Raw genomic sequence first — 57,671 nt, 5'->3', positions numbered from 1 at the left:
CAAGATCGCGCGCATCAGCAAGATCAAGACCCGTTCCGAGGAAGATGAAGAGGACGACGAAAAGATCGCGCCCACCAAGCGCCCGGTGGTCGATCTGGAGTTGTGCCTGGGTAACGTCAAGCGCACGGTCGAGGTCAACCTGACCGATCGCAGCAGTTTCAATTACCCGTTGCTGATTGGCGCGAAGGCGTTGCGTGAGTTCGGGGCGGCGGTGAACCCGGCGCGGCGGTTTACGGCGGATAAGCCGGACTGCTGATTTCCCTGATTGACGTACCCCAAGGCTTGCGGCACCGTTCCGGCAACTTTACTGCCGGGCCCGCAAGTCATGCCTCATATCCTGATTGTCGAAGACGAAGCCGCCATCGCCGATACGCTGGTGTTTGCCCTGCAAGGGGAGGGGTTTGACACCACTTGGCTGAGCCTTGGCGCAGCCGCCCTCGAACACCAGAAAAACACCCCGGCGGACCTGATCATTCTCGATGTGGGCCTGCCGGATATCAGCGGATTCGAGACTTGTAAAAATCTCAGACGTTTCAGCGACGTTCCGGTCATCTTTCTGACAGCCCGGGATGGCGAGATCGACCGGATCGTGGGCCTGGAGATCGGTGCCGACGATTACGTGGTCAAGCCTTTCAGCCCCCGCGAAGTGGCGGCCAGGGTCCGGGCGATCCTCAAGCGCGTGGCGCCGCGTCCGGCGGCGGAGGTGGGCACGGCGTTGTTTCAGGTTGATGCCGATCGTGTGCAGATCAACTATCGCGGCACACCGCTGAACCTCACCCGTCACGAGTTCCGCCTGCTCAATTGTCTGCTGGAGCAACCCGAGCGGGTCTTCAGCCGTGAGCAACTGCTCGATGCCCTGGGCGTGGCCAGCGATGCCGGCTACGAGCGCAGCATCGACAGCCACATCAAGAGCGTGCGCGCCAAGCTGCGCCTGGTCCGGGCCGAGGCTGAGCCGATCCAGACGCATCGGGGCCTGGGCTACAGCTACAGCCCGGGGCACAGCTGATGTCGCTGGGGATCCGGATTTTCCTGGTGTATGTGCTGTTTATCGCCTTGACCGGTTATTTCGTGCTCAACACGGTCATGGAGGAGATCCGCCCCGGCGTGCGCCAGTCCACCGAAGAAACCCTGGTGGACACCGCCAACCTGATGGCCGAGATCCTGCGGGACGATTTCAAGGCCGGCACCCTCAACCAGAATCGCTGGCCGCAGTTGCTCAAGGCCTACGGCGAGCGCCAGCCGGCGGCGACGATCTGGGGCTTGCCGAAAAACCAGGTCAGCCATCGCATCTATGTCACCGATGCCAACGGCATCGTGGTGCTCGACTCCAGTGGCGTGGCGGTGGGCCAGGATTATTCGCGCTGGAACGACGTTTACCTGACCCTGCGCGGCCACTACGGCGCTCGCTCGACTCGCAGCATTGCCGATGATCCGACGTCTTCGGTGATGCACGTCGGCGCACCGATTCGCGACAACGGCCGCATCATTGGGGTCGTCACCGTCGCCAAGCCCAACAGCTCCTTGCAGCCTTATGTCGATCGCACCGAGCGGCGCCTGTTGATCTATGGCGCCGGCTTGGTCGCCCTGGGCTTGTTGCTGGGCGGCTTGTTGTCCTGGTGGCTCAGCGCGGCACTGCGGCGTTTGACGATCTACGCCCAGGCGGTCAGCCAGGGGCGTCGGGTGGAGGTGCCGCATTATCGTGGTGGCGAGTTCGAGCAACTGGCCGGTGCCGTGGAGCGCATGCGCACGCAACTGGAAGGCAAGGCCTACGTCGAGCGTTACGTGCACACGCTCACCCACGAACTCAAGAGCCCGCTGGCGGCGATTCGTGGCGCCGCCGAACTGCTGCAAAGCGACATGCCCGCGGCCCAGCACCAGCGCTTCGTCAGTAACATCGACAACGAAAGCGTGCGAATGCAGCAATTGATCGAACGCTTGCTCAACCTGGCCCAGATCGAGCAGCGCCAGGGGTTGGAAGAAGAAGTCGCGGTGCCGCTGGCGGCGTTGATGGACGAGCTGCTGGAAGCGCGTGGCGGCTGGATTGAAAGTCGCCAGTTGACGGTTGAGCAGCACATCGCTACCGACCTGACGCTGACCGGTGAGCCGTTCCTGTTGCGCCAGGCCTTGGGCAATCTGCTGGAAAACGCCCTGGACTTCACCCCCGTCAACGGTCGGCTGCGTATCAGCGCCGAGCGCAACGGGAATCGCGTCGAGATCCGCCTGTTCAATCAGGCCGCGCCGATTCCCGACTACGCACTGCCACGCCTGAGCGAGCGTTTCTACTCCCTGCCGCGCCCGGACAGCGGCCGCAAGAGCACTGGCCTGGGGCTCAACTTCGTGGAAGAAGTGGTGCAGTTGCATGGGGGGCAATTCAGTATTGGCAATGTCGAGGGTGGGGTTGAGGTGGTGCTGAGGTTGCCTTGAGGGAATTTGATTAATCTTGTTATTGATTAATTTACATAACCATTTTTTAGGTTTAATTTCCCCTCAGCACCGGCGAACAATTTTGTAGACCTGTCAGCAAGCCATGCCTTACGGCGAGATGACTTTCGGTCGGCTGGTCCTATTCGTGGATACACAACCGGGAGCATGAGCATGGTGAGCCTCTGGCAAAAACTGCAGGCCAAGTTGTTGCGCGCCTTCGCCAAGAGAATGAAGGCGAAGTTTACCTACGACGCTGCGTTGTTTCCGTTGCGCGCCGTTGTCGAGCAAACCATCCCGACGCCTTGGGGGGCTGCGCGGGCGCTGTTTTACTGGCCCCATTCGCAGTCCTCGGCAAAGCTGCCGGTGTACTTGAATTTCCATGGCGGTGGCTTTGTTGCCGGGACGCCCGAACACGACGACAGCTATTGCCGTCGACTGGCCCATAACCTGAACTGCCTGGTGGTCAATCTCGACTATGTGCTGGCGCCAGAGCACGCCTTCCCCGCAGGCCCGCGGCAGTGCTTCGCGGTGCTCGAATGGCTGGCCAGCGAAGCCGAAACGCTGGGTATCGATCCTCAGCGTTTCGCAGTCGGCGGCCATAGCGCCGGCGGTAATCTGGCCGCCGCCGTGGCGGGCCTGGCGCGAGGGCACCAGGCGTTGAAGGTGGTGCATCAGTTGATCGACTATGCGGCGCTGGATCTGCACCAGGACCCCGCCTTGAAAACGTCCACCAGTGCCCGGCCACTGCTCAATGCCGGCCTGATGCGCTTCTTCAACAGCTGCTACCTGAGCAATCCGGCACAGGCGCTCGATCCGTTGGCCTCACCCCTGTTGGCGCCGGTCGAGGCGCTGGCGGGGATGCCGGCTGCCACGGTGATCACGGCGCAATACGATATCTTGCGTGCCGAAGGCGAGGCCTACGCCGAGAAGTTGCGCCAGGCCGGCGTGCCGGTGCGCCAGCGAATGTTTGAAGGCTGCGACCATATGTTCACCCACCTGGGACCGGACGAGTCAGCCGAGGAGGCCTGGCAGCTGATGGAGGATTCCCTGCGCGAAGCTTTCCAGGCCGTGGACGTGGCGGATGCCGGCGTTCGTGCTCGACACGACGATGGCTGTCTCCACACAATCTCCACAATCGCTCCATAAGCCCAACACACAGCCACCCCAGACTCTCCCTCATTCGAACAGGGAGAGCCCCACATGAACCGCAGTCTCGCCATAAAACTGGGCATGATCGCCCTATTGATTCTCTTGTTGATGATCCCGTTGTTGATGATCAACGGGCTCATTGATGAGCGCCAGGAACTGCGTGACGGTGTGCTGCAGGACATCGCCCGCAGCTCCAGCTACAACCAGCAACTGATCGGGCCGATGATCGTGGTGCCGTTTCGCAAGAGTGTGAAGGTCTGGAATACCAACGAGAAGACCGGCGTGCGTTTCCTGGAAACCGTCGAGCGAGCGGGTGAGTTGTATTTTTTACCGGAGCAGTTTGAACTCGACGGCCAGATCCGCACCGAAACCCGTGCCCGGGGCATCTACGAAGCGCGCTTGTTCCATGCCGATAACCGGATCGATGGCCGCTTCAAGGTGCCTGAGCGCTACGGTGTTGCTGCTAAGGATTTTGCCGATTACCGCTTCGACGAGCCGTACCTGAGCGTCGGCATCAGCGATATTCGTGGCATCGAGAATGCGCTGACCCTGACACTCAACCAGCAGACCGTCGACTTCCTGCCTGGCTCGCGGCTCGGCTGGCTGGGGCAGGGTGTGCATGTGCCGCTGCCGATGATCACCGCCCAGGGCGGCCCTGAGTTGATCTTCGGTTTCGACCTGCGCCTGCAAGGCACTGGCGAGTTCCAGATTCTGCCAGTGGGCAAATCCACCAAGGTGCACCTGTCGGCTGACTGGCCGCATCCGAGCTTCATCGGCAACTACTTGCCCACCAATCGTGAAATCAATGAGCAGGGTTTCAGTGCCGACTGGCAGACGTCGTTTTTCTCCACCAACCTCCTGGAAACGCTGCAAGCCTGCGAACCGAGCGATAGCTGTGAAGCGTTCCGCAGCCGGGCCTTCGGGGTGAGCTTCATCGACCCGGTGGACCAGTACCTCAAGAGCGACCGGGCGATCAAATATGCGCTGCTGTTTGTCGCCCTGACCTTCGCCGGCTTCTTCCTTTTCGAGGTACTCAAGAGCCTGGCGGTGCACCCGGTCCAGTACGCCTTGGTGGGCGTGGCGCTGGCATTCTTTTACCTGCTGCTGTTGTCGCTGTCGGAGCACATCGGTTTCACCCTGGCGTACTTGGTGTCGGCCAGTGCCTGTGTATTGCTGATCGGGTTCTATGTCTGCCATGTGTTGCGCAGCGTGAGCCACGGCCTGGGATTCTCGGCAGGGCTGGCGGGCTTGTACGGTTTGCTCTACGGCCTGTTGAGCGCCGAGGACTACGCGCTGTTGATGGGCTCGCTGTTGCTGTTCGGCCTGCTGGGCGTATTCATGGTGCTGACCCGCAAGCTGGACTGGTACGGGGTTGGCGCGAAGCCGGCGGCGGCGATGAGCTTTGATCTGGGAGAGGTGAAATGAGCCGGTCGCTGGGGTTGCGTGAGGATCAGCGGGTGCGGGACGTGTTGGTGATGCAGATTGCTGGGTTGTTTCCGCTGGATCCGGTGCGCTGCCATCGCGAGCAAGCTCGCTCCCACAAAGAGCGCCACGGTCCCCTGTGGGAGCGAGCTTGCTCGCGATAAGGCCGGCACAGCTAACGCAAAGCTAAACCCTGGGCACCGTCTCAATCATCGAAGGCCGCAGACTGACCTCGGCAAACCACGCCGCCAGTTGCGGATTGGCCTTGCGCCATTCCAGGTCCGGATGGCGCAGGTCGAGGTAGCCCAAGGCACAGGCCGCGCTGATGGAGGCCACGTCGAAGTGGCAGGCCAGCTCGGCAATCGCTTCGGCTTCGAGCATGCCCAGGGCCCGGCGAATCTTGTCCCGTTGCGCATCGAGCCATTCGTCCCAGTGTTTTTCCACAGGGCGTAGCGCGGTTTCGTAGCGGATCATCACGGCCGCATCCATGATCCCATCGGCCAAGGAGGCCAGTGTCAGGCGCCGCCAGCGTGCTGCACCGTCCCGGGGGATCAGCGGGTTGCCGACGTGCTGGTGATCGAGGTAGTCGAGGATGACGCGGCTGTCATGGATCACCGTTCCGTTGGCCAGGCGCAGGGCCGGGATCTTGCTCAACGGGTTGTCATCGATCAGCGCCCGGTCCGGCTTGACCGGCGAGAGCTGGCTGAGCTGCAACGCCACGCGGTCTTGCTGGCCGGTTTCGTGCAGCAGCACCAGGACCTTGCGAACGAAGGGCGAAGCGGGGTTGTGGAACAGCGTCATGCTGGGGGTGGACATGGCAACGTCTCGATCAGTGGGGCTTGCTGCGCAGCATAGCGCTTTCGTGCGACCGAGCCGAAGGGGCCCGGCCGCAAGGTGCCTCAGACGGCCGGTTGCAATGCTTGCGGCTCGGACGACGGCGTTGCCGGTTGGTGCTTGAGTTCCCGGGCGACAGTCCAGACGATGAATGCGGCGATGATATCGAAGATTGCCAGCAGCACGAACAGTGGGCTGTAGCCGATCTTGGTCACCATGACGCCGAACAGCAGCGTGAAGGCGGCGGCGCCCAGGTAACCGAACATCCCGCCCATGCCGGTGGCGGTGGCGACTTCATTCTTGCCGAACGAATCGGACGTGATGGCGTACAGCGCGCCGGACAGGGTCTGGTGGGCAAAACCGCCGACGCACAGCAGGGCGATGGCGGTGTAAGGGCTGGCGACCAGGCCGATGCAGGCTGGGCCGATCATGCAGGACGCCCCGAACAGCAGGACCATTTTGCGCGAGGTAAACAGCGACACCTTGCAGTATTTATGGAAGAACGGGCTCAGGTAACCGCCCAGCACGCAACCCAGGTCGGCGGCCAGGAACGGCAGCCAGGCGAACATTGCGATCTCCTTGATGTTCATGTGCCGCTCGGTCATCAGGTACAGCGGGATCCAGGCGTTGAACGTTTGCCAGGCCGGCTCGGAGAGGATCCGGGCGCTGGCGATGGCGTAGAAGTTGCGGCTGGCGATGATGCGTTTCCAGCTGCCTTTCTTCGGCGTCGGGTCTTGGAAGTGCGCTTCCTGGCCGCTGAGAATGTAATCACGCTCGGTGTCGCCCAGGAGCTTCTGGTCGCGCGGATGCTTGTAGAAGATCAGCCAGAGAAACGTCCAGGCCACGCCCAGGCCGCCAACGATCAGGAACGCCAGCTCCCAACCACTGTTCAGGATCGCCCAGACCACGAGCGGCGGAGCCAGCACGGCGCCGATTGAGGAACCGATGTTGAACCAGCCGATGGCCACCGAGCGTTCCTTGGCCGGGAACCATTCGGTAGAGGTCTTTACCGCAGCCGGCAGCCCGGCGGCTTCCGTCAGGCCAAGCAGCCCGCGGAAAAATGCCAGGCCCTGCCAGCCCGATGCCATGGCCGCTGCGGCACAGGCGATGGACCAGGCGAACGCGAAAATGGCGAAACCCATCTTGGTGCCGATGGCGTCGATGATGTAGCCGGCCACCGGTTGCATCAACGCGTAGCAGATCTGCCAGGCCACGACGATGTGGGAATACTGCTCGGTGGAGATGTTCATTTCGCTCATCAGGGTGGGAGCGGCCACCGAGAGGGTATTGCGAGCCAGGTAGTTGACCATCAGGCCGGCCGTGACCAGGCCAACCATCCACCAGCGGATGCCTTTGATTTTCATCACTTCACCATCAATTATTTTTGGATTTGGTGTCGCATGTTGTGTTGTAGGTTGTCGTACAACATGCGCCTTTATAGGAGGGCAAGGAATAATTTGTCAACAAATATGTCAAAGGCTGGGCGGTCTGAAACAACCGGCGTGTCTGCGGTTGTCGTATGACGAGGAGGGCGGGCGCTCACTTTGGCAAATGCGCGCCCGGATGACTCAGCGGCGAGGGATCAGTCCCCACACCGCCAACACGGAGGGGATGCCCAACCCCAGCCAACTGACGGCGTCCCACACACCGTCACCCAGCAATGCACTGAAGAGCCCGGCGGCGCAAAGAACGCCGATCACCACGGGAATACCAAACACCTTCCAGAAACTCGATTGCCGAGGCCTCACGAGAGGACCTGCGCACCAACGGTCGGACGCTTGGCCGCTTTGCGTCGCACCAGCCACAGGTAAACGCCGCTGCCGAGGACGATGATGGTCAGTACATCGAGAGTTGCCCAGAAGATCTGCATCGGCCGGCCACCGTAGTCGCCGAAGTGCAGCGGCAGGGACAGACTCATGACGTCCATGTACCACGGCCGTTCGGCGACGGCGGTGACGTCCAGGGTAGTGGCATCGATCAGCACCGGCGTGAGCAGGTGCGAGGTCAGGTGGGTGTCACCCTTCATGAAGACGCTGTAGTGGTGCTCGCTGGAGAACAGCGTGTCGGGGAAGGCGATGAAACTCGGCTCCATGCCCGGCGCGACGTCCTTGGCGATGTCCAGCAGCCGGGTGGCCGGCGCCAGTTGGGTCAGCGGCGGGGCGTCGCGGTAGGGTTCGACCATGGCGCTGAGGCTGTCGTTGCGCCACGCGGCGATGATCAGGTCGGCGCACGCGGCGATCACGCCAGTGACGCCCACGGTCAGCGCCCAGACCAGTGTGACCACGCCGATCAGGTTGTGCAGGTCGAGCCAGCGCAGGCGCGTGGATTTGTCCTGGCGCACCGTGGCGAACTTCAAGCGGCGCATGAACGGCAGGTACAGGACCACCCCGGAGACGATGGCAATCACGAACAGCAGCCCCATGAATGCCAGCAGCAACTTGCCCGGCAGCCCGGCGAACAGGTCCACGTGCAGGCGCAGCATCACCATCATGAAACCGCCATTGGCCGAGGGCATTTCCAGGGCCTCGCCGGTACGCCCATCGAGCATGAAGGTGTGGGAGGAATTGGGTTCGGTGCCCGGTGTCGGCGCCATGATGGTGATGACGCCGTTGGGATCGTCATCGTCCCAGCCAAAATACTGGACCACTTCACCCGGGCGATGGGCCTTGGCTTTTTCCACCAGTTGCTGCAGGTCCAGCGGCGGCGTCTCGGCGGGCATTTCCCGAAGCTGCGGGGCATCGCCCAGCAGGTGTTCGATTTCATGGTGGAAGATCAACGGCAGCCCGGTGATCGCCAGCATCAGCAGGAACACCGTGCAGATCAGGCTGGTCCAGGTGTGGACGAAGGACCAGCGGCGGATGGTTTTGCTTTTCATGAGCGATCCGGATGCAAGAGGGCCACTGGGGCTATATCGCTGTTCATTGGGGACAGCCATTGTGGCGAGGGAGCTTGCTCCCGCTGGATTGCGCAGCGATCCCAAGCTTTTGGGGCTGCTACGCAGCCCAGCGGGAGCAAGCTCCCTCGCCACGGTTTTCCTTACATGAACAGCTTTGCCAACTGAGCGCCCTCAAAAGGTTTATGCAAATGCCAACCGTTTACCATTTGTAATTCACGCTGGCGACGACGTTGCGTTGGTCGCCGTAGTAGCAGTAGAAGCCGTCGCAAGTGGACAGATAGTCCTTGTTGAAGAGGTTCTTCGCGTCCACCGCCACCGTGACCCCCTTGAGGGTCTTGTTCAGACGGCCCAGGTCGTAATGGGCCGAGGCGTCGTACACGGTGTAGGACCCGACATGACCCCAGTCGGTGTTGGTGGTGTTGCCGTAGGTGTCGCCGACATAACGCACACCGGCGCCGACACCGAAGCCATCCAGCGGGCCGTTATGCCAGGTGTAGTCCGCCCAGGCGGTGGCCTGGTTGCGCGGGACCTGGGCCATGCGCTTGCCTTTTTCCGCCGCCGTGCCCTTGGTGATTTCGCTGTCGTTGTAGGTGTAGGAACCGATGAGCTTGAGGTTGTCGGTCACGTCGCCCGAGGCTTCCAGTTCCAGGCCACGTACCTGGACTTCGCCCACCTGGCGGGTGACGTTGTTTTCGGTGACGGAGTTGTTTTTCTGGGTCAGGTCGAACACCGCAGCGGTCAGCAGGGTCTTGGTGCCGGGTGGCTGGTACTTGATACCCGCTTCGTATTGTTCGCCTTCGGTGGGTTTGAACGCTTCGGTGCTGTTGACGGTTGAACCCGCTGCTGCCTGGAACGACTGGGCGAAGGAAATGTAGGGCGTCACACCGTTGTCGAAGACGTAGCTCAACGCCGCGTTGCCGCTGAATTTCTTGTCGCGCTGGGTGTTGGTGACATTGTTCTGGTTGTGGAACTCGGTGCCGGTATGAATCCAGTCTTCACGACCACCGAGGGTCAGGCGCCAGTTATCCAGGGCGATCTGGTCCTGGACGTACAGGCCGGTCTGGTTGGTTTTCTGGTTGTAGTCGTACATGGTGAAGTACTGGACGTTGGAGAAATCCTGTCCGTAGATCGGGTTGTGGATGTTGCTGGTCGGCACGCCGGTCGAGCCCCACAGCCAGCGCGAATTGCTGTTGGAGCGCTGGTGGTCCAGGCCCAGCAGCAGGGTGTGGCTGAGGGTACCGGTCTGGAAATCGGCCTGGAAATTGTTGTCCACGGCGAACTGGCTGATGTCTTCGTCAATGACGCTGGCACTGCGCTTGACGGTGCCATCGGCGCTCACCGCTTCCTCAGGCCCCGCCGGCCAGAATTGCCCGCCAGCGGAAATGCCTTGGGTTTCCAGGTCGCTCTTGGTGTAGCGCAGGTTCTGGCGGAACTGCCAGGTGTCGTTGAGGCGATGTTCAAACGCATAGCCGAGGGCGTAGTAGGTACGGTCGTAGAATTCCCAGTCCGGGTCGCCGAGGTTCTTGTGGTGGGAAATCTTGCCCGCTGGCGAGGAGAGCTTGGTGCCCTGCAACGGCAAGAACTGCCCGGTGATGCCGGTGTCGTCACGGGTGTACTGGGACAGGAAGGTCAGGCGGGTGTCGTCGTTGATGTTCCAGGTCAGGCTTGGCGCGAGGTTGTAGCGCTTGTCCGGGATGTGATCGACCTGGGAATTGCTGTCGCGCACGGTGCCGCTGAGCCGATAGAGGAACTGGCCTTCGTCATCGACCTTGCCGGTGCTGTCGAAATTGATCTGTTTGTGTTCGTAGCTGCCGGCCTGCAACTCGACTTCATTGCTGCTTTCGACCTGTGGCCGACGGCTGACCATGTCCAGCATGCCGCCCGGGGGCGTCTGGCCGTAGACCGAAGAGGCCGGGCCACGCAGCACGGCGATGCGCTCAAGGTTCCAGGGCTCGATTTTCGGGGTGATGTAGTTGCCCTTGGGCAGCGGCAGGCCATCGAGGAATTGGGTCGGTATGAAGCCACGGACCAACAGCCAGTCGTTGCGCGAATCCGAGCCGTAGCCGCTGCTCTGCACACCGGCGGTGTAGCGCAGGGCGTCATTGAGGTTGAGGACCGAACGGTCTTCCATCTGCTGGCGCGTGACCACCGAGACTGAACGCGGCAGTTCGACAATCGGCGTATCCGTCTTGGTCCCGGCGGCGGTGCGGGTGGCGACGTAGCCCTCGGTCGGGCCCCACGCGGTTTCGCTGAGGCCTGCACCGATCACGCTGGTTTCCGGCAAGGCCATGACGCCTTCAGGCACCGCCACCAGGCTGTAGGTGCCGGCGCCGCTTTGCTCCAGTTGCAGACCAGTACCGCGCAAGGCCTCGCGCAATGCGCCCGTGGCGTCGAACTGGCCCTGGACCGGGGCGGAGGTCTTGCCCGAGGCCAGGGACGGATTCAGGCTCAGGGCGAGACCGGCCTGGCTGGCGATCTGGTTCAGGGTGCTGGCCAGTGGTGCGGCAGGCAGGTTGTAGGTGCGCACGCTCGAGGCCTGTTCGGCGGCCAGTAGCGGGCCGCTGGCGAAGGGAGTGGCGAAGGCAATGGCGATTGCCAACAGGCTGGGGCGCAACAGGGTGTCTAGCGGGCGGGACATACGGCGGCTCCTGAATGGAAATATTTCTCAATTGCCTGGGTGCCGGATGAAAATTGGAAAGTGATAGGGGTGGATGAAAATAATTTAGATTCGTTTTGCTGGTGGTGGATTTGTGGTGGGGCGAGTGGCCTCATCGCGAGCAAGCTCGCTCCCACAGGATGACTCGTGGCCCACCCGATCAATGTGGGAGCGAGCTTGCTCGCGATGAGTCCATCACTGACACAACGTCGTCAGGGCTTGGCTTCAGCCCGTGGCCCCACCACCACCCACCACCGCGTGTGATGCTCGACCTGCACCGGCAAGGTCGGCAGCAGGGCGGTCAAGGCCAGGTCGGTGTCGTGCAGCGGGAAACTGCCGGTGATGCGCAGGTCTGCCACTTGTGGCACAACCCCCAAGTAGCCATGCCGGTAACGCCCCAGTTCGTGGACCAGGTCTTCAAGGCGCGCGTTGTCCACCACCAGCATGCCGCGGGTCCAGGCATCGGCGCCGGGGTTCAGGGCAATGGTCGGCCCGAGTCCGTCGCGGCGCATCAGCACTTGTTGGCCTTCGCGCAGGATCTGTTCCTTGTCCGTGGCCTGCGGATGCGCGGCCACAGCGGATTTCAACACGCTCAGGCGCGTGCCTTCGTCTTCACGCTTGACCAGGAACCGTGTGCCCAAGGCGCGCAGGCTGCCTTCACGGGTCTCGACGATGAACGGGCGCGGGTCGTCGTGACCGGTTTCCACCAGGATCTCGCCTTCCTGCAGGACGATGCGGCGCTGCTTGTCATCGAAACGCACGTCCAGGGCACTGTGGGTGTTGAGGTTGATCAGCGTGCCGTCGGCCAAGCGCAGGGTGCGCTGTTCGCCTGTCGCGGTGCGCTGATCGGCCAGCCAGTAATCCAGCGGCAGGTAACGATCGCCGGCAAACAGCGCCAGGCCGATGACCGCGATAACGCTGGCCAGGCCGCTGCTGACCTTGCGTAGCCGGCGGCGAATGCTCACCCGCGATTGCAGCAACGCGGCGCGCGCCGGTCCGTTGGCCACACTGAAGCGCTGGTCAAGCATGCCCAGCTGCCGCCAGGCCCGGGCGTGTTCTTCGTCGGCGGCATGCCATTGGGCGAAGGCTTCACGCTCCTGGGCACTGCTCGAGTCCAGGGACAACTGCCAGGCAATGGCAGCATCCAGCACGCTGGCCGAGACCGGTTTGGCATGGGCCAGGCTCATGTCGGCTCACCATAAAGTGCGATGTAGCACTGTCGGATGCCTTGGGCCAGGTACTGCCGTACGCGTGGCACCGAAACCCCCAGGCGCTCGGCAATTTCGGCGTGGCCGAGGCCGTCGAGGCGGTTATAGAGGAAGGCTGCGCGGGCCTTGCTCGACAGTTTGCCGAGCAGGCGATCGATGGCCTTGAGGTCTTCGAGGATGATTTGCTGTTCTTCCACCGAGGGTTGCTCGGCCTCGGGGATCAGCATCAGTTCGGTGAGGTAGGCCTGCTCCAATGCCGCTCGACGGAAATAATCGAACAGCAGGCCCTTGGCGATGGCCACCAGAAACGCCCGTGGCTCGCGGGGCGCCTTCAGCTCCTCGCGACCCAGCAAGCGCACGAAAGTGTCCTGGCTCAGGTCCTCGGCCCGGTGCGCACACGCCACGTTGCGTCGCAGCCAGGCCAATAGCCAAGCGCGATGGTCGCGGTACAACGCACCAACCAAATCACTATGAGGACTGGGGACTGACGACACCAAGCATCACCGACGTTTTAAGTAACGAGAATTGTTCGCGATTGTGGCAGAGGCGGAGGCGGGAAAGCAATTGGCGCTGGTCGGGACCCGATCTGTGGGTCTAATGAATCTGTGGGAGCAAGGCTTGCCCGCGATGCAGGCGACTCGGTTTGGCTGTCAAACCAGGCGATGCCATCGCGGGCAAGCCTTGCTCCCACAGGTAAACCACCCTCGGAGCAGAGGATTTAGAGCGAAGGCGCCTGCTGTCGCCGTTTCCACTGGCTCAGGCGTTGTTGCAGGTCAAGCGGGCTCAGGATCTGTTGCTGGCGGGCGCGGCTGAACAGGATCAGCGCCAGTTCTGCCGTGGCCAGGGCATCGGCACTGGCGTTGTGGCGGTCGAAGACTTGCAGCTTGAACCAGTCGATCCACTCGTCCAGGCCCGACTTGCGCAGGTTAGCCTGGGGGCAAAGCATCGGGGCCAGGTCCGCCACGTCGAGAAATGAATGCTGCAGGCGATAACCCAGGTAGTCTTTCAACGCACGCCCGAGCATGTGGGAATCGAACGGCGCATGAAAGGCCAGCAGCGGACTGTCGCCGACGAACTCCATGAACGCCAGCAGCGCCTCGGCCGGGTCGCTGCCGGCGGCAATGGCGCTGGGCGCCAGGCCATGGATCAGCACACTGGGCCCGAGTTTCTGCTTATCGCATTGCAGGGTGCGTTCGAACTGCTGGCTGAAGTCGATGGCGCCGTCTTCGATGACCACCGCGCCGATGGACAGCACCTGGTCCTTGTTCAGGTTCAACCCGGTGGTTTCCAGGTCCAGCACGACCCAGCGTTGTTCCCGCAGCTCGCCTTCACCCAAGGCCGAAGCCGTCGGCAGGCGTTCCAGGCGCCTTTGCATGTCTTCGGACAACATTGGCTGGGCTGGGCGCAACCAGGAAAAAATGCTCACAGCTGATACCTCACGGTCAGGCTGCTTTGCAGGCGTTGGGCCTGGCGCAGGGATTCGCGCAGGATGCGTCGGTCCAGATGGTTGAGGCTGTCGGGGTCGACGCGGTTGGAATAGGGCAGGTTCTCGCGGGTTTGCAATTGGTGTTGCTGCATGCGGGTCTGTTGGATGAAGTGATAGGCCTCTTCGTAGGCTGCGCCATCGAGCGGTTCGATCACTTGCTTTTCGACCAATTGCCGCAAGCGTTCCAGGGTATTGTTGGCTTCGATGCCGTTGGCCAGCGCCAGCAGACGAGCGCCGTCGACGAAGGGCGTCAGGCCTTGCACTTTCAGGTCGAGGGTGGCCTTTTCGCCGCTCTTGCGACTCAGTACGAAATCCCTGAAACGCCCCACGGGCGGGCGATGACGCAGCGCGTTGTCGGCCATCATGCGCTGGAACAAACGATTGTCGGCCACTTGATCGAGGACCTGCCGGCGCAACTGCTCGCAACCTTGCTCATCGCCCCAGACCACCCGCAGGTCGAAATAGATGCTCGAGCCCAGCAGGTTTTCCGGGGTTGCTTCGCGAATGAAAGCCGAAAAACGCCGGGCCCATTCAGCGCGGGACAGGCACAGCTCGGGGTTGCCGGCCATGATGTTGCCCTTGCACAAGGTGAAGCCGCACAAGGCCAGGCTCTGGTTGATCTGCTGGGCGATGGGTAGCAGCAGGCCGCGGATCTGCGCGGCATGGGCGGCGTCCCGGGCCTCGAACAAAATGCCGTTGTCCTGGTCGGTGTGCAGGGTTTGTTCGCGCCGGCCTTCACTGCCAAAGCACAGCCAACTGAACGGCACGCCTGGGTCACCTCTGTCGATCAGGGTCAGCTCGATGACCCGGCACACGGTGTGATCGTTGAGCAGGGTGATGATGTGGGTGATCTGGGTCGACGACGCGCCGTGGGCCAGCATGCGCTCCACCAGTTGCCCGATCTCGCCGCGCAGGGCCACGAGGTTTTCCACCCTGGGCGCGTTGCGGATGGTCCGGGCCAGGTGCACCAGGTCGACGCGCTGCAAGGAAAACAGATCGCGCTCCGACACCACGCCACACAGGCGTTGGTCCTTGACCAGGCAGACGTGGGCGATGTGCCGTTCGGTCATGGCGATGGCCGCGTCGAAGGCGCTGTGGTCCGGCGAGAGGAAAAACGGTGCCTGAGTCATGTGTCCTACGATGGCTTGGGAAAAATCCCCGGACCCATCGGCCACCACCTGCCGCAGGTCGCGCAAGGTGAAAATTCCCACCGGGGCTTTCTGTTCATTCACCACCACGATGCTGCCGACCTGCTGGTCGTGCATCAGCTTCACGGCTTCGCGCAGCGGCGTGTCCGGGCTGCAACTGACTGGATGGCGCATCGCTAGTTCGCCCAGCCGCGTGTTGAGGGAGTACTGGGTGCCCAGGGTTTGCGCCGACTTTTGCTGGACCTGTTGGTTGACCTGGTCGAGCAGGCTGCTGACCCCACGCAGGGCGAAGTCGCGAAACGGGCCGGACAGGGCGAACAGCTTGATGAAGGCCAGTTTGTTCAACTGCAGGCAGAACGTGTCTTCGCCGGCCCGGTGCTCGGTGCGCGTGGCTCGTTCGCCCAGCAGCGCGGCTAGGGGGAAACATTCGCCGGTGGTGATTTCGAAGGTGGTCTCGGTACCACCCTTGGCCGTATGCGGACGTTCGCCCACCACCCGGCCTTGCTTGACGATGTAGAAGTGCTCCACCGGGCCGTCGGCTGGTTTGATGATGGTTTCGCCCGGCGCATAAAAACGCAGCAGGCATTGCTCCACCAGATAGGCCAGGTGGGCGTTTTCCATCTGGTTGAACGGTGGGAAGCGCTGGAGAAACTGCAGTGTCCCCTGGATGTTTTGCAACACCGCGGTTTTCCCTGCCTGGGTGAAGGCGTCCGCTTTTTTCATAACCATTACGCAGTCTTTTTTGAATTGTTGTGGTCGATCTGTTCTCCCATGGTCGGCCCCTCAGCGCGGAGTGCCCATTGGACGTAAGTCTAGGTCGCCGCCTAGGGGTGGGCTTACGGAAAAATCCTACGCCAAGTGTCAGAAAAATCTTCATTAAATGTTCTTGGAAAAAAATCCGACGAAGTGCACATTGAAGCGCCGCAGAACGATGTCTGACCACTGTGCCAGGGGATCGATTTAAAGAACGTAGAGAGCACCATGTCCGACCACGATATTTTGAGTGACGCCGAGCGCGAGGCGCTGAGTGCCGTCATGCTGGAACCTGACCTGCCGCCGCAGCGCGTCTTGATCGTCGATGACGACAAGGACGCTCGTGAGCTGCTGTCGGAGATCCTGGCGTTGGACGGGATTCACTGCATGACCGCCGCCAGTGGTGAAACGGCACTCAAGATGCTGGAAACCAAGCCATCGATTGGCCTGTTGATCACCGACCTGCGGATGGGCAATGTCGATGGCCTGGAACTGATTCGCCTGGTGCGCGAGTCTCCGCGGGCGGCGCTGCCGATCATCATCGTGTCGGGCGATGCCGACGTGAAGGACGCCATCGAAGCCATGCACCTGAGCGTGGTGGACTTTTTGCTCAAGCCGATCGATACCGACAAGCTGCTGGGGTTGGTCAAGCACGAGTTGGGGATGGATCTCTAAGATTGTCTGTGGGAGCAAGGCTTGCCCGCGATGCAGGCGCCTCGGTTCACCAAGGACCGCGCTGTCTTCATCGCGGGCAAGCCTTGCTCCCACAGATAAATCCCTTGCCGCAATGACTCAAGCATCAGCCAGGGCTTGGTGATTTTGCAATGAAAAAGCCCTGATCGTTCGATCAGGGCTTTTTTTGTGCCGCGCCTACCGCTCAATCACAACCCATTGGCTGCCTTGAACTCACGACGACGACGGTGCAGCACCGGCTCGGTGTAGCCGTTAGGCTGCTTCGTGCCTTCGATCACCAACTCGACCGCCGCCTGGAAGGCGATGTTGCGGTCGAAGTCTGGTGCCAGCGGACGGTACAGCGGGTCGCTGGCGTTCTGGCGGTCGACCACCGGCGCCATGCGCTTGAGGCTTTCCATCACCTGGTCTTGGGTGACGATGCCATGGCGCAGCCAGTTGGCGATGTGCTGGCTGGAGATACGCAGCGTCGCACGGTCTTCCATCAGGCCGATGTCGTTGATGTCCGGCACCTTGGAGCAGCCCACGCCCTGGTCGATCCAGCGCACCACGTAGCCAAGGATGCCCTGGGCATTGTTGTCCAGTTCATTCTTGATCTGCTCCGGTGTCCAGTTCGGGTTGACGGCCAGCGGGATGGTCAGGATGTCGTCCACCGATGCACGCGCGCGCTTGGCCAGCTCGGCCTGGCGGGCGAACACGTCGACCTTGTGGTAATGCAGCGCGTGCAGGGCCGCGGCGGTCGGCGAGGGAACCCATGCGGTGTTGGCGCCGGCCAGCGGATGAGCGATTTTCTGTTCGAGCATCGCCGCCATCAGGTCCGGCATCGCCCACATGCCCTTGCCGATTTGCGCACGGCCTTGCAGGCCGGTGCTCAAACCGATGTCGACGTTCCAGTTCTCATACGCGCCGATCCACTTCTCGGCTTTCATGTCGGCCTTGCGCACCATCGGGCCGGCTTCCATGGAGGTGTGGATTTCGTCGCCGGTACGGTCGAGGAAGCCGGTGTTGATGAACACCACGCGCTCGCTGGCGGCCTTGATGCAGGCCTTGAGGTTGACCGTGGTACGGCGCTCCTCGTCCATGATCCCGACCTTGAGGGTGTTGCGCGGCAGGTTCAGCACGTCCTCGACGCGACCGAACAGCTCGTTGGTGAACGCGGCTTCTTCCGGGCCGTGCATCTTCGGCTTGACGATGTACACCGAGCCGGTGCGGCTGTTGCGACGGCTGGTGTTGCCGTTGAGGCTGTGGATCGCTGCCAGGCTGGTGATCAGGCCGTCGAGGATGCCTTCCGGCACTTCGTTGCCGTGCTTGTCCAGGATCGCGTCGATGGTCATCAGGTGGCCGACGTTACGCACGAACAACAGCGAGCGGCCGTGCAGGGTCACGCTCGAACCGTCGACGGCGGTGTAGACACGGTCGGGGTTCATGGTGCGGGTGAACGTCTGGCCGCCTTTGGCGACCTCTTCAGCCAGGTCGCCTTTCATCAGGCCGAGCCAGTTGCGGTAGATCACCACTTTGTCATCGGCATCGACGGCGGCGACCGAGTCTTCGCAGTCCATGATGGTGGTCAGCGCAGCTTCCATCAGGATGTCTTTGACGCCGGCGGCGTCGGTCTGGCCAACCGGGGTGCTGGCATCGATCTGGATTTCGAAGTGCAGGCCGTTGTGTTTCAACAGCACGGTGGTCGGTGCCGAGGCATCGCCCTGGAAGCCGATCAACTGGGCATCGGCACGCAGGCCGCTGTTGCTGCCGCCCTTGAGGGTGACCACCAGTTTGCCGTCGACGATTTTGTAAGCGGTGGAGTCGACATGGGAGCCGGCCGCCAGGGGCGCGGCTTCGTCGAGGAAGGCACGGGCGAAGGCGATGACCTTGTCGCCGCGGACCTTGTTGTAGCCTTTGCCTTTTTCCGCGCCATCGGCTTCGCTGATGGCATCGGTGCCGTACAGCGCGTCATACAGCGAACCCCAGCGGGCGTTCGATGCGTTGAGGGCGAAGCGGGCGTTCATCACCGGCACCACCAACTGCGGGCCGGCCATGCGGGCGATTTCGTCATCGACGTTTTGGGTCGTAGCCTGGAAATCCGCCGCTTCTGGCAGCAGGTATCCAATGTCTTGCAGGAAGGCTTTGTAAGCCACGGCGTCGTGGGCCTGGCCGGCACGGGCCTGGTGCCAGGCATCGATCCGCGCCTGGAAATCATCGCGTTTGGCGAGTAGGGCTTTGTTCTTCGGCGCCAGGTCGTGGATGACCTTGTCGGCACCGGCCCAGAACGCGTCGGCGGTGAGGCCGGTTCCGGGAATGGCTTCGTTATTCACGAAGTCGAACAGGACTTTGGCGACCTGCAGGCCACCGACTTGAACGTGTTCAGTCATTGCTTGCCTCACTCTGCTCAGCTATTTCGCTTTTCAGCTCTTCGATTTTGACAATGAAGCCTCGGGCCATTTAAAGCACAAACCCCGGAACCAGTACATGCCATCGCTGGCGGCTGGGTGGCAAGCCTTGCTGACGGGGCTTTTCAGGGATGCGACTGCGCCTTAAGCAGACATCGGTACAACGTTATGTAGTGCTCGCTGCGGCATACTACATGATCAATTACGGTTGTGAAAATTAGACTAATTGCGTCGTTCCGCGACCGACTAAAGTGTTACGGTCACGTCGGGACACGGGATGTTCTCAAAAAATAGATGGATTGTTCCAGATAAATCTTAAGGTTTGTACACGATATGCCTGGTTTCATCCTGTGGGAGCAGAGCTTGCTCGCGATACAGGCGCCTCGGCTTCAGAGGGATCGAGTTGTTTTCATCGCGAGCAAGCTTTGCTCCCACAGGGGTGAGGTATAAATTCCCAGGTCCACAGTCTGCTCGCAGATCAGCTGCCTATACTGTCCGTTCCACAACAAGAGGACTGCGCCATGGACCACCTCGTCATCACTGTTTTCGCCCCGGACAAGCCCGGGCAGGTCGAGCGCATTGCCGATTGCATCGCCGAGCATGGTGGTAACTGGCTGGAAAGCCGCATGTCGCGCCTGGCTGGGCAGTTTGCCGGGATCCTGCGAATCGGCGCCCCCGCCGAGGTCCATGAGGAACTGATCGAAGCCTTGCAGGGGCTATCGACTCACGACATCCGCGTGTTGATCGCTGAAAGCGCCCTTGAGGAGTCCTGCACCTGGAAACCCATCACCATGGAGTTGGTGGGCAACGACCGTCCCGGCATCGTGCGGGATATCACCCGGCTGTTGAGCGAGCAGGGCGTCAATGTCGAGCGTCTGGTGACCTACGTCCGGCCGGCGCCGATGAGCAGCGAGCTGCTGTTCCACGCCGAAGCGATCCTGGGGGTGCCGTTGACCCTGTCGCTGGAGACGTTGCAGGAACGCCTGGAGACCCTGGCCGATGAGTTGATGGTGGAGCTCAATCTCAGCGACGAAGCGTGACGAAGGTTATCCAAGGAAAAACTGCGCCTGCCTGTGGATAACCTGTAGAGACCCGGCTCCAGCCCAGGCTCGCCGGGGCTTAGCGGTCGATGATCAAAAAATCACCAGTTTTCAAGGGCTTGTGCACAAACGGCGGGGATCACGCTGTGGATAACCTTGGGAAGGATAAGCGCAGGCCACGCCAGACGTGGCCTGTAGAGGTTTGTGCGTTTTTTGATCAGCTGCGCCGACGCATGCTGATCACGGCATCGACGCTGTACACCGCCAGCCCGGCCCAGATAAACAGGAACGCCACCAGTGTGCTGGACGACAGGTGCTCGCCGAACAGCATCACGGCGAGCAGCAGCACCAGCGTCGGCGCGATGTACTGGAGAAAACCGATGGTGGTGTAGGGCAAATGCCGTGTTGCGGCGTTGAAACACACCAATGGCACCAGCGTCACGGGGCCGGCCGCCACCAGCCACCAGGCTTCGGAGGTGGTCCAGAATGCCGCCTGGGCACTGGTGGCCGTGGGATTGAACAGCAACCAGGCGATGGCGATCGGCACCAGCATCCAGGTTTCCACCACCAGCCCCGGCAATGCCTTGACCGGTGCCTGCTTGCGGATCAACCCGTAGAAGCCGAAGGTCAGCGCCAGCACCAGTGACACCCACGGCAGGCTGCCCACTTGCCAGACCTGCTGCGCCACACCGACCGCCGCCAACCCCACCGCCAGCCATTGCATGCGGCGCAGGCGCTCGCCGAGGATCAACATGCCCAGCAATACGTTCACGAGCGGGTTGATGTAGTAACCCAGGCTGGCTTCGAGCATGCGCTCGTTGTTCACCGCCCAGACGTAGGTCAGCCAGTTGGCTGCGATCAGTGTCCCGCTCAGGGCGAGGATCGCCAGGCGCTGTGGGTTGTCCCGCAGTTCGCGCCACCAGCCCGGGTGTTTCCAGACCATCAGCAACGCCGCGCCGAACAAGGCCGACCACAGTACCCGGTGGATGATGATTTCCACCGACGGCACGCTGGCGATGGCCTTGAAGTAGATCGGGAACAGACCCCAGATGATGTAGGCACTCAGGCCCAGGATGTACCCGCGACGCGGGTTGGCGGCTTGCATGCAGAATCCTTGCTTAGGCAGCTAACAAAGGAGTGATTGTAAGGAGATTTGTCTGGTTGTGCTGTGAACCTTTGTAAGGGTTTCACCGCAAACCTTGTGTGGGAGCGAGCTTGCTCGCGATAGCGGTGTGTCAGTCGACAGAGGTGTCGAATGTTCGATCGCCATCGCGAGCAAGCTCGCTCCCACAGGGGGACCAGCAGTAGGGTCAGAACAGCTTCAACGGCTCTTCATTGAGCGCTGCCAATTGCTCGCGCAATGCCAGCACCTGGTCGCCCCAATAGCGTTCGCTGCCGAACCACGGGAAGCTGCGCGGGAACGCCGGGTCGTCCCAACGCCGCGCCAGCCAGGCGCTGTAGTGCATCAGGCGCAGTGCCCGCAGTGGCTCGATCAGCGCCAGTTCACGCGGGTCGAAGTCGTGGAACTCACGGTAGCCGTCCATCAGTTCCGACAATTGCCCCAGGCATTCCTGGCGATCGCCGGCGAGCATCATCCACAAGTCCTGCACCGCTGGGCCCATGCGGCAGTCGTCCAGGTCGACGATGTGGAACACCTCGTCGCGGCACATCATGTTGCCCGGGTGGCAATCGCCGTGCATGCGGATGTTCTGGTGGGGCGTGGCGGCGTAGACCTCTTCGACGCGCTTGAGCAGGTCCCGGGCGACCGACTCGTAGGCCGGCAGCAGGCTACGAGGGACGAAGCCGCTTGCCAGCACGGTGGCCAGTGAATCGTGGCCGAAGTTCTTCACGCCCAGGGCTTCACGATGTTCGAACGGACGGGTTGCCCCGACTGCGTGCAGGCGCCCGAGCAATTGTCCCAGGCGATAGAGCTGATCGAGGTTGCCCGGCTCCGGTGCACGGCCGCCGCGACGAGGGAACAGGGTGAAACGAAACCCGGCGTGTTCGTGCAGGCTGGTGCCGTTGTGGATCAGCGGCGCGACCACGGGCACTTCGTATTCGGCCAGTTCGAAGGTAAAGCTGTGCTCTTCCAGGATCGCTTCGTTGGTCCAGCGCTGGGGCCGATAGAACTTGGCGATCAGCGGCTCGGAATCTTCGATGCCGACCTGATAGACGCGGTTCTCATAGCTGTTGAGGGCCAACACGCGGGCGTCGCTGAGGAAACCGATGCTTTCAACGGCATCGAGTACCAGGTCGGGCGTGAGGGTTTCAAACGGATGGGACATGCTGACTCCTGCGCAGCGGCAGGGCTGCCGCGTCCGGCCCAGCATGGTAGCGCAGACAGAGGCAGATAGGTGGTGGCTGTGCTGAAGCTATCGCGAGCAAGCTCGCTCCCACACGGATAGTCGGATCCACTGTGGGAGCGAGCTTGCTCGCGATGGGGCCCGATCAGGCGCCGATGACCCCGCCATCCTCACGGGTAATCACCATCACCGAAGACCGTGGCTTGCCGTTGGGCAAGTGTTCAGGGAAGGTCGAGCCGCCGTTTTCCCCTGGATGCTGGATCCCGACGAACAAGGCCTTCTGGTCTGGCGCGAAACTGATCCCGGTCACTTCGCAGCCCACCGGCCCGACCATGAAGCGGCGGATTTCGCCACTGTTGGGGTCGGCGCAGAGCATCTGGTTGTTGCCCATGCCGGCGAAGTCCCCAGCGTTGCTGGAGTCACCGTCGGTGAGGATCCACAACCGGCCAGCCTTGTCGAAGCCCAGGCCATCGGGGCTGTTGAACATGTTCTGTGGGGTGATGTTGGACGACCCGGCTTTCGGCGTGCCGGCGTGTACCGTCGGGTTGCCGGCGACCACGAACAGGTCCCAGTCGAAGGTCTTTGACGCGTGGTCGTCGCGGTCGGTGCGCCAGCGCAGGATCTGCCCGTAGACGTTCTTGGCCCGAGGGTTTGGCCCGTCTACCGGTTGGCCGTCTTCGCCACGCTTGGAGTTGTTGGTCAGGGTGCAATAGACCTGACCGTCTTTCGGGCTGACCACGATCCACTCAGGGCGGTCCATGCGGGTGGCGCCCACGGCACTGGCGGCCAGGCGCGCATGGATCAGCACTTCGGCCTGGTCGGCAAAGCCGCTGCTGGCGTCGAGGCCGTTCTTGCCGTGGGTCAACTCGATCCACTGGCCCTTGCCTTTGGGGTGGTCCGGGTTGCCGTCGCCGGCATCGAAGCGCGCCACGTACAAGGTGCCATGGTCCAGCAAGTTGCGGTTGGCCTGGGCATTGCGCGGGTTGATGCGCTCGCGGCTGACGAATTTGTAGATGAACTCACCGCGTTCATCATCGCCCATGTACACCACGGCGCGACCGTCATTGGTCTGCGCCAGGGCGGCGTTTTCGTGTTTGAAACGGCCCAGGGCGGTGCGTTTCACCGGTGTGGATTGCGGATCGAACGGGTCGATTTCCACCACCCAGCCGTGGCGATTGAGCTCGTTGGGGTTCTTTGCCAGGTCGAAGCGCGGATCGTACAGGTGCCAGTTGATCTCGCGGCTGGTGACGGTGGCGCCATAGCGTTTTTGCGCTTCATCGAACTGCAAGTCGGACTTGCTGCTGCCGAAGCAGTCGGTGAAGTTTTCTTCGCAGGTCAGGTACGTGCCCCATGGCGTCATGCCGTTAGCGCAGTTCTGGAACGTGCCCAATACTTTCTTGCCGCTCTTGTCGGCACTGGTTTTCAGCAGGTCGTGACCGGCGGCCGGGCCGCGCAGGCGAATCGGCGTGTTGCCGTGGATCCTGCGGTTGTAGCGCGATTCCTGGACGAACTGCCACTGGCCGCGACGACGCTGGACCTCGATCACTGACACCCCTTCGCTGGCCTGGGCCTTGTGCACGTCTTCGGCCGATTGCGGCTGGCCGCCGTGGGGGAAGAGGTAGCGGTAGTTGGTGTATTCGTTGTTGATCGCCATCAGCGCCCGGTTGTTGTCGCCGGGGAACGGGAACAGGCTCATGCCGTCGTTGTTGTCGCCGAACTGCACTTCCTGTGCGCGGGCGGTGCCGTTGCCACTGGGGTCGAAGGCCGGTGCATTTTTCTGCAGCGGCTGGCCCCAACTGATCAGCACCGAGGATTTGTAGCCTGGCGGCAACGTGATGGTGTCGGCCGTGGCGGCGGCGATGCTGTTGAAACCCAGCAGGCGGTTGTTGCCTTCGCTCACGGCGGCGGCCAGGACGCTGCGGCTCAGCAGGTTGCCGCCCAGGAACATCGCCGCACCGCACAGGGCGCCGGCGCTGATGAAGCTGCGCCGGCTCAGGCCGACGATCTTTTCCAGGTCGGTGGATTGGTTTTCTTCTAATAGGCTCATCTCAGGCTCCCTGCTGGTTTTGGCAGTCACCTTAAAGCGGGTCGATGAAGCTTTTGTTGCAGCACGCTACAGCGGTGTGCCGAGCAGTACATTTGTCGCTGAAAACGTCACTTGTACGGGGGAGCCGGCTTCCAGATTCTGCTTCAGCAACTGACGCGGGTCGGCCAGGGCGCACAGCGTCTGACCGTTGGGCAGGCTGATGCGCACTTCGCTGGGGCCGTCTTTGGCGGCGTCGACCTGTTCGATCATGCCGCGCAGCGTATTGATCCCCGGTTTTTCCGCTTGCTCGACAGGGTGCAATTCCAGCCAGCCAGCCTTGATCAGCGCCACCACGTCGGTGCCGACATCCAGCTCCAGGCGCAGCGTGCTGTCGTGGGTGATCTGGGCTTCGATGACCAGGCCCCGGGCCAGCTCCAGGCGTACCCGGTCGTTGTGCCCCTGGGCCTCGATGCCCAGGACCTTGCCATGCAATTGATTACGGGCGCTGGTGCGCAGCATCAGGCGACTGAGCAGGCCCAGGTCGCCGGCGTCCTCGCTTGCTTCCAACAGTTGCGTCTGCAGTGCTTGCAGGCGCAGATACAGGCGCAGCACGCGTTGGCCTTCCTCCGACAACTTGGCGCCGCCACCGCCCTTGCCGCCAACACTGCGCTCCACCAACGGTTGGTCCGCCAGGTTGTTCAACTCATCGATGGCATCCCACGCCGCCTTGTAGCTCAGGCCCGCGCTCTTGGCGGCGCGGGTGATCGAGCCTTGTTCGGCGATGTGCTGTAGCAGGGCGATGCGTTGTGGTCGCCGAACGATGTGCTGGGTCAGAAGCGTGGGCAAGGACATGACGGAAAACTGCGTGCAAAGGTCGATGAGCGGACGTTGGCGCCTTGGGCGCGGCCCGTCAAGCCGACTCTCCGGGTTTCGGCGTGCGCGCCAGGCAGTACACATCGACCCGCGCAGCGCCGGCGTCGAGCAGCAGGGCAGCCAGTGCCTGGGCGGTGGCGCCCGTGGTGAGCACGTCGTCGACCAACGCCAAGTGACGGTTGTGCAACGCAGCCTGGGGCGCGAGGGCAAAGGCCTGGCGCAGGTTTCGCCGCCGAGCCCTGGCATCGAGGGTCTGTTGGGCGGGGGTGTCCTGGGTGCGTCGCAGCAGGTTCTCTTCGCAAGGGATCGCCAACGGCCCACTGAGCCAGCGGGCCAGCAGCGCTGCCTGGTTGAAACCGCGCTGGCGCAAACGGCGGGTCGCCAGTGGCACCGATACCAGTGCGTCGGGCCGTTCCAGCCCTTCGTCGAAATGATGTTGCAGCGACTGCGCCAGCAGTTCGCCCAGCAGCCGGCCCAGGGGCCATTTCGCCTGATGCTTGAAACGGGTGATCAGGCTGTCCACCGGGAAGTCGTAGGCCCAGGGCGCCAGGACCCGTTCGAAGGCCGGCGGTCGCGAGGTGCATTGTCCGCACCGCAATCCGGCCATGGGCAGCGGCAAGGCGCAGACGCTGCATTGATCACCGAGCCAGGGCAGCTCGCTTTCACAGGGGGTGCAGATAGGCTGCGGCGTATCGGTGCTTTCGTCGCACAGCAGGCAAAATTGTTTATTTTTTAACCAGATGTAAACCGGTCCTTTGTATCGTGGTTGACAGCGCATGACTCTTCCTTAAATATGCCGAACATCCGTGTCGCGCCTGTGGGTATTCCATGCCCCAGGCGCCAGCCAAGCATAATCAAGGAAATGCCCATGAGCGCCAGCACCACTGCCAACCTGCGTCATGACTGGTCTTTGGCCGAAGTCAAAGCACTCTTCGTCCAGCCATTCAATGACCTGCTGTTCCAGGCGCAGACCGTGCACCGCGCGCACTTCGACGCCAATCGCGTCCAGGTTTCCACGTTGCTGTCGATCAAGACCGGCGCGTGCCCGGAAGATTGCAAATATTGTCCGCAGTCCGGTCACTACAACACCGGCCTGGATAAAGAGAAATTGCTCGAAGTGCAGAAAGTCCTCGAAGAGGCTGCACGGGCCAAGGCCATCGGTTCGACCCGTTTCTGCATGGGCGCGGCCTGGAAGCATCCGTCGGCCAAGGACATGCCGTATGTGCTGGAAATGGTCAAGGGTGTGAAGGCCATGGGGCTGGAAACCTGCATGACCCTGGGCCGCCTCGACCAGGAACAGACCGAAGCGCTGGCCCAGGCCGGCCTGGACTACTACAACCACAACCTTGACACCTCGCCGGAGTTCTACGGCAGCATCATCACCACCCGCACCTACAGCGAGCGCCTGCAAACCCTGGCCTATGTACGTGATTCGGGGATGAAGATCTGCTCCGGCGGCATCCTCGGCATGGGCGAGTCCCTGGACGACCGCGCGAACCTGCTGATCCAACTGGCGAACCTGCCGGAGCACCCGGAATCGGTGCCGATCAACATGTTGGTCAAAGTCGCCGGCACGCCGTTGGAGAATGCCGAGGACGTCGATCCATTCGATTTCATCCGCATGCTCGCCGTGGCGCGGATCATGATGCCCCAGTCCCATGTGCGCCTGTCCGCCGGCCGTGAAGCGATGAACGAGCAAATGCAGTCCCTGGCGTTCCTGGCCGGTGCGAACTCGATTTTCTACGGCGACAAGCTGTTGACCACCGCCAACCCGCAAGCCGACAAGGACATGCAGTTGTTCGCACGCCTGGGCATCCAGCCCGAAGCCCGCGAAGAACATGCCGACGAAGTGCACCAGGCGGCGATTGAACAGGCGCTGGTGGAGCAGAAGAGCAGCGAGCAGTTCTATAACGCCGCTGTTTGAGTTGACGCAAACCAAGGGTGGGAGCGGGCTTTGTGGGAGCAAAGCTTGCTCGCGATGAACGATAACGCGGTCCTGCTATAGACCGCGATGCCTTCATCGCGAGCAAGCTTGGCTCCCACAAAAGCCGGCTCCCACAGGGGATTTCATCCCGTCTCAAATAAGTAGTTCACCCCGAGGCCTGCATGCCCTTCGATCTCGCCGCACGCCTGGCTGCCCGTCGTGCCGACAACCTCTATCGCCAGCGCCCGCTGCTCGAAAGCCCGCAGGGCCCGGAAGTGGTGGTGGACGGCCAGCCGTTGCTGGCGTTCTGCAACAACGATTACCTGGGCCTGGCCAATCACCCGCAAGTGATCGAAGCCTGGCGCGCCGGGGCGCTCCGTTGGGGTGTCGGTGGTGGCGCCTCCCATTTGGTGATCGGCCACAGCAGTCCTCATCACGCCCTGGAGGAAGCCTTGGCCGACCTGACCGGCCGTCCACGGGCGTTGCTGTTCACCACCGGCTACATGGCCAACCTCGGCGCGGTCACCGCGCTGGTGGGGCAGGGCGACACGGTGCTGGAAGACCGCCTCAACCATGCTTCGCTGCTCGATGCCGGGCTGTTGTCCGGTGCGCGTTTCAACCGTTACCTGCACAACGATGCCCAGAGTTTGGCCAGCCGCCTGGAGAAAGCCACCGGCAATACCCTGGTGGTCACCGACGGCGTGTTCAGCATGGACGGCGACATTGCCGACCTGCCGGCCCTGGCCCGTGAAGCCAAGGCCAAGGGCGCCTGGCTGATGGTCGACGATGCCCACGGCTTCGGTCCACTGGGGGCCCATGGCGGCGGTATCGTCGAGCATTTTGGCTTGAGCCAGGATGACGTGCCGGTGCTGGTGGGCACCCTGGGCAAGGCCTTTGGCACCGCCGGGGCTTTTGTCGCCGGCAGTGAAGAACTGATCGAAAGCCTGATCCAGTTCGCTCGCCCCTACATCTACACCACCAGCCAACCGCCGGCCCTGGCCTGCGCCACGCTCAAGAGCCTTGAGCTGCTGCGCAGCGAGCATTGGCGGCGCGAGCACTTGCAGGTACTGATTCGTCAGTTCCGCCACGGCGCCGAGCAGATCGGCCTGCAATTGATGGACAGCTTCACGCCGATCCAGCCGATCCTGATTGGCGATGCGGGACGGGCCATGCGTTTGTCGCAAATGCTGCGTGAGCGCGGGCTGATGGTTACGGCGATCCGCCCACCCACCGTACCGGCCGGCAGCGCCCGTTTGCGCGTAACACTGACCGCCGCCCACAGCGAGGCTCAGGTGCAGCTGTTGTTGAATGCACTGGCCGAGTGTTTTGCCCTGTTGGGACCGGAGCCAAGCGATGCGTGATCGACTGATATTGCTGCCGGGCTGGGGCTTGGGCGTTTCACCGCTGGAGCCGCTGGCAGCGGCGTTGCAAGGGCTCGACGAACACTTGCGGGTGGAAATCGAACCGTTGCCGGCGCTGCTATCGAACGATCCGGATGAATGGCTCGAAGAATTGGACGCCACCGTGCCCCAGGACGCCTGGCTGGGCGGTTGGTCCCTCGGCGGCATGCTGGCCTCGGCGCTGGCGGCGCGTCGGGGTGAGCGCTGCTGCGGCTTGCTGACCCTGGCGAGCAATCCGTCCTTTGTCGCCCATGAGCAATGGCCGAGCGCGATGGATGGAGAAACCTTCGATGGTTTTCTCGCCGGCTGTGCGGCCGACCCACGCCAGACCCTCAAGCGCTTCAGTTTGTTGTGTGCCCAGGGCTGCAGCGACCCACGCGGGTTGTCGCGGTTGTTGTTGGCCGGGGCGCCGAGTACTTCACCCGAGGTCTTGATGGCTGGGCTTGAAGTGCTGGCGCAACTGGACACACGCGCCGCGTTGCAGCGCTTTCGCGGCCCGCAACTGCATTTGTTTGCCGGGCTTGACGCCCTGGTACCGGCCGAAGCCGCGGGTGAATTGCTGGTCTTGCTGCCGGATGTCGAAATCGGCCTGATCGAACAGGCCGGCCACGGATTCCTTCTGGAGGACCCGCACGGTGTCGCGGCGGCGATCCAGGCTTTTTTGCATGAGTCCTGTGATGACTGATCTGTCTCTTCCCCCATTGCCCGGTGCCTTGCCCGACAAGCGCCAGGTAGCGGCTTCGTTTTCCCGTGCAGCGACCAGTTACGACAGCGTGGCCGAACTGCAACGTGACGTGGGCCAGCAATTGCTCGGGCGCTTGCCGTCCTCATTCATGCCGCAACGTTGGTTGGACCTGGGCTGCGGCACTGGCTATTTCACCCGGGCGCTGGGCGCGCGTTTCGGTGAGACAAACGGATTGGCCCTGGATATCGCCGAAGGCATGCTCAACCATGCTCGCCCACAAGGTGGCGCGGCACATTTTGTCGCTGGTGATGCTGAGCGGTTGCCTTTGCAAGCGGCGAGCTGTGACCTGGTGTTCTCCAGCCTGGCGGTGCAGTGGTGTGCGGATTTTACCGCGGTGCTGAGCGAGGCCCATCGTGTGTTGAAACCGGGTGGGGTGTTTGCCTTCACCAGCCTCTGCGTAGGCACTTTGTACGAATTGCGCGACAGTTGGCGTCAGGTGGATGGCTTGGTACACGTCAACCGTTTCCGTGGGTTCGAGACGTATCAACACCTTTGCACGGACAGTGGGCTGAATGTCGTCAGTCTGGAAAACCGTCCCCATGTGTTGCATTACCCCGACGTGCGCAGTCTGACTCACGAATTGAAAGCCTTGGGCGCCCACAATCTGAACCCCGGTCGCCCCGGCGGCTTGACCGGCAGGGCGCGGATCCTGGCGCTGGTTGAAGCCTATGAGCAGTTTCGTCAGGCGCAGGGACTGCCGGCGACTTACCAGGTGGTCTACGCCGTTTTGGAGAAACCGCTATGAGCCAGGCCTATTTCATTGCCGGCACTGACACCGACGTGGGCAAGACCACCGTCGCGGCAGGCCTGCTGCACGCCGCGCGACAGGCCGGTATGAGCACCGCCGCCGGCAAGCCCGTGGCCTCCGGTTGCGAGGTCACGCCCAAGGGCCTGCGCAATGCCGATGCCCTGGCGCTGCTGGCCGAGTGTTCGGTGCCGCTTGAGTATGCCCAGGTCAATCCGCTGGCATTCGAGCCGGCCATTGCGCCGCACCTGGCCGCCCGGGAAGCCGGTGTGGCGCTGACGGTGCAATCCTTGCTGGGGCCGATGCGTGAGGTGCTGGCCTTGGAGGCCGATTTCACCTTGATAGAGGGCGCGGGCGGCTGGCGTGTGCCGTTGGCCAATCAGGATAATCTTTCGGACCTGGCAATGGCCCTGGGCCTGCCGGTGATCCTGGTGGTGGGCGTGCGCCTGGGGTGCATCAGCCATGCGCTGCTGACCGCCGAGGCCATCGCCCGGGACGGTCTGCAACTGGCCGGTTGGGTGGCGAATATCATCGACCCCAAGACCTCGCGCCTGGAAGAAAACCTCGCCACCCTGGCCGAACGCCTCCCGGCGCCTTGCCTGGGGCGAGTACCGAGGGTCAAAGGCATCACTGCCGATATCGTGGCTGCGCATCTGCACCTGGATCTGCTGGATTAATCATCCAAGGGAAGGTTTTCACTATGACAAGGCACTGTGCCATTAGTGTTTTTGTCGGGCCTTTTCCTTGGGGTTCTGCTTCAATGGCCATTGTCGACCCTTCAAGAAGACGAGCTCTGCCATGGAAATCTCAGGAAGTACCGCGTTCTATGCCGGTCTGAGCACGATTCAGACAGGGCAGAACCGTGTCGATCAGGCCTCCAGCCAGATCGCCAACAATACGATCGAGCGTTCGGTCACCAGCCAGTCGTCCGAAGTCCAGGTTGATCGCCTGCGGTCAGTGGATCGTAGTCAGCAGTCGGACCTGGCCAGTAACATGGTTGAACTGTCCCAAGGCAAGTTCCAGGTGCAACTGGGTGTTAACGTCGCCAAGGCATCCGACGAAATGCTTGGTACGTTGATCGATACCTTCGCCTGATCCTGCCCTTCAGATTCACGAAAACGCCGCGATTATTCGCGGCGTTCTTGTCTCTAACGTCTTATTGCTCAACTAATCTTTTCCTACGCGCATCGCGGATTCTTCAGCGCGATGGATTTCCCGTGTCCGACGTTTTTCTCAGGTTGATGACGAACGGCAAAAGATCGGCGCTTGACAAGATTTGGGCGTAAACGTATGTTTCAAACAACTGTTTGACCGCTACAACAAATCCACGCGGTCGTTCATTCCCGGTTACATCAGCAGAGGTTTATCGCTATGCCTGACTACAAGGCCCCCTTGCGTGATATTCGCTTCGTTCGTGACGAACTGCTTGGCTATGAAGCGCATTATCAGAGCCTACCGGCTTGCCAGGACGCAACTCCGGACATGGTTGACGCCATTCTCGAAGAAGGCGCCAAGTTTTGTGAGCAGGTGCTGGCGCCGCTGAACCGCGTGGGCGACATCGAAGGTTGCACCTGGAGCGAGTCCGGGGTGAAGACCCCAACGGGTTTCAAGGAAGCCTACAAGCAATTCGTCGAAGGTGGCTGGCCAAGCCTGGCCCACGACGTCGAGCACGGTGGTCAAGGCCTGCCGGAATCCCTGGGCCTGGCGGTCAGCGAGATGGTCGGTGAAGCCAACTGGTCGTGGGGCATGTACCCGGGCCTGTCCCATGGCGCGATGAATACGATTTCCGAGCACGGTACGCCCGAACAGCAAGAGGCTTACCTGACCAAGCTGGTTTCCGGCGAATGGACCGGCACCATGTGCCTGACCGAGCCACACTGCGGCACCGACCTGGGCATGCTGCGCACCAAGGCCGAGCCTCAGGCCGACGGTTCCTACAAGGTTTCCGGTACGAAGATCTTCATTTCGGCCGGCGAACACGACATGGCCGACAACATCGTCCACATTGTGCTGGCGCGCCTGCCGGACGCACCGGCTGGCACCAAGGGCATTTCGCTGTTCATCGTTCCCAAGTTCCTGCCTAACGCCGACGGCTCCATCGGCCAGCGCAACGCGGTGAGCTGCGGTTCCCTGGAACACAAGATGGGTATCCACGGCAACGCCACCTGCGTGATGAACTTCGACGCGGCCACCGGTTACCTGATCGGCCCGGCGAACAAAGGCCTGAACTGCATGTTCACCTTCATGAACACCGCACGCCTGGGTACCGCACTGCAAGGCCTGGCCCACGCCGAGATCGGTTTCCAGGGCGGCCTGAAATATGCCCGCGATCGTTTGCAAATGCGTTCCCTGACTGGCCCGAAAGCGCCAGACAAGGCCGCTGACCCGATCATCGTTCACCCTGACGTGCGTCGCATGCTGCTGACCATGAAGGCTTTCGCCGAGGGTAACCGGGCGATGGTCTACTTCACCGCCAAGCAGGTCGACATCGTCAAGTACGGCGTGGATGAAGAAGAGAAGAAAAAGGCCGATGCACTGCTGGCATTCATGACGCCGATCGCCAAGGCCTTCATGACCGAAGTCGGCTTCGAATCGGCCAACCACGGCGTGCAGATCTATGGCGGCCACGGCTTCATCGCCGAGTGGGGCATGGAGCAGAACGTTCGCGACAGCCGTATCTCGATGCTGTACGAAGGCACCACCGGCATCCAGGCCCTCGACTTGCTGGGCCGTAAAGTGCTGATGACCCAGGGCGAGGCACTCAAGGGCTTCACCAAGATCGTCCACAAGTTCTGCCAGGGCAACGAAGGCAACGACGCGATCAAGGAGTTCGTAGAACCCCTGGTTGCGCTGAACAAGGAATGGGGCGAGCTGACCATGAAGGTCGGTATGGCGGCCATGAAGGATCGCGAAGAAGTCGGCGCGGCATCGGTGGACTACCTGATGTACTCCGGTTACGCCTGCCTGGCCTATTTCTGGGCCGACATGGCGCGCCTTGCGGCGGAAAAACTCGCAGCCGGCACCACTGAAGAAGCCTTCTACACCGCCAAGCTGCAGACCGCGCGCTTCTACTTCCAGCGCATCCTGCCGCGTACCCGTACCCACGTGGCAACCATGCTGTCGGGCGCCAACAACCTGATGGACATGAAGGAAGAGGACTTCGCGCTGGGCTACTAAGCCTCACGCGGTTCTTCCAAAAGCCGCTGCTTCTTCGGGAGCAGCGGCTTTTTCATGTCTGCCACAAAATCTGTATCCACCGCAGGCCCTTGTGGGAGCGAGCTTGCTCGCGATGGCGTTTGTTCAGTCAGCACCTTCATGGCTGACGCACCGCTATCGCGAGCAAGCTCGCTCCCGCAGGGATCAACTAGGATCCTGAAACAATATTCATCCAACTCGACCCTAAGAAAACCGCCCCCTCTGCCGTTACAGCGATGGCAGTGTGACATCTGTCATATCTCGCGTGCCTTACTGCTCCTGTTGCGGGCACAATGCCATCTTTGATTAGCCGGGTCGGAGCTTTACCCTTGCCGCGTTCTTCCGCCGTACGTTTCAGCCATTTCCTACCGTCATTGCTGCTGTTGCTGGCGGGGCTTGCGGCTGCCTACGTCAAGGATCTCAACGTTTTCTTCACCTCGCTGTTCAACGTGCTCCCCACGTTGGTGTTGTTGCTGGGTGGGGCGTATTGCGCGGTCTACCGACGTCAACGTGAACTGTTTCTGATGGTCACGGTGTACATCGCCTATTTCCTGCTGGACACCCAGACTGACTTCTATCGCGATAACGGCAAGGTGCGCGAAGACGCGGCGGTGGTGTTCCATCTCGTTTGCTTGTTGTTGCCGCTGTTGTTCGGGGTGTTCGCCGCGTGGCAGGAGCGCACGCACTTGTTTCAGGACATGGTGGCGCGGTTCGCGGTGTTGCTGGTCTTTGGCAGCGTGGCGCTGGCCCTGGAGCAGAGTTTTCCCCAAGCCTTGCTGTTGTGGCTTTCGGAGATCCGCTGGCCGGCGTTGCACGGCGCCTGGATGAGCTTGATCCAATTGTCTTACCCGATGTTCGCCGCCGCGTTCCTGCTGCTGGCCTGGCAATATTGGCGCAACCCCCGGCCACTGCATGCTGCGCAATTGGTGGGGGTGCTGGGGTTGTTCTGGATGTTGCCGAAAACCTTCATCCTGCCGTTCACCCTGAACATCATGTGCAGCCAGGTGATGTTGATGATCGCCGCGGCGGTCGCCCATGAGGCCTATCAAATGGCCTTCCGTGACGAACTCACCGGCCTGCCAGGCCGTCGGGCACTGAACGAACGCATGCAGCGCCTGGGGCGCAACTATGTGTTGGCGATGAGCGACGTGGACCACTTCAAGAAATTCAACGACACCCACGGCCACGATGTGGGTGACCAGGTCCTGCGCCTGGTGGCCAGCAAATTATCGAAAATCGCCGGTGGCGGTAGGGCGTATCGCTACGGCGGTGAGGAATTTGCCCTGGTGTTCGCAGGCAAGACCATCGACGAGTGCATGCCCCATCTGGAAGTCATCCGCCAGTCCATCGAGACGTACGCCATCCAACTGCGCAACCCCGACAGTCGTCCCCAGGACGACCAACAAGGCCGTCAGCGCCGTTCTGGCGCCGGTGCGTCCAGCGTCTCGGTGACGGTCAGCATCGGCGTCGCGGAGCGCCTCGAGCAACGCACGCCTGAAGAAGTGCTCAAGTCCGCCGACCAGGCGCTGTATAACGCCAAGGGCGCGGGGCGTAACTGTGTGGTTGCCTTCGGCCAGAACCGCCGCGGCGCGGTGCGCATGGAAGCCGCCGCGGGTTGAGTGATGACGGCGCATTCAGCGTCTGGACTGTGATTGTGAGCCTGGGTGGCCGGCAGTAGGTTGCAACGATCTGCTACCGGAGAAAACCACCATGCCCGAGTACAAAGCCCCGCTGCGTGACATGCGCTTTCTGATCGATCACGTCTTCGATTTCCATGGCCGTTATGCCGAACTGGGCGCCAGCGATGCCAGCCCGGACATGGTTAGCGCGATCCTCGAAGAAGGTGCCAGGTTCTGTGAGAACGTGCTGGCGCCGCTCAATCGCTCCGGTGACGAAGAGGGTTGCCATTTCGACAACGGTGTAGTCACCACGCCTACGGGCTTCAAGCAGGCTTTCGCACAGTACGTGGAAGGCGGCTGGCATGGGCTGGCGGCGGACCCGGCGTATGGCGGCCAGGGCCTGCCCAGCTCCCTGGGCCTGGTCATCAGCGAGATGATCGGCTCCAGCAACACGTCCTGGGGCATGTACCCGGGCCTGACTCACGGCGCCATGTCGGCGATCCATGCCCACGGCACGGCAGAACAGAAACAGACCTACCTGAGTAAACTCACCGCCGGCCAGTGGACCGGCACCATGTGCCTGACCGAAGCCCACTGTGGCACCGACCTGGGCATCATCAAGACCCGCGCCGTGCCCCAGGCCGACGGCAGCCATGCGATCTCCGGCAGCAAGATCTTCATTTCCGCCGGCGAACACGACATGAGCGATAACATCATCCACCTGATGCTGGCCAAGTTGCCGGACGCCCCCGCCGGGACCAAAGGCATCTCGTTGTTCATCGTGCCCAAGTTCCTGCCCGACGCCAGGGGTGAGGCCGGGCCGCGCAATGGCGTGTCCTGTGGTTCGATCGAACACAAGATGGGCATCAAGGCATCGGCCACCTGCGTGCTGAATTTCGACGGGGCCAAGGGGTTCCTGATCGGCGAGCCGAACAAGGGCCTCAATTGCATGTTCACCATGATGAACCACGCCCGGCTCGGCACCGGCATGCAGGGCCTGTGTCTGGGCGAGGCGAGCTTCCAGGGCGCCATCAAATACGCCAACGACCGTTTGCAGATGCGCGCGCTGACCGGCCCCAAGGCGCCGGAAAAGGTCGCCGACCCGATCATCGTCCATCCCGATGTACGCAGGATGTTGCTGACCATGAAAGCCTTCAACGAAGGCAATCGGGCGCTGACGTATTTCACCGCGCAATTGCTCGATACCGCGCACCTGAGCCCGGACGAAACCGCCCGCCAGGAGGCCGAGGACCTGCTGGCGTTCCTCACCCCGATCTGCAAGGCCTTCATGACCGACACCGGGCTGGAGGTGACCAACCACGGCATGCAAGTGTTTGGCGGTCACGGCTTCATTCGTGAGTGGGGCATGGAGCAGTTGGTGCGAGATTGCCGCATCGCGCCGATCTACGAGGGCACCAATGGCATCCAGGCCCTGGATCTGCTGGGGCGCAAGGTGCTGGGCAGCCAGGGCAAGTTGTTGCGCGGTTTTACCCGGATCGTCCACAAATTCTGCGCCGCGAATGCCGGACATCCGCAGCTCAAGGATTACGTCGAGCAACTCGACGGGCTCAACCAGCAGTGGGGCGAACTGACCACCCGGGTCGGCATGGCTGCCATGAAGAATCCCGATGAAGTGGGGGCCGCCTCCGTGGATTACCTGATGTACAGCGGCTACATCATCCTGGCCTACCTGTGGTTGCGCATGGCCTTGGTGGCCCAGGCGCAACTCGACAGTGGCCAGGGTGATGGGGATTTCTGCCGGGGCAAGTTGGCGACGTGTGAGTTTTACTTCAAGCGCCTGTTGCCGCGCACGACCGCCCATCGGGCTGCCGTCGAGGCGGGGAGTGATTGCCTGATGAAGCTGCCGGCGGAGTTGTTTGCACTTTGATAGAGGGAATGCCAAAGATCGCAGGCTTCGCCAGCTCCTACATTGAAATGCGTATTCTCTGTAGGAGCTGGCGAAGCCTGCGATCTTTCATGGTGACTAAAAATAACAAAACAGTCATTAGTTGACCCTATGTGTCGCAAAAGTTGTTGAGGTACACTCAGGTCATTGCGAAAACCGTCTTTTACGAACCAACTGTTTAGATCCTGCGAGGTTTGCCATGGCTGACTACAAAGCGCCCCTGCGCGATATGCGCTTCGTCCTCAATGAAGTGTTCGAGGTCGCGAAACTCTGGGCCCAATTGCCGGCGCTGGCCGACACCGTGGATGCCGAAACGGTCGAAGCGATCCTTGAAGAAGCCGGCAAAGTCACCAGCAAAAGCATCGCGCCCCTCAGCCGCGCCGCTGACGAAGAAGGTTGCCACTGGGCCGACGGCGCCGTCACCACGCCGGCAGGTTTCCCACAGGCCTACAAGACTTACGCTGAAGGTGGTTGGGTCGGTGTCGGCGGTGACCCGGTGTACGGTGGCATGGGCATGCCCAAGGCCGTTTCGGCCCAGGTCGAGGAAATGGTCAACTCCGCCAGCCTGTCCTTCGGTTTGTACCCGATGCTGACCGCCGGCGCCTGCCTGTCGATCAATGCCCACGCCAGCGAAGAACTGAAAGCGGCATACCTGCCGAACATGTACGCCGGCGTCTGGGCCGGTTCCATGTGCCTGACCGAGCCCCACGCCGGTACGGACCTGGGGATCATCCGCACCAAGGCCGAACCCCAGGCCGACGGTTCCTACAAGGTCAGCGGCACGAAGATTTTCATCACTGGCGGCGAACACGACCTCACCGAGAACATCATTCACCTGGTGCTGGCGAAACTGCCGGACGCGCCGGCAGGCCCCAAGGGCATCTCGCTGTTCCTGGTGCCCAAGTTCATGGTCAATGCCGACGGCAGCCTGGGCGCGCGCAACGCGGCCAACTGCGGCTCGATCGAACACAAGATGGGCATCCAGGCATCCGCCACCTGCGTGATGAACTTCGACGAAGCCGTGGGTTATCTGGTGGGCGAGCCGAACAAGGGCCTGGCGGCGATGTTCACCATGATGAACTACGAGCGCCTGGGCGTCGGTATCCAGGGCCTGGCCTCCGGTGAGCGTTCCTACCAGAACGCCATCGAATATGCCCGTGACCGCCTGCAAAGCCGCTCGCCAACCGGTGCGCAGAACAAGGACAAGGTCGCTGACCCGATCATCGTCCACCCCGACGTGCGTCGGATGCTGTTGACCATGAAAGCCTCGAACGAAGGCGGCCGGGCCTTTTCCACCTACGTGGCGATGCAACTGGATACCGCCAAGTTCAGCGAAGACCCAGTCACGCGCAAGCGCGCCGAGGACCTGGTGGCATTGCTGACGCCGGTGGCGAAGGCCTTCCTGACCGACCTGGGCCTGGAAACCACCGTTCATGGTCAACAGGTGTTCGGCGGCCACGGTTACATTCGTGAATGGGGCCAGGAGCAACTGGTGCGCGATGTGCGTATCACCCAGATCTACGAAGGCACCAACGGTATCCAGGCGCTGGACCTGGTGGGGCGCAAGATCGTCGGCAGCGGCGGTGCGTTCTACAAGTTGTTTGCCGATGAAATCCGTCACTTCACGGCCACCGCGAACAGCGATCTGGCGGAGTTCATCAAGCCGTTGAACAGCGCTGTCGACTCGCTGGACGAGTTGACCGACTGGCTGTTGGACCGGGCGAAAAGCAACCCGAATGAAATCGGCGCGGCCTCGGTGGAGTATCTCCAGGCGTTTGGCTACACCGCGTATGCCTACATGTGGGCGCTGATGGCCAGGGCGGCCTTGGGCAAAGAAAGCCAGGATGATTTCTACGCGAGCAAACTGGGCACGGCGCGGTTCTATTTCGCCCGCCTGCTGCCGCGTATTCATTCCTTGAGCGCTTCGGTCAAGGCGGGCAGCGAGTCGCTGTTCCTGCTGGAAGCCGGCCAGTTCTGAAATCATGACGATGTGTAAGCATTAGCTTACACATCGTGCTGGCGTTTTCCCTCTATCGGCGAATTGGATCCAGGGCTAATCTAGCTTCCATGGATGTAGCGCAGGACGCGCAAAGTAACAACACGGACACGTAGGATTCTGCCAGGACGGCAGAGTGAAATGGATGTCAGGGAAACAGTCTGCAAAGCCCCGCTTCGGCGGGGTTTTCTTTTGCCTGCGTTTTTTGTTCCTGGCAGGCGCCCTCCATCGAGGCTGCTTCTGGTTGCGTTTCACTGAACCCTGGCGAGCGGCCTGGGGTCAATGAGCTATATGGCAATTTGGCCATCGTCGATCAGGAGTCATCCATGGATTTCATTCGCATCATTATCGCCATCCTGCTGCCGCCACTGGGGGTGTTCCTGCAGGTCGGCTTCGGCGGGGCTTTCTGGCTGAATATCCTGCTGACGCTGCTGGGTTATATCCCTGGCATCGTGCATGCGGTGTACATCATCGCCAAGCGCTGAGAACCTGGCGCGAATTTAAAGATTTGTTGGGAGCCCTGTGGGAGCGAGCCTGCTCGCTCCCACATTGGTTTGGCATCTCCCTATGTGGGGCCATCCATCACCTTGCGATAGAACAACCACTCATGCTCCAGCGCATGGGCCTGGTTCGCGGCCTTGCGAAAACCGTGGCGCTCATCGGGATAGTAGTGCGCCTCGACCGCCACGCCGTTGGCCTGTAAAGCACTGACCATGTCGCGGGTTTGCTGCGGTACGACCACCACGTCCAGTTCACCCTGGAAAAAGATCACCGGCACATGGATGTTCCCGGCGTGCAGCAGTGGGGTGCGGGCGTGGTAGCGTTCGACGTCCTGTTGCGGATCGCCGATCAGCCAGTCCAGATAATCACCTTCGAACTTGTGCGTAGCACGGGCCAGGGCGACAGGATCGCTCACGCCATAGAGGCTGGCGCCGGCCCGGAATACATCATGGAATGCCAGGGCACAGAGGGTCGTGTAGCCACCGGCACTGCCACCGCGAATGAACGCACGTCGGCCATCGACCAGGCCTTGTTCGTCCAGATACGCGACCACCGCGCAGGCGTCCTCGACATCCACCACGCCCCAATTCAGATGCAACGCCTGCCGATAGGCCCGGCCATAGCCGCTGCTGCCGCGGTAGTTGAGATCGGCGACGGCAAAGCCTCGCTGGGTCCAATACTGGATACGCGGGTCGAACAAGGGATAACAGGCCGAGGTGGGGCCGCCGTGAATGAACACCACCAAGGGCGGCTTTGCGGGTGCGTTCATGGCCGGGTAAAAGAACCCGTGGGCCTCGCCTGACGCGGATGGATAGCGCAGGGTGCGAGGACGGCTGATCTGTTCGACGGGCAAGGGCGTGACGCCGCCGGCCAGCACGGCCACTTCGTGGCTATGCCGCTCAATGGTAATGACCGCCGATGGGCGGGTCGGCGAGGCTGCAACGGCGTAGATGAACCGCTCATCCAGCGCCAGGCTGCGAAAGCGGGTGTAGGTGCCGGTGAAGTCCTCATCGGCATCGTCACCGTGACACAGGCCCAAGCGCCCGAAACCCGCTTCGGTCCAACTGGCCAGGTACGTGTGTTCGCCCAGCGGCAGCCAGGTGCAGCCACCCAGTTGCCACGGCGCTGGGGCGTGATCGGCTTGGGCGGCAGGCAGTGGTTCCAGGCCCTGGGCCGACTCCAGCCAAGGCTGCCAATAACCACCGCGATCAGTCAGGCAATAAAGACGACTGGCCGCATCGAAGCGCGGTTGCTGGATGGACTCTTCTTCACCGTTGCCCGCGACACAGCGCGGCGCACCCCAACCCGTAGCGTTGCGCTCGGCCAGCATCAAGCGCGTTGCGGTCCAGGGTTGATGCGGACGGCTCCACTCTATCCAGGCGAGCCGCTGACCGTCCGGGCTTACGGTGGGTGATGCGTAGAAATCTGCACCTTCGGCCAACAGATGTCGCTGATGATCCACCAGCCCGATCGACACCAGGCGATGCTGGTTGGCCTGTTCTTCCACCGCCAATACCTGGCCGTCGGCGAAGCTCAGATCCCCATAACGGCAGTCACCCGAGGTCAGCGCTATGGGGCGTTCGTCGTTCAGGGATTGGTGGTACAGCTGCTGGTCAGCCTCATTGACGAACAGCACACCGTCATGGCTCAGGCAGAATGATCCACCGCCATATTCATAGACCCGGCTGCGCGCGCTGAACCCGTCCGGTGTCAGGCAGCGAGGCATGGCGTCTTGCCAATGCCAGATCCGGCAGGCACCGTCTGCGGGGCGGTATTCATTCCAGAACAGGCCCAAAGGCCCGAGCTGCAGTTCGGCGAAGTCGGTGCCGGCGGCAACGGCCTGGGCGGCGCTGAAAGGCTCAGCCTTTGGTGATGAGGCGCGAGTTTCGTTCATTGCGAAAGGCCAATTGTTCGATGGTTTGCGTGGCGTGCTCGGCGTCTTCCCGCGCCTTGAGAATCACACCGTGATGTTCGGACTTGCTGCACACAGGGTCGGCGTTGCTGGCGTCGCCTGTGAGCATGAACGCCTGGCAGCGGCAGCCGCCGAAGTCCTTTTCCTTTTCATCGCAGGAGCGGCACGGCTCGGGCATCCAGTCATAACCGCGGAAGCGGTTGAAGCCGAACGAGTCGTACCAGATGTGCTGCATGCTGTGGTCGCGCACGTTGGGAAACTGCACCGGCAGCTGGCGGGCACCGTGACAGGGCAATGCCGTGCCGTCCGGCGTGACGGTGAGGAAAATGCTGCCCCAGCCGTTCATGCAGCCCTTGGGGCGTTCTTCATAGTAGTCCGGTGTGACGAAGATCAGCTTGCACGGATTGCCTTGCGCTTGCAGCTTGGCGCGGTACTCGTTGGTGACACGCTCGGCGCGTACCAGTTGCTCCCGGGTGGGCAGCAGGCCGACGCGGTTGAGCTGCGCCCAGCCGTAGAACTGGCACGTGGCGAGCTCGACGAAGTCGGCCTCCAGGGCGATGCACAGCTCGATGATGCGATCGATCTTGTCGATGTTGTGCCGATGGGTCACGAAGTTCAGCACCATCGGATAGCCGTGGGCCTTCACCGCCCGGGCCATTTCCAGTTTTTGCGCGAAGGCTTTCTTAGAGCCGGCCAGGAGGTTGTTCACCTGTTCGTCGCTGGCCTGGAAGCTGATCTGGATATGGTCCAGGCCGGCCTTTTTGAAGTCGCTGATTTTCTGTTCGGTCAAGCCGATGCCAGAGGTGATCAGGTTGGTATAGAAACCCAGCTTGCGCGCCTCGCCGATCAACTCGGCGAGGTCCTGGCGCACCAACGGCTCGCCGCCGGAAAAACCCAGCTGTGCGGCGCCCATCTCGCGGGCTTCGCGAAAGACCTTGAACCATTGCTCGGTGCTCAGCTCCTTGCCTTGCTCGGCAAAGTCCAGCGGGTTGGAGCAGTACGGGCATTGCAGCGGGCAACGATAGGTCAGCTCCGCCAGCAACCACAGCGGCAAGCCGACTTCAGGCTTGGGCGGCAGACCGGTGCTCTCAGGCAAGTTCGATCCAGTGCTGTGCACGGGCGACCTCCATGAATTGCTCGATGTCGTCACCGAGTTCCGGCACGTCGGGAAATTGCTTCGCCAACTCGCCGATGATGGCCGCGACATCCCGTTCACCATCGATCAGGTCACCGATCAGCGCAGCGCTGTCGTTCAGCTTGATCATGCCTTCAGGATAGAGCAGCACGTGGCCTTTCTGGGCCGGTTCGTACTGGAAACGATAGCCGGGGCGCCAGCGCGGGGTTTTGCTGCGGTCGAAACTCATAAGGTGATCCCTTTGTGCCACACCCGTTGCCCGGTCACGCTGTGATAGGGCGGGCGGTTCAATTCGTAGGCCATGCTCATGGCATCGAGCATGCTCCAGAGGATGTCCAGCTTGAATTGGAGAATCTCCAGCATGCGCTCCTGACCTTGGCGGGTGGTGTAGTGCTGCAAAGTGATCGCCAGGCCATGTTCTACATCACGCCGGGCCTGGCCCAGGCGGGTGCGGAAGTACTCATAGCCGGTCGGGTCGATCCATGGGTAATGCTGGGGCCAACTGTCCAGGCGCGACTGGTGGATCTGTGGGGCGAACAGTTCGGTCAACGAGCTGCTGGCGGCTTCCTGCCAGCAGGCCCGGCGGGCGAAGTTGACATAGGCATCCACGGCGAAACGCACACCGGGCAGCACCAACTCCTGGGAGCGCAGTTGATCGGGGTCCAGGCCCACCGCCTGGCCCAGCCGCAACCAGGCTTCGATGCCGCCGTCTTCGCCGGGAGCGCCGTCATGGTCGAGCAGGCGCTGGATCCACTCGCGGCGGATTTCCCGGTCAGGGCAGTTGGCCAGGATCGCGGCATCCTTGAGCGGGATGTTCACCTGATAGTAGAAACGGTTCGCGACCCAGCCCTGGATCTGCTCGCGAGTCGCGCGGCCTTCATACATCGCCACGTGATACGGGTGATGGATGTGGTAATACGCGCCCTTGGCACGCAGGGCGGCTTCGAACTCGGCGGGGGACAGGGGGGTGTCAGTCATTTTGGTTCTCCGGGAAATGCCCGTGGGTTCTGTGGCGTCAGGGCTGGCCCCATCGTCGGATCGCCGCCCGGAGCAAGCTCGCTCCCACAGTAGTTCGAGTTGCATTGGATATCTGATTCACAGCAAAACCAGTGTGGGAGCGAGCTTGCTCGCGATGGGGCCTGTCCAGCTGGATCATGCCTGGCTGACACACCACAACTTCACCCCCACAATCGTTCCGCCCTTCTTACAACTCAATACTCATTCCGTCGTAGGACACTTCAATCTTTCGACGTACAAGTTCAGCCCGCTCGGGCGAATCTTCGTCCAGGATCGGGTTGGTGTTGTTGATATGGATAAGGACTTTGCGCGGCCCAGGCACTTGTTCCAGTACTTCCAGCATACCGCCGGGGCCATTCTGGGCCAGGTGGCCCATTTCCCGGCCAGTGCGGGTGCCGACGCCACGACGCTGCATTTCATCGTCGTCCCACATCGTACCGTCCACCAGCAGACAATCGCTGCCGGCCATGATCGCCAACAACGACTCGTCGACCTTGCCCAGGCCCGGGGCATAGAACAGTTTGCCACCCGTGCGCAGGTCTTCGACGATCAGCCCGATATTGTCGCCCGGGTGCGGGTCGAAGCGATGCGGTGAATAGGGCGGTGCGGCGCTGCGCAGGGGCAGTGGGGTGAAGCGCAGGTTCGGGCAGGCGGCGATGGTGAAGCTCTGGTCGAGTTCGATGCGATTCCAGCTCAACCCGCCGTTCCAGTGGGTCAACATGTTGAACAGCGGAAAGCCGGTGCTCAAGTCTTCATGGACCATGTCGGTGCACCAGACTTGATGCGGGCAACCTTCACGCAGGCTGAGCAGGCCGGTGGTGTGGTCGATCTGGCTGTCCATCAGGATGATCGCGCCAATGCCGGTGTCGCGCAGGGCCCGGCCCGGCTGCATCGGGGCGAACGCCTGGAGCTGGGCGCGAATGTCCGGGGAGGCGTTGCACAGCACCCAGTTCACACCGTCATCGGACAGGGCGATGGACGATTGGGTGCGCGCCTGGGCCCGCAGGCTGCCGTCGCGAAAACCTGCGCAATTGGCGCAGTTGCAGTTCCACTGGGGGAAACCGCCACCGGCGGCAGAACCTAGAATCTGGACGAACATGGCTGCTCCATCTGCAAACCGAAATAAAAACGCCTCGGCTGGCCGAGGCGTAGTGCTGCGTGCTTAACCGCCTGCAGCATTCAACGGCTGGCGAAGTACATGGTGACTTCGAAACCGATACGCAGGTCGATATATGCGGGTTTGGACCAGGACATGGGAATACTCCTTTGGTTGGGATGCTTTCGTTAGATAGAACGGTTGAGACCTATACATATAGTCCACCTCCGTTCGGAGATGTTCAGATGCTTAGGCGCCTATGTTACTAAATCTGACATCTTCGTTCGCCGCGATTCTCGAAGAAAGCTCATTACGGCCCCTGCAATGATCACTGCGGCGCTTGCCAGCGCTCTCCCGGGCAGGCTCCGTTGCTCAGGCAATACCATCCCCCTTCAGCCTCGATCAGACGTTGGGCGGCCATTTGTAGCTGCGTGCGATCCAGGTACACGATGGCAGCGGACAGTTGCTCAAGATAATCCGACGGGTGGCCGGCCAACTTGGCCTGCCAGAGCAGTTCGGCGGCCTGGGCGCAGGGCAGGGCGGTGTCCTGGAGTTGGGCGGCAAGCGCCTGCTGCTGGCCGGTCAGGGATGAGTCATCGAGCTGCTCGATCAGCGCCGGTAGCCCAGCCAGGAATTGTTCGATGTGGGCGCTCAGTTGCGTTGCCGAAAGGCTGGGCGATTGGACGCCGAACACCATCCCCGTTTGCCCGTCGATCTGCTTCAACCCACTGAACACCGCATAACCCAGCTGCAACTCGACGCGCAGGCGCTGGTAGAACGGCGTCTGGCACAGCTGTGCCAGCAACCGCCAGGCGGCTTCGTCGGCCAGCGTCGGGGTGGCTGTCGGGCAAAACAGCAACACGGCCGGTTCTTCGCCGTGAGTCTGGAGCCTATGCCAGAGGCGTTGCCCGCGAGGTGCCGGCACCAGGCTGGCTTCATCGCCGGCAATGCCCGGCACTCGGGCCAACGCAGGGCCCAACGCCCCTTGAGTGGCCGTCGACAGGCCGATGGACAGCCCGTCCCATCGGGCCGTTGTCCACACGCTTTGGTCGCTTTCGGGCATTGGCAACGCTGACGCTTGGCGGTTGTGGCGGCAGTGATCTGGCAGCGCCTTCAACAGATGCCGAATCGGCATCGGCGGGGTTTCGTGACTGGCCAGGGCCATTGGCAGCGGTTGCGCAAGCTTCGTCAGAACGTGTTCGAGCACCAACGGTATCGGCACCTGTAAGCCAACCAGTTTCAGCAGCCATTGATGACCGGAGGGCTCGAAGCTGACGTCCACACCGGCCTGGCGAGCATCCTCTCGCACATCCTGCAGGTGCCGGTCGAGCCTGGATTGAAAGTCCAGCGGTGCCTGGGTCGTCAGTTGCCAGCGCAGGTACACCGCGCCTTCACGACCATTGTCAGGCAGCGCCTGGCTGAACTGCATGGGCGAGCGTTCCCGACGACCCCGGGAGCGGTCCTGGGCGAAGGTTCGCAAGCCGCGGTGGGCGCTGGTCTGGCCGCGTATCAGCCCGGCGCGGGGCGCTTCGCTTGGCGTTTGCAGGAACGGATTGGGCGCGGGCAGTTGCCATTGTCCCGCGACGTTATCGGCCGGGTGCAGTTGCTTGAGGATTTCTCTGAGCTTCACCAGGTCGTTTGCCAACAGCGGCCCGTCACGTCCTTCACCGTCCCAGCGGGCCACCTGCAAGGCCGATCCTGTCTCTTGCCGGCGCTGCAACAGTGCGGTGAACTCCTCGTGCAACGGCGCCCAGTCGTCCTGGGCGGCAAAGAACCCCAGCCAGTCGTGCAGCAATGCTTGGATTTGCGCCGCTGCCGGAGCGTTGGCGTGCTTGAATTCGATGTGCAGCAGCGCCTGCCCGGCAAACTCATACAGCGCGGTGGCCTTGAGGCTGTCAGCCAGGTCGCGCTGACGCAACGTGGCGAGCAAACCGCCCGGTTTGCTGGAGTTCAGCCACGTACACAGAAAATCCAGGGCTTGAGGCGAGGCAGCGGGCAAGTCTTCGAAGGCGAACAGCAGATCAAGGCAACCCTCGCGGGCCTGTTGATAACTCGTCTGGGACGATGCCATCAAACTTTGTGGTGCCGGCCTGGCAAGCGCTTCGCCGGCAGGTATGTGGCTGTCGAACTGTTCAGCCAGCGCTTTCAAGGCGTCGATGCTCTGCGGGCCGACCAGGCTCAGGGTCATCTGGCCGCTCTGGTAAAAGCGGCGATAGAAGTCGTGCAATGCGCTTTGGAATTCGGCTTGCGTCACCGCCAGGCTATCGCGATTGCCGGCATGAAAACCCCGCAGTGGATGGGACGCCGATAGGCCGTCATGCAAGGCAAGCTGGCGCTGGGCTGCAGCATCCTGGGACCAGGCGATGAACTCGGCGTGCAGCACTTCCCGTTCGCGCACCTGATCGGCCTCATCCAGGCGTGGGTGAGCGAGCATGTTCCCCAGCCGTTCCAGTCCGTCGGCGAAGGTTGCAGGTGGCAATTCGAAGAAAAAATCCGTGGTGCGTTCGCTGGTGCGCGCATTGACCTGGCCGCCGTGGCGCTGCACGTAGGCCATCAGGTTCTCCCCAGCGGGAAAACGCTCGGTGCCGAGGAAGAACAGATGCTCGAGCAAGTGCGCCAATCCCGGCCAGGCCAGGGGCGCGTCATGGCTGCCAGCCGCGACTCGCAGCACTGCAGCGCTGCGCTTGAGGCCTGGGACGTGACGCAATGTCACCCGCAAGCCGTTGGCCATGGTTTCAGTGTGGGAGCGGAGGGAGTCGGGGGCCGGCATGAGCGCTTCCAGAACAAAGATGCGCTCATGCTAGCGGATTAGGCCGCGTTCTCAATCCTCAATCAGTGTTTGTGCAGGTCGCCGTAAAGCTCAGGGCGGCGATCGTGCAGGTAGTTGTAGGCCGCGCGGGAATCGTCCATCAGTTGTCGATCCAGTTCTCCGACGATCAAGGCCTCATCCAGCCCCGCAAGGGCCGGGCGGCTGCCATTCGGTGCGGCGATGCTGCTTTGGCCGCAATACTGCAATTCACCTTCGTGGCCGCAGTAGTTGGCGTATGCCACGAAACACTGGTTCTCGATGGCCCGGGCCCGCACGGTGACGTCGGCGATGAATTCGTAGGGTTGCATGTTGGCGGTCGGCACCAGGATCAGCTCGGCACCGGCCAGGACCAGGCGTCGGGCATTTTCCGGAAACTCCAGGTCGTAGCAGATCAGGAGGCCGAGCTTCCAGCCGTTGAGCTCGACGATGGGCAATGCGGCGTCGCCGGCGCTGAACATGGCGTGATCGAGGTCGCCGAACAGGTGGCTCTTGCGGTAGTTGGCCAGGCGCTCGCCCTGGGCGTCGATCAGCTGAACTGCGTTGTAGATCTGCCCGTCTTCGCCGCGCTCAGGGTAGCCATAGACAATCGCCAGGCCGGCGGCCTTGGCAATGCGGGCGATCTGTTGCGCCCACTCGCCGTTGTAGACCTCGGCCAATACATTCACCGCGTCGACGCCGATGTTGTAGCCGGTCATGAACATCTCCGGCAGCACCAGCACATCGGCGCCCCTGGCCTCCAACGCCACCTGGTGCAGGCGTTGCAGGTTGCCGGCCGGATCCAGTGGCAGCGGCGGGCATTGGTAGAGGGCTACACGCATCAATAACTCCTTTTATTCGGGCAGGGCGATCGGACCGATCTCATTGAACACATCACCTGGACCCGGGTTCTCGGCGTGAGTTTCACCGCCGAAGTGCTTCATGATTCCCCACACGGCATTGAGTGAGGTCTGTACCGCGCCTTCGACCCAGGCCGGTGTCCATGAGACGTCATCGCCGGCGATAAAGATCCCGCGTTGTTCGGCCGGCATGTCGTCCTGCATGAAATGCGCATACATGCGCTGGTTGTAGCGATAGTGGCCGGGCAGGGCGCCCTTGAACGCGCCGAGGAAATGCGGGTCGGCCTCCCAGGACACGGTGATCGGATCGCCGATGATCCGGGCGGCGATGTCCACCTTGGGATAGATTTTCTTCAGGGCATCGAGGGCCAGCTTCACGCGTTTTTCCACCGGGTGCGGGAGCATTTTCAGCGCGTCGCTCATCCAGGAATACGACAGGCAAATCACCCCTGGCTTGTCGTCCCCGTTGTCGAACAGATAGGTGCCACGGGTCAGGCGGTCGGTCAGGGTCATGCTCATCAGGTCGCGGCCGGTCTCCGGGTCCTTGTCCTTCCAGAATGGCCGGTCGACCATCACGAAGGTCTTCGACGATTGCATGTAGCGGGTGCGGTCCAGGGCCATCCACATTTTTTGCGAGAACAGCGCTTCTTCACATTCGATCTGGGTGGTCAGCAGCCAGCTCTGGCAGGTGACCAGCACGGCGGCGTACTCGCGGGTGTTGTCCCAGACGTCGGTCACGCTGAACCGGCCATCAGCCGCGCGGGCGATGCGCTTCACGCCGCTGCGTGGGGCGCCCAGGTGCAACGAATTCAGGCTGGTCCCTTGCGGCCAGTGCACGCAGCGTTCCGGCATGTGGTTCCAGATACCGTGGGGCACCTGCTCGACGCCGCCGACCACCAGGTGCTGGTGGTCGTCACAGTTGGTCATCACGACACGGAAGATTTCCAGCATCGAATTGGGGAAGTCCGAATCCCAGCCGCCCGTACCGAAACCGACCTGGCCGAACACTTCGCGGTGCTGGAAAGAGAGCTTGGCGAAGGCCTTGGAGGTGGCGACAAAGTCGTAGAAGGTGCGGTCGTCCCACAGGGGCACCAGGGTGTTCCACAGCTCCTTGAGGCGTGGCACGTCGCGGTCGCGGATCGCCTGCTGGATGTCGCCGAAGCGTGAGCCATCCTCCAGCGCATCGGCCCAGGCGTCGGCGACTTCCTGGAACAGTGCGGGAAGGTCGGCCAGTTTCTGTGCGTAGTAGGTCTGGCCTTCCAGGTCGATGACCGTGCTGCCGGACGCCGGGGTCAGCGGGTTGGGAAACGGTTTGGTCTCCAGGCCCAGCTTGTCGACGTAATGGTAGAACGCGGTGGATGACACCGGAAAACGCATGCCGCCCAGCTCGGCGATCACCCCTTCGGCGCCATTGAACGCTTGTGAGCGCAGGCGCCCACCCATCTTCGACGCCTCGTAGACCACGGGTTTGAGACCCAGCTTCATCAGCTCGTACGCCGCCACCAGACCGGCGATTCCGGCCCCGACAATCGCCACTTCGGTACCGTGGTTGTGGGCGGGAATGCTGCCCAGGCCAGCCGGATGCTCGATCCAGTCGTCAAAGGCGAAAGGAAAGTCCGGCCCGAAAATGGTGATGGGCTTCTTGCCGTCTGCTGGGTGGCGATTGTTCTTGTTCATGGCTGACCTTGGTGGGCGACTCGACGCGGTGTTCGTGTCTGAGTATAGGAAAGATGCCAGCCATTCTAGGGAGGGTGGAACACGTTAATAAGACACAATGTGTCGTCGTTTTGAGCGCATATCAGTCATCTTGATCTATTCATAAAGCATAATGACCAAACCAGTCCCCTGTGGGAGAGAGCTTGCTCGCGATAGCAGTATGTCAGTCCATGACGGTGTTGACTGGATTGACGCCATCGCGAGCAAGCTCGCTCCCACAGAAACGCTCCCTGACAATTGTCCGCGCGATCAACAGCAACAGATACCCGCCGAAACTCCTATGGTTATTCCCTTGAGGTTATATATCCTGGATGGCATATTTGTATGAAATGGGACGTTGAATACACTGACGAATTTGAGTTGTGGTGGGACCGTCTCAGTGAGTCAGAGCAAGACTCGGTACAGGTCTCGGTGATGCTGCTCGGCGATACCGGGCCGTATCTGGGCTTTCCTCACACCAGTGATATCAAAGGTTCGCGTCATGGCAACCTTCGTGAGTTACGGGTGCAACATGCAGGTAGGCCTTATCGTGTGCTCTATGCGTTTGATCCACGACGCTGCGCCATCCTGCTGATCGGGGGAGGTAAAACCGGCCAGGACCGTTGGTATCAGGACTATGTGCCTTTGGCCGAACGCCTCTATCACGAACATTTGGAAGTATTGAAGAGAGAGGGCTTTGACCATGGCTAAGAAATTTTCCGATTTGATGGCGCGTCGTTCGCCTGACTCCCAGGCTCGTGCACAGGCTCTGTATCAGCAGTTGCGTGCAGAAATGCCGTTGCACGAGTTGCGTCAGGCGCAGGAGTTGAGCCAGGAGGCTTTGGCCAAGGCACTGCATATCAACCAGGCGGCAGTCTCGAAAATGGAGCGCCGTACGGACATGTACATCAGCACATTGCGCAACTACATCCGGGCCATGGGGGGGGAATTGGAGATTATCGCGACCTTTCCGGAGGGGCAGGTCAGGATCGAAAATTTCTCCCATCCGACACCATAACTTGCGTTGTTCCCTGAGGGCCACAGGCTAAGTGGCGCAGGGCTTAGACTGGCTGGCCTCGATCGATTTTGCTGCTGAGGATGATCGAGGTGGTGGTCTTTTCCACGCCGTCCACGCTGCCGATCTGGTCCAGCAACTGGTCCAGCTGTTCCGGCGAGTCCGTGCGCAACCAGGCGACATAGTCGAACTCACCGCTGACCGCGCACAGCTGCTGTACCTGGGCCATGGCGCTCAGGCGCCGCAGCACGTCCTTGCCGGAACGCGGCTGGACCTTGATGCCGACGTAAGCCTGCAAGCCACCGTCAATCACTCGTTGCCCCAGGCGCACGCCATACCCGGTAATCACCTTGGTCTTTTCCAGGCGTGCCAGCCGCGAGGTCACGGTCGTGCGGGCGATACCCAGTTGCCGGGCGAGCATGGCGACGCTTTCCCGGGCGTTGATTTGCAGCGCCGCGATCAGCTGCCGGTCGATTTCGTCGAGGACGGGAGGGCGGGTATCAGTCAAAGTGGGCTCCGGCGCAGGCATTCGATGGCGAGCATGTTACAGGCTCTCACGTGCGAAATAGCCAATGGCAGGCAAAGCCAGTGCGCGCCAGGCGGGGGCCAGGTGTACCTGTGAAGCCCTGAACCAGAAACCGTCCTGGCAAACCAGCTGTTCGGTGGGCAACTGCAACAAGAGATCCAGCGAGAACGACTGCACTGAACCTGGGTCGTCGTTGTCTTGCGCTTCCCAATCGCGCTCGAAACACCGTACATGCAGCTGCTCGGCGTCGAAGCTTTCAAACAGCGGCCGGTTGCCCAGCCACTGCCGATGCACCCGCAACGTGTGTTCCTGGACATCCAGGAGCAGCAATTGCCAGCCTCGATAACTTCCACACTGTTCTGTCACATCGGTTGCCATGCAGGTCAGGGCCAGGTAGCGGCTATCCGTCGACCAGGTCATCGACGGTGCCAGGTCGACCAACGCGCAGCCTGAGGCTGTCAGCAGATGGCCTCCGAGCCGGGGCGTCTGCGCACGCACCCAACTGTCGGCATATTCCGTTTCGCTGCCGAACAGCCAGGCGGCATCCTGACGGTCGGGGGCGGGCTGGATGAAGTCACCGTCGGCGTTGGCCACTTGCGGACGATCCACCAGGCGCCAGGGGGCAACGCTGTGCAGTTGTGAGTTTGTCACCTGCAGGTCCACGGTGTTGTAGAACAGCCGGGATTGCTCGCTGGGATGAAAGAACGACGGGTCGCTGCCGATCGGCGGCGCAGGGATGTTGAAGCGTTGCAGTGCGCTGCTGTCCAGGTCGTGGTCAAGACGACCGGCCACCACTGCCAGACTCAAGCGGCCATCCCGAAAGTCGAGTATCCGTTCCACCCACATGGAGGGGCCTTCCAGCAGGCGTCGATCCTTCACATCTGCAATGACCGCATGGGTGGTCACTGTCGTTGAGTCTGCAAAGGGCAGCAGTGCCAGGTAACGCCCGCAGTCAGAGACGCGATGATCCAGCAGCCAACTGCCTGGCAAGTGCCAATCACCGATCTGGCAGCGATAACCGCCAAGCCCCTCGTGATTGTCGCAAAGCCAGATGAGCTGGGCGCATGCGCCACCCAGCAGCGGCTGCGTCTCGATGTACGAGTCACCGCGCAGGCCCCGGCTGTCCAATGGCATCACAATGGCCGTGCGGGTCAGTTTGAACTCAGCTACCTGTACGCGACCCTGGGCGTCATGACCGGCCTGGGTTTCGGTATCGCTGTGGATGCTGTCCAGACGGTAGCCATACCGGCCGGAACCCGGTCGCGGATAGTCGAGGTACGCGCCGATATGCACATGGTGCGCGTCGAGCCCCAGCACTTCATGCCAGTAGAAGGACGGTTCAGCAGCACTCTTCACCCACGGCGAGGGCAGGGCGCGCCAGCCGGTGCCGAGCTGCCATAACCAATACCGGTCGCCTTCCTCGTGACCGCTTTGCTGTTGGGCCAGGCACACCAGGGCGCGTTGATCGGCGCTCCATACCAACGGTGCGTCTGCTGCCATCAGCAGGCCGGACGGTGCTCCGTTGATGTTGATGGCATAACGCGGCGAAAGCAGGGGCTCCAATGGCTGGGCCTGGTCACGGAAGGTCGAAGGTAATGAAAGATTGCCCAGCAGGCATTGCTGGCCATCAGCGGAGCGTCGTTCGAAGGTTTGCTCAGGATGACAATCGGCTTCCAGCCACAGATCGGCGACAGGCACCAGATGGGTGACGCTGGCGGTTTGCAGCAGCTCATCGAGCCGGGTTTCGCGAACGCTGTTATCCACCAGTGGGCTATGGCGTCCACTCAAGCGGTCGAGGTCAAAAGCGTCCAACTCCCAAAGCTCGCTGTCGGCGCAGCGGTACAGCAGGCGTTGCTGACGGTCGAGGACTACCAGTCCCCATGCCTGCCGGGACGGTACCGGTGCGGCGAAATAACGCCCATCGCTGGAGAACACGGCCGAAGAGCCAAGGCCTTGCAGGAGCACACCGTCGGGGAACAGATAATCGCAATAGGTAGGGCCACCCATGGCGATCTCGCTGTGGTTGAACACCCGGATCGGCTCGCCTTCAGGTGTCAGTTGCGGTTCGTTTCCGCCCCAGGCGCTCGGTCCTTTGCTGGAAACGGGCGCCAACCCAAGGCGTCGTTCCCAGCTACTGACGCAGGCGAGCCCTACGATGATGCCGACAATCGCCACCAAAATGCCCCACCACTCAGGCAACGCCCGGCCCAGGCTGAAACCCAGGCCAAACACGGCGCCGACCGTCAACCGGGCGATGCCTCGGCCCATCGCCAAAAAGCCCAGGCGAGCGGCAAGGCCCATCAGCAGCCCAAGGAACACCACCGCCAGCAAAGCCAAGGGGGGCGGCAGCACGGTGACGAAAAAGGCCGGCACCAGCAGGATGCCGAGTTGCCAGAACAGTTCAAGAAACAGTCGGGGGAGGCTGGGGCTGGCGATGATGGGCGTCTCGGTGATAGAGGTTGAGTAACAGGTACGGACGTGGGATGAGATGTTAATTCATCGTTGTAGCCTCAAGTCCTTGGCAGCAATCGTCAAATCAGGAATTCAAATTTGGAGAGCAACTTTACAGTTTCGGGGAGCTTTTGTTGGAGTAGCTTGTCGAGGTATTGCCGCGCACTGTGCGGCGGATTTTTCAAGGACGAGCGCTGCCGCTGTGCTGCTTCGAGAACAGCCGCCTGGTCTATATCCCAAAGGTCGGCAACAAAATCGTCAGGGTGCAAAGGCTCGATATCAAATGCTTCGAGAGCGCTCTTGGGAAAGTCCTTAAGGTTAAAAGTGACGATGACAGATGCGTTGCATTTGATGGCTGCAGCAAGCACGCCGAATGCCTCATTCGTAACCCATCCCTAACTCCTGGGCTTGTGCAGCCAGTTCGTCCATGGCCGCACGGCTCGCTTGGTCACGCTGTTCCTTGTACGCCATTAGATCAGCCATGCGCTGTTGATCGACTGTTGTCCCTTATGATTTTGGGTCAGAGACGGCACCGAGAAATCGTGCCTGGGCTTCAGTCCTCCTCCGTGAACCGCCGCCGCGTCAGGAAAAGCACAACGCCCAGCGGCACGGCCAGCAGTGCTAGCAGCTCCAGGTCAACGCCCAGCACCTGCTGCTCACCAACCTTGAAGATGCTGACCAAGCCCGTTGCCAGCAGCGCCAAACCCAGCCACTTGCGCAGCGGGTATGGTTTCAGAAACTGAACGAGGATCGCGCCCAGCACCAGAAGGACGACAGTTTGCATGATGTAGGGCATGTGCAGTTCCTCAGACCTTGATGACCAGCGTCACGACAGAGCGCTGTGGGCCAATCCCGCCATGGACCTCTCCCTCGATGCTGGCCAGCACGTCACCTGCATGCAGGCTCGGCAGGGCCCCTTTGAGGTCCCAGTCTCTCACGAGCCTGAAGGCGGCGGATGATAGTCGGGATGCCCCTCGGTGCGCTCACCACGTGCAGAAGCCCAGAAGTATTTCGCGTGATGCTTGTAGACGTCGGTGACTTCCGATAGGTCCAAGCGACTGTATCTGTGGTGGTCCATCCAGAAACACGAAAGCCGCGCAATGCGCGGCTTTGGAGTTGGTGGGCCCACACGGACTCGAACCGTGGACCAAAGGATTATGAGTCCTCTGCTCTAACCAACTGAGCTATAGGCCCTCAGTAGGCCGCGGATTATAACGACGGTTTCTCGGCTGTGCTATCCGAAAAATCCGAAACGGTCATACGAAGAAACGTTGCGGCAAACTCATCGGCGCACAGGGGCAGGCTGACGATGTAGCCCTGGATCTGTTCGCAACCTTCTTCGGTCAGGAATTGCTGCTGGGCCAGGGTTTCGACGCCCTCGGCGATGATGGTGAATTGCATGCTGCGGCCCAGGGCGATGATTGCCCGTACGATGGCCGCGTCGTGGGGGTCATCGGGCAGGCCGCGGACGAAGGATTGGTCGATCTTGAGGATGTCCAGTGGCAGGCGCTTGAGGTAACTCAGGGAGGAATAGCCTGTGCCGAAGTCGTCGATGGCCAATTGCACGCCGAGTTTTTTCAGCTGGTGCAGCACCGTCAGGGCCTCTTCGGCCTGGCTCATGATGAAGTTTTCGGTAATTTCCAGTTGCAATAAGCCAGGCTCGAGCTGGTGCTCGCGCAGCAGTTGTTCGATACGCCCCAGTAGATTGGGTTGGCGCAGCTGGGCCCCGGCCAGATTGACCGAAAGGGGGCCGAGGCTGTCGTAGGTGTCGTTCCATTCGCACAACTGCCGGCAGGCGCGCTCCAGCACCCAGTCGCCGATTTGCAGGATCATGCCGTTTTCTTCCGCCAAGGGGATGAAGCGTTCCGGCGGCACGTCGCCAAACGTGGGGTGCGTCCAGCGGATCAATGCTTCGGCACCCACCAGTTGGTTGTCGACGAGGCTGATTTTGGGTTGGAAAGATAATGACAACTCGTTGCGTTCAATCGCCCGACGCAGCTCGTGCTCCAGGGCCACTCGCTCGCTGGCCTGGGCGGTGAGGTCGCGGGTGTAGCTTTCCACCCGGTTGCGTCCCTTGGCCTTGGAACGGTACATCGCCGCGTCGGCATTCTTCACCAGCGTGGCGACGTCGCAACCGTCCTGCGGGTAGAGGCTGGTGCCGATGCTGGCGCTGATGAAGAACTCGTGCTCGCCGGCTTGGAACGGAGCGGCAAAGCAGTTCAACAGTTTTTGGGCAATGTGCTCGGCATCGCTGGGCTGTTGCAGGCCCGGCAGCAGGATAATGAACTCGTCGCCGCCCAGGCGTGCCACGGTGTCGATGTCGCGCAACTGCTCGCGCAAGCGTACGGCAATGCCCTTGAGCAACAGGTCGCCGACCGGGTGCCCGAGGCTGTCATTGATGTGCTTGAAGCGGTCCAGGTCCAGGAACAGCACGGCGCCCTGGCCACCGTTTTCCTGCTGGCCATTGAGGGCTGCCAGCAAGCGGCTTTCGAACAGCGTGCGATTCGGTAGGCCTGTCAGCGGGTCGTGGTGGGCCTGGTAATCGAGCCGGGCCTGGGCGTGCTTGAGGCTGGAGATATCGGCGAAGACCGCGACGAAATGGGTGATCTGTCGGTCCCGATTGCGCACCGCGCTGATGGTCAGCCAGCTGGGGTACAGCTCGCCGTTCTTGCGCCGGTTGGAGATCTCTCCTTGCCAGTGCCCTTCGGCCGTCAACTGGTGCCACATCGCGGCGTAAAACGCGCTGTCGTGCAGGCCGGAAGCCAACAACCGAGGTGTATGGCCCAAGGCTTCGGTTTCGCTGTAGCCGGTGATTTCGGTGAAGGCTCGGTTCACTGCGCTGATGTGCTGTTGCGTATCGGTGATCAGCACGCCTTCGGCAGTGCTTTCGAATACGGTGGCGGCCTGTTGCAGTTTCTCCTGCATGAGATGGCGTTCGGTGATGTCCCGGGCGATGGTCAGCATGCAGTCTTCGTTGCCGATGGGCAGCGGGCGACTGGAGACTTCGCAGAGCCGGATTTGCCCGTCGTTGCGACGGATGTGGCAGCTGAAGTCCCTGACAAAGCCGTCCCGCTTCAGCAGGTCGAGCATCTGCTTTCGCTCGTTGAGGTTGACCCAGATGCCCAGGTCCAGGGTAGAGCGGTCCACCGACAGGGCACTGTTGAAGCCGGTAATGCGGCTGAAACCTTCGTTGACTTCGATCAGCAGACCGTCGCTTTGCCGGGACAGCAGCAGGCCATCGGGCGAGGCGTGGAACGCCTTGGCAAACTTCTCTTCGGATGTCTGCAATTGCTGCTGGGTTTCCTTGAGCTGGCTGATGTCCCGTACCACCACGACCAGGGCTGGCGTCGTGTCGAGGTCGAAGGGCTCGGCGGAGATCAGCCCGGTGAACACCTGGCCATTGCTACGGCGGAAGGGCATTTCCAGGTTGCGAATGCTGCCGGCCTGCAAGCGCTGCAACAGGCCCGGCCCCACGCCCTGGATGCCCCAGATATCCAGTTCGGTTGCGCTGTGTCCCACCACCTCGGCGGCGCTCAAGCCGATCTGCTCTTCGAAGGCCTTGTTGACCTCCAGCAGGCAACCGTCCAACAACCGTGCAATCACCAGGATGTCCGGGCACTGGCGGAACACCGAGGCAAACTTCTGCTCCGAAAGGCGCAGTGCTTCCTCGGTGCGCTTGGCTTCGCTGATGTCGATCATCAGCCCACGCATCACCGGTTCGTGCCCGTGTTCGATCAGGCTGACAATATCGCGCACCCACAGGCAGCGGCCATCGGCAGTGATCACGCGATAATCGATGCAGTGGTCGCGACCCGCCAGCACTTCATGATCGCAGTAGGTCTGGGCACGGATC

The 57,671-nt window shown here is 61.7% G+C and carries 48 protein-coding genes, 1 tRNA gene and 2 pseudogenes (2 of these 51 cut by a window edge); 20 read left to right on the top strand and 31 right to left on the bottom strand.

The features are described from left to right. From rloA2 to creD, 5 genes are all read left to right on the top strand, one after another. Positions 1-256, top strand: partial view of a retropepsin-like aspartic peptidase RloA2 gene (rloA2, locus tag AB4Z20_RS12390; protein WP_024618699.1) — the 3' portion only. It extends 251 nt beyond the left edge of the window; 256 of the gene's 507 nt are visible here — the last part of the coding sequence; its start codon lies off the left edge, out of view; the stop codon is at positions 254-256. A 69-nt stretch (positions 257-325) separates the two neighbouring features. Continuing rightward, on the top strand, positions 326-1,006 hold the full coding sequence (gene creB / locus AB4Z20_RS12385) for a two-component system response regulator CreB (RefSeq protein ID WP_024618700.1): 681 nt from the start codon (positions 326-328) through the stop codon (positions 1,004-1,006). Next, positions 1,006-2,424, top strand: a complete 1,419-nt coding sequence (gene creC, locus AB4Z20_RS12380) for a two-component system sensor histidine kinase CreC (RefSeq protein WP_253470035.1) — start codon at positions 1,006-1,008, stop codon at positions 2,422-2,424. Before creB ends, creC begins: the two co-directional genes overlap by 1 nt. 171 nt (positions 2,425-2,595) lie before the next feature. Next, positions 2,596-3,570, top strand: a complete 975-nt coding sequence (locus AB4Z20_RS12375; RefSeq protein ID WP_442089996.1) for an alpha/beta hydrolase — start codon at positions 2,596-2,598, stop codon at positions 3,568-3,570. Positions 3,571-3,624: 54 nt separating this feature from the next. Beyond that, the gene (creD, locus tag AB4Z20_RS12370; protein ID WP_253470031.1) at positions 3,625-4,998 is read left to right on the top strand and encodes a cell envelope integrity protein CreD; all 1,374 of its coding nucleotides are present in this window, start codon (positions 3,625-3,627) and stop codon (positions 4,996-4,998) included. 183 nt (positions 4,999-5,181) lie between these two features. On the opposite strand, the gene AB4Z20_RS12365 is transcribed toward creD, so the two are convergent. The 9 genes from AB4Z20_RS12365 to AB4Z20_RS12325 all read right to left on the bottom strand — a co-directional run bounded on the left by AB4Z20_RS12365 (position 5,182) and on the right by AB4Z20_RS12325 (position 15,946). Next, positions 5,182-5,811 (bottom strand): glutathione S-transferase, encoded by a 630-nt coding sequence (locus AB4Z20_RS12365; protein ID WP_253470029.1) that lies wholly within the window; start codon positions 5,809-5,811, stop codon positions 5,182-5,184. An 83-nt stretch (positions 5,812-5,894) separates the two neighbouring features. Further along, on the bottom strand, positions 5,895-7,193 hold the full coding sequence (locus AB4Z20_RS12360; RefSeq protein ID WP_253470027.1) for an MFS transporter: 1,299 nt from the start codon (positions 7,191-7,193) through the stop codon (positions 5,895-5,897). A 204-nt stretch (positions 7,194-7,397) separates the two neighbouring features. Next, on the bottom strand, positions 7,398-7,577 hold the full coding sequence (locus AB4Z20_RS12355) for a hypothetical protein (RefSeq protein WP_253470025.1): 180 nt from the start codon (positions 7,575-7,577) through the stop codon (positions 7,398-7,400). Beyond that, complete coding sequence (locus AB4Z20_RS12350; RefSeq protein WP_442089992.1) at positions 7,574-8,704, bottom strand: PepSY-associated TM helix domain-containing protein; 1,131 nt, start codon at positions 8,702-8,704, stop codon at positions 7,574-7,576. The genes AB4Z20_RS12355 and AB4Z20_RS12350 overlap by 4 nt, the downstream gene beginning before the upstream one ends. A 220-nt stretch (positions 8,705-8,924) precedes the next feature. After that, positions 8,925-11,363: a TonB-dependent siderophore receptor gene (locus tag AB4Z20_RS12345; RefSeq protein ID WP_253470021.1), complete on the bottom strand. Its 2,439-nt coding sequence runs from the start codon at positions 11,361-11,363 to the stop codon at positions 8,925-8,927. Between the two features lie 230 nt (positions 11,364-11,593). Then, on the bottom strand, positions 11,594-12,568 hold the full coding sequence (locus AB4Z20_RS12340; protein ID WP_253470019.1) for a FecR domain-containing protein: 975 nt from the start codon (positions 12,566-12,568) through the stop codon (positions 11,594-11,596). Then, positions 12,565-13,083, bottom strand: coding sequence for an RNA polymerase sigma factor (locus AB4Z20_RS12335; protein ID WP_053126008.1), 519 nt, complete (start codon positions 13,081-13,083; stop codon positions 12,565-12,567). The genes AB4Z20_RS12340 and AB4Z20_RS12335 overlap by 4 nt, the downstream gene beginning before the upstream one ends. Before the next feature lie 224 nt (positions 13,084-13,307). Beyond that, positions 13,308-14,015, bottom strand: coding sequence for a 3'-5' exonuclease (locus AB4Z20_RS12330; protein ID WP_253470018.1), 708 nt, complete (start codon positions 14,013-14,015; stop codon positions 13,308-13,310). Beyond that, the gene (locus AB4Z20_RS12325; RefSeq protein WP_309475816.1) at positions 14,012-15,946 is read right to left on the bottom strand and encodes a putative nucleotidyltransferase substrate binding domain-containing protein; all 1,935 of its coding nucleotides are present in this window, start codon (positions 15,944-15,946) and stop codon (positions 14,012-14,014) included. Before AB4Z20_RS12325 ends, AB4Z20_RS12330 begins: the two co-directional genes overlap by 4 nt. 258 nt (positions 15,947-16,204) lie before the next feature. On the opposite strand from AB4Z20_RS12325, the gene AB4Z20_RS12320 reads away from it, so the two are divergent. Then, positions 16,205-16,651 carry a response regulator gene (locus tag AB4Z20_RS12320; RefSeq protein ID WP_003206256.1) on the top strand — a complete coding sequence of 149 codons (447 nt, stop codon included), beginning with the start codon at positions 16,205-16,207 and terminating at the stop codon, positions 16,649-16,651. A 206-nt stretch (positions 16,652-16,857) separates the two neighbouring features. Here AB4Z20_RS12320 and AB4Z20_RS12315 read toward each other — a convergent pair whose 3' ends face one another. Continuing rightward, the gene (locus AB4Z20_RS12315) at positions 16,858-19,035 is read right to left on the bottom strand and encodes a malate synthase G (protein ID WP_442089989.1); all 2,178 of its coding nucleotides are present in this window, start codon (positions 19,033-19,035) and stop codon (positions 16,858-16,860) included. A 539-nt stretch (positions 19,036-19,574) separates the two neighbouring features. Between AB4Z20_RS12315 and AB4Z20_RS12310 the strand changes: the two genes are divergently transcribed. Further along, the gene (locus tag AB4Z20_RS12310) at positions 19,575-20,093 is read left to right on the top strand and encodes a glycine cleavage system protein R (RefSeq protein WP_253470013.1); all 519 of its coding nucleotides are present in this window, start codon (positions 19,575-19,577) and stop codon (positions 20,091-20,093) included. Positions 20,094-20,310: 217 nt separating this feature from the next. Here AB4Z20_RS12310 and rarD read toward each other — a convergent pair whose 3' ends face one another. The 5 genes from rarD to AB4Z20_RS12285 all read right to left on the bottom strand — a co-directional run bounded on the left by rarD (position 20,311) and on the right by AB4Z20_RS12285 (position 26,073). Next, positions 20,311-21,198 carry an EamA family transporter RarD gene (gene rarD / locus AB4Z20_RS12305; protein WP_014340554.1) on the bottom strand — a complete coding sequence of 296 codons (888 nt, stop codon included), beginning with the start codon at positions 21,196-21,198 and terminating at the stop codon, positions 20,311-20,313. Positions 21,199-21,403: 205 nt separating this feature from the next. Continuing rightward, positions 21,404-22,378: a serine/threonine protein kinase gene (locus tag AB4Z20_RS12300; RefSeq protein WP_003206247.1), complete on the bottom strand. Its 975-nt coding sequence runs from the start codon at positions 22,376-22,378 to the stop codon at positions 21,404-21,406. Positions 22,379-22,541: 163 nt separating this feature from the next. Beyond that, positions 22,542-24,443 (bottom strand): PhoX family protein, encoded by a 1,902-nt coding sequence (locus AB4Z20_RS12295; RefSeq protein WP_214509882.1) that lies wholly within the window; start codon positions 24,441-24,443, stop codon positions 22,542-22,544. Between the two features lie 66 nt (positions 24,444-24,509). Further along, positions 24,510-25,274, bottom strand: coding sequence for a TOBE domain-containing protein (locus tag AB4Z20_RS12290; RefSeq protein ID WP_442089986.1), 765 nt, complete (start codon positions 25,272-25,274; stop codon positions 24,510-24,512). 58 nt (positions 25,275-25,332) lie between these two features. Continuing rightward, complete coding sequence (locus AB4Z20_RS12285) at positions 25,333-26,073, bottom strand: double zinc ribbon domain-containing protein (protein ID WP_442089984.1); 741 nt, start codon at positions 26,071-26,073, stop codon at positions 25,333-25,335. Between the two features lie 90 nt (positions 26,074-26,163). On the opposite strand from AB4Z20_RS12285, the gene bioB reads away from it, so the two are divergent. From bioB to AB4Z20_RS12230, 11 genes are all read left to right on the top strand, one after another. Further along, positions 26,164-27,219, top strand: coding sequence for a biotin synthase BioB (gene bioB / locus AB4Z20_RS12280; RefSeq protein ID WP_063324077.1), 1,056 nt, complete (start codon positions 26,164-26,166; stop codon positions 27,217-27,219). Between the two features lie 182 nt (positions 27,220-27,401). Continuing rightward, complete coding sequence (bioF, locus tag AB4Z20_RS12275) at positions 27,402-28,580, top strand: 8-amino-7-oxononanoate synthase (RefSeq protein WP_253469998.1); 1,179 nt, start codon at positions 27,402-27,404, stop codon at positions 28,578-28,580. Further along, positions 28,573-29,304, top strand: a complete 732-nt coding sequence (locus AB4Z20_RS12270) for an alpha/beta fold hydrolase (RefSeq protein WP_442089981.1) — start codon at positions 28,573-28,575, stop codon at positions 29,302-29,304. Before bioF ends, AB4Z20_RS12270 begins: the two co-directional genes overlap by 8 nt. Further along, positions 29,297-30,109, top strand: coding sequence for a malonyl-ACP O-methyltransferase BioC (gene bioC, locus AB4Z20_RS12265; RefSeq protein ID WP_442089979.1), 813 nt, complete (start codon positions 29,297-29,299; stop codon positions 30,107-30,109). The genes AB4Z20_RS12270 and bioC overlap by 8 nt, the downstream gene beginning before the upstream one ends. Continuing rightward, the gene (gene bioD, locus AB4Z20_RS12260) at positions 30,106-30,786 is read left to right on the top strand and encodes a dethiobiotin synthase (protein ID WP_253469991.1); all 681 of its coding nucleotides are present in this window, start codon (positions 30,106-30,108) and stop codon (positions 30,784-30,786) included. The genes bioC and bioD overlap by 4 nt, the downstream gene beginning before the upstream one ends. A gap of 121 nt (positions 30,787-30,907) precedes the next feature. Beyond that, complete coding sequence (locus AB4Z20_RS12255; protein ID WP_214509874.1) at positions 30,908-31,204, top strand: pyrroloquinoline quinone biosynthesis protein PqqE; 297 nt, start codon at positions 30,908-30,910, stop codon at positions 31,202-31,204. A 276-nt stretch (positions 31,205-31,480) separates the two neighbouring features. Then, complete coding sequence (locus AB4Z20_RS12250; RefSeq protein WP_253469988.1) at positions 31,481-33,286, top strand: phenylacyl-CoA dehydrogenase; 1,806 nt, start codon at positions 31,481-31,483, stop codon at positions 33,284-33,286. Between the two features lie 347 nt (positions 33,287-33,633). Continuing rightward, entirely contained in the window at positions 33,634-34,923 is a 1,290-nt protein-coding gene (locus AB4Z20_RS12245; RefSeq protein ID WP_258689552.1) for a GGDEF domain-containing protein, read from the top strand. 91 nt (positions 34,924-35,014) lie between these two features. Next, the gene (locus AB4Z20_RS12240; RefSeq protein WP_442089975.1) at positions 35,015-36,811 is read left to right on the top strand and encodes an acyl-CoA dehydrogenase C-terminal domain-containing protein; all 1,797 of its coding nucleotides are present in this window, start codon (positions 35,015-35,017) and stop codon (positions 36,809-36,811) included. Positions 36,812-37,028: 217 nt separating this feature from the next. Continuing rightward, on the top strand, positions 37,029-38,807 hold the full coding sequence (locus tag AB4Z20_RS12235; protein ID WP_258689550.1) for an acyl-CoA dehydrogenase C-terminal domain-containing protein: 1,779 nt from the start codon (positions 37,029-37,031) through the stop codon (positions 38,805-38,807). A 344-nt stretch (positions 38,808-39,151) separates the two neighbouring features. Beyond that, positions 39,152-39,310 carry a YqaE/Pmp3 family membrane protein gene (locus AB4Z20_RS12230; RefSeq protein ID WP_003177654.1) on the top strand — a complete coding sequence of 53 codons (159 nt, stop codon included), beginning with the start codon at positions 39,152-39,154 and terminating at the stop codon, positions 39,308-39,310. A gap of 80 nt (positions 39,311-39,390) precedes the next feature. On the opposite strand, the gene AB4Z20_RS12225 is transcribed toward AB4Z20_RS12230, so the two are convergent. From AB4Z20_RS12225 to AB4Z20_RS12185, 9 genes are all read right to left on the bottom strand, one after another. Continuing rightward, the gene (locus tag AB4Z20_RS12225) at positions 39,391-41,220 is read right to left on the bottom strand and encodes a prolyl oligopeptidase family serine peptidase (RefSeq protein WP_442089973.1); all 1,830 of its coding nucleotides are present in this window, start codon (positions 41,218-41,220) and stop codon (positions 39,391-39,393) included. Beyond that, a complete protein-coding gene (pqqE, locus tag AB4Z20_RS12220) occupies positions 41,186-42,355 on the bottom strand; it encodes a pyrroloquinoline quinone biosynthesis protein PqqE (protein WP_253469973.1) in 1,170 nt (389 codons plus the stop codon). Before pqqE ends, AB4Z20_RS12225 begins: the two co-directional genes overlap by 35 nt. Next, on the bottom strand, positions 42,327-42,602 hold the full coding sequence (pqqD, locus tag AB4Z20_RS12215) for a pyrroloquinoline quinone biosynthesis peptide chaperone PqqD (protein ID WP_258689547.1): 276 nt from the start codon (positions 42,600-42,602) through the stop codon (positions 42,327-42,329). The genes pqqE and pqqD overlap by 29 nt, the downstream gene beginning before the upstream one ends. Next, a complete protein-coding gene (pqqC, locus tag AB4Z20_RS12210) occupies positions 42,599-43,351 on the bottom strand; it encodes a pyrroloquinoline-quinone synthase PqqC (protein WP_253469969.1) in 753 nt (250 codons plus the stop codon). Before pqqC ends, pqqD begins: the two co-directional genes overlap by 4 nt. A gap of 226 nt (positions 43,352-43,577) precedes the next feature. Beyond that, positions 43,578-44,489 (bottom strand): pyrroloquinoline quinone biosynthesis protein PqqB, encoded by a 912-nt coding sequence (gene pqqB, locus AB4Z20_RS12205; protein WP_053189961.1) that lies wholly within the window; start codon positions 44,487-44,489, stop codon positions 43,578-43,580. An 80-nt stretch (positions 44,490-44,569) separates the two neighbouring features. Then, a complete protein-coding gene (gene pqqA, locus AB4Z20_RS12200; protein WP_003177660.1) occupies positions 44,570-44,644 on the bottom strand; it encodes a pyrroloquinoline quinone precursor peptide PqqA in 75 nt (24 codons plus the stop codon). Between the two features lie 170 nt (positions 44,645-44,814). Further along, complete coding sequence (gene pqqF, locus AB4Z20_RS12195) at positions 44,815-47,256, bottom strand: pyrroloquinoline quinone biosynthesis protein PqqF (protein WP_442089970.1); 2,442 nt, start codon at positions 47,254-47,256, stop codon at positions 44,815-44,817. A gap of 62 nt (positions 47,257-47,318) precedes the next feature. Continuing rightward, complete coding sequence (locus AB4Z20_RS12190; RefSeq protein WP_258689545.1) at positions 47,319-48,113, bottom strand: carbon-nitrogen hydrolase family protein; 795 nt, start codon at positions 48,111-48,113, stop codon at positions 47,319-47,321. 12 nt (positions 48,114-48,125) lie between these two features. After that, the gene (locus AB4Z20_RS12185; protein ID WP_320389541.1) at positions 48,126-49,808 is read right to left on the bottom strand and encodes a flavin monoamine oxidase family protein; all 1,683 of its coding nucleotides are present in this window, start codon (positions 49,806-49,808) and stop codon (positions 48,126-48,128) included. Between the two features lie 363 nt (positions 49,809-50,171). On the opposite strand from AB4Z20_RS12185, the gene AB4Z20_RS12180 reads away from it, so the two are divergent. Together AB4Z20_RS12180 and AB4Z20_RS12175 are read left to right on the top strand one after the other, a co-directional pair. Next, positions 50,172-50,537: a type II toxin-antitoxin system RelE/ParE family toxin gene (locus AB4Z20_RS12180; RefSeq protein ID WP_442089967.1), complete on the top strand. Its 366-nt coding sequence runs from the start codon at positions 50,172-50,174 to the stop codon at positions 50,535-50,537. After that, positions 50,530-50,844, top strand: coding sequence for an XRE family transcriptional regulator (locus tag AB4Z20_RS12175; RefSeq protein WP_024616743.1), 315 nt, complete (start codon positions 50,530-50,532; stop codon positions 50,842-50,844). The genes AB4Z20_RS12180 and AB4Z20_RS12175 overlap by 8 nt, the downstream gene beginning before the upstream one ends. Before the next feature lie 43 nt (positions 50,845-50,887). Here the strand turns inward: AB4Z20_RS12175 and AB4Z20_RS12170 are convergent, their stop codons facing one another. The 7 genes and pseudogenes from AB4Z20_RS12170 to AB4Z20_RS12140 all read right to left on the bottom strand — a co-directional run. Further along, a complete protein-coding gene (locus AB4Z20_RS12170) occupies positions 50,888-51,349 on the bottom strand; it encodes an Lrp/AsnC family transcriptional regulator (protein ID WP_018607342.1) in 462 nt (153 codons plus the stop codon). A gap of 36 nt (positions 51,350-51,385) precedes the next feature. Continuing rightward, positions 51,386-53,821, bottom strand: a complete 2,436-nt coding sequence (locus AB4Z20_RS12165; protein ID WP_442090014.1) for a sulfite exporter TauE/SafE family protein — start codon at positions 53,819-53,821, stop codon at positions 51,386-51,388. Between the two features lie 77 nt (positions 53,822-53,898). Next, positions 53,899-54,186: pseudogene (locus AB4Z20_RS12160) on the bottom strand (PIN domain-containing protein); the annotation flags it as partial. A gap of 10 nt (positions 54,187-54,196) precedes the next feature. Next, a pseudogene (locus AB4Z20_RS12155) lies at positions 54,197-54,304 on the bottom strand (DNA-binding protein); the annotation flags it as partial. Between the two features lie 67 nt (positions 54,305-54,371). Next, the gene (locus AB4Z20_RS12150; RefSeq protein ID WP_442089965.1) at positions 54,372-54,614 is read right to left on the bottom strand and encodes a hypothetical protein; all 243 of its coding nucleotides are present in this window, start codon (positions 54,612-54,614) and stop codon (positions 54,372-54,374) included. Between the two features lie 321 nt (positions 54,615-54,935). Then, positions 54,936-55,012: transfer RNA gene (locus AB4Z20_RS12145), tRNA-Ile, on the bottom strand. A gap of 15 nt (positions 55,013-55,027) precedes the next feature. Then, positions 55,028-57,671, bottom strand: the 3' portion of a protein-coding gene (locus tag AB4Z20_RS12140; protein ID WP_253469949.1) for a bifunctional diguanylate cyclase/phosphodiesterase. The gene runs 1,100 nt beyond the window's last position; 2,644 of the gene's 3,744 nt are visible here — the last part of the coding sequence; the start codon falls outside the window, past its right edge — the gene reads right to left on this strand; its stop codon occupies positions 55,028-55,030.

The organism is Pseudomonas sp. KB_12 (assembly GCF_052114545.1).
In the GTDB taxonomy this organism is placed as follows: domain Bacteria; phylum Pseudomonadota; class Gammaproteobacteria; order Pseudomonadales; family Pseudomonadaceae; genus Aquipseudomonas; species Aquipseudomonas brassicacearum.
This window is presented reverse-complemented; position numbering and strand designations above follow the sequence as displayed.

What these genes read in the sequence shown, in the direction of transcription:
- AB4Z20_RS12295 (WP_214509882.1), bottom strand. Translation starts at nt 24,443, where the DNA reads ATGAGCCTATTAGAAGAAAACCAATCCACCGACCTGGAAAAGATCGTC.
- AB4Z20_RS12360 (WP_253470027.1), bottom strand. Translation starts at nt 7,193, where the DNA reads ATGAAAATCAAAGGCATCCGCTGGTGGATGGTTGGCCTGGTCACGGCC.
- pqqC (WP_253469969.1), bottom strand. Translation starts at nt 43,351, where the DNA reads ATGACTGACACCCCCCTGTCCCCCGCCGAGTTCGAAGCCGCCCTGCGT.
- AB4Z20_RS12375 (WP_442089996.1), top strand. Translation starts at nt 2,596, where the DNA reads ATGGTGAGCCTCTGGCAAAAACTGCAGGCCAAGTTGTTGCGCGCCTTC.
- AB4Z20_RS12185 (WP_320389541.1), bottom strand. Translation starts at nt 49,808, where the DNA reads ATGAACAAGAACAATCGCCACCCAGCAGACGGCAAGAAGCCCATCACC.
- pqqF (WP_442089970.1), bottom strand. Translation starts at nt 47,256, where the DNA reads ATGCCGGCCCCCGACTCCCTCCGCTCCCACACTGAAACCATGGCCAAC.
- bioC (WP_442089979.1), top strand. Translation starts at nt 29,297, where the DNA reads ATGACTGATCTGTCTCTTCCCCCATTGCCCGGTGCCTTGCCCGACAAG.
- AB4Z20_RS12350 (WP_442089992.1), bottom strand. Translation starts at nt 8,704, where the DNA reads ATGAAAAGCAAAACCATCCGCCGCTGGTCCTTCGTCCACACCTGGACC.
- AB4Z20_RS12325 (WP_309475816.1), bottom strand. Translation starts at nt 15,946, where the DNA reads ATGAAAAAAGCGGACGCCTTCACCCAGGCAGGGAAAACCGCGGTGTTG.
- AB4Z20_RS12270 (WP_442089981.1), top strand. Translation starts at nt 28,573, where the DNA reads ATGCGTGATCGACTGATATTGCTGCCGGGCTGGGGCTTGGGCGTTTCA.
- AB4Z20_RS12230 (WP_003177654.1), top strand. Translation starts at nt 39,152, where the DNA reads ATGGATTTCATTCGCATCATTATCGCCATCCTGCTGCCGCCACTGGGG.
- AB4Z20_RS12315 (WP_442089989.1), bottom strand. Translation starts at nt 19,035, where the DNA reads ATGACTGAACACGTTCAAGTCGGTGGCCTGCAGGTCGCCAAAGTCCTG.
- bioF (WP_253469998.1), top strand. Translation starts at nt 27,402, where the DNA reads ATGCCCTTCGATCTCGCCGCACGCCTGGCTGCCCGTCGTGCCGACAAC.
- AB4Z20_RS12340 (WP_253470019.1), bottom strand. Translation starts at nt 12,568, where the DNA reads ATGAGCCTGGCCCATGCCAAACCGGTCTCGGCCAGCGTGCTGGATGCT.
- AB4Z20_RS12310 (WP_253470013.1), top strand. Translation starts at nt 19,575, where the DNA reads ATGGACCACCTCGTCATCACTGTTTTCGCCCCGGACAAGCCCGGGCAG.
- pqqB (WP_053189961.1), bottom strand. Translation starts at nt 44,489, where the DNA reads ATGTTCGTCCAGATTCTAGGTTCTGCCGCCGGTGGCGGTTTCCCCCAG.
- rarD (WP_014340554.1), bottom strand. Translation starts at nt 21,198, where the DNA reads ATGCAAGCCGCCAACCCGCGTCGCGGGTACATCCTGGGCCTGAGTGCC.
- AB4Z20_RS12300 (WP_003206247.1), bottom strand. Translation starts at nt 22,378, where the DNA reads ATGTCCCATCCGTTTGAAACCCTCACGCCCGACCTGGTACTCGATGCC.
- AB4Z20_RS12250 (WP_253469988.1), top strand. Translation starts at nt 31,481, where the DNA reads ATGCCTGACTACAAGGCCCCCTTGCGTGATATTCGCTTCGTTCGTGAC.
- creB (WP_024618700.1), top strand. Translation starts at nt 326, where the DNA reads ATGCCTCATATCCTGATTGTCGAAGACGAAGCCGCCATCGCCGATACG.
- AB4Z20_RS12175 (WP_024616743.1), top strand. Translation starts at nt 50,530, where the DNA reads ATGGCTAAGAAATTTTCCGATTTGATGGCGCGTCGTTCGCCTGACTCC.
- AB4Z20_RS12180 (WP_442089967.1), top strand. Translation starts at nt 50,172, where the DNA reads ATGAAATGGGACGTTGAATACACTGACGAATTTGAGTTGTGGTGGGAC.
- AB4Z20_RS12290 (WP_442089986.1), bottom strand. Translation starts at nt 25,274, where the DNA reads ATGTCCTTGCCCACGCTTCTGACCCAGCACATCGTTCGGCGACCACAA.
- AB4Z20_RS12255 (WP_214509874.1), top strand. Translation starts at nt 30,908, where the DNA reads ATGGAAATCTCAGGAAGTACCGCGTTCTATGCCGGTCTGAGCACGATT.
- AB4Z20_RS12150 (WP_442089965.1), bottom strand. Translation starts at nt 54,614, where the DNA reads ATGCCCTACATCATGCAAACTGTCGTCCTTCTGGTGCTGGGCGCGATC.
- AB4Z20_RS12345 (WP_253470021.1), bottom strand. Translation starts at nt 11,363, where the DNA reads ATGTCCCGCCCGCTAGACACCCTGTTGCGCCCCAGCCTGTTGGCAATC.
- AB4Z20_RS12365 (WP_253470029.1), bottom strand. Translation starts at nt 5,811, where the DNA reads ATGTCCACCCCCAGCATGACGCTGTTCCACAACCCCGCTTCGCCCTTC.
- creC (WP_253470035.1), top strand. Translation starts at nt 1,006, where the DNA reads ATGTCGCTGGGGATCCGGATTTTCCTGGTGTATGTGCTGTTTATCGCC.
- AB4Z20_RS12320 (WP_003206256.1), top strand. Translation starts at nt 16,205, where the DNA reads ATGTCCGACCACGATATTTTGAGTGACGCCGAGCGCGAGGCGCTGAGT.
- bioB (WP_063324077.1), top strand. Translation starts at nt 26,164, where the DNA reads ATGAGCGCCAGCACCACTGCCAACCTGCGTCATGACTGGTCTTTGGCC.
- AB4Z20_RS12225 (WP_442089973.1), bottom strand. Translation starts at nt 41,220, where the DNA reads ATGAACGAAACTCGCGCCTCATCACCAAAGGCTGAGCCTTTCAGCGCC.
- creD (WP_253470031.1), top strand. Translation starts at nt 3,625, where the DNA reads ATGAACCGCAGTCTCGCCATAAAACTGGGCATGATCGCCCTATTGATT.
- AB4Z20_RS12235 (WP_258689550.1), top strand. Translation starts at nt 37,029, where the DNA reads ATGGCTGACTACAAAGCGCCCCTGCGCGATATGCGCTTCGTCCTCAAT.
- AB4Z20_RS12285 (WP_442089984.1), bottom strand. Translation starts at nt 26,073, where the DNA reads ATGCGCTGTCAACCACGATACAAAGGACCGGTTTACATCTGGTTAAAA.
- AB4Z20_RS12240 (WP_442089975.1), top strand. Translation starts at nt 35,015, where the DNA reads ATGCCCGAGTACAAAGCCCCGCTGCGTGACATGCGCTTTCTGATCGAT.
- pqqD (WP_258689547.1), bottom strand. Translation starts at nt 42,602, where the DNA reads ATGAGTTTCGACCGCAGCAAAACCCCGCGCTGGCGCCCCGGCTATCGT.
- AB4Z20_RS12190 (WP_258689545.1), bottom strand. Translation starts at nt 48,113, where the DNA reads ATGCGTGTAGCCCTCTACCAATGCCCGCCGCTGCCACTGGATCCGGCC.
- bioD (WP_253469991.1), top strand. Translation starts at nt 30,106, where the DNA reads ATGAGCCAGGCCTATTTCATTGCCGGCACTGACACCGACGTGGGCAAG.